The 57,671-nt window shown below is 72.0% G+C and carries 35 protein-coding genes and 3 pseudogenes (1 of these 38 running past the window's edge); 16 read left to right on the forward strand and 22 right to left on the reverse strand.

The window, feature by feature from the left end; all coding sequences use genetic code 11:
- Positions 1–160 precede the first annotated feature (160 nt).
- The 5 genes and pseudogenes from ACIBHY_RS51665 to ACIBHY_RS51685 form a co-directional block, all read left to right on the forward strand.
- On the forward strand, positions 161–6,985 hold the full coding sequence (locus ACIBHY_RS51665; protein ID WP_397310679.1) for an RHS repeat-associated core domain-containing protein: 6,825 nt from the start codon (positions 161–163) through the stop codon (positions 6,983–6,985).
- Positions 6,982–7,401 carry an SMI1/KNR4 family protein gene (locus ACIBHY_RS51670; RefSeq protein ID WP_397310680.1) on the forward strand — a complete coding sequence of 140 codons (420 nt, stop codon included), beginning with the start codon at positions 6,982–6,984 and terminating at the stop codon, positions 7,399–7,401. The genes ACIBHY_RS51665 and ACIBHY_RS51670 overlap by 4 nt, the downstream gene beginning before the upstream one ends.
- A 157-nt stretch (positions 7,402–7,558) precedes the next feature.
- The gene (locus tag ACIBHY_RS51675; protein ID WP_397310681.1) at positions 7,559–9,208 is read left to right on the forward strand and encodes a BTAD domain-containing putative transcriptional regulator; all 1,650 of its coding nucleotides are present in this window, start codon (positions 7,559–7,561) and stop codon (positions 9,206–9,208) included.
- A gap of 80 nt (positions 9,209–9,288) precedes the next feature.
- Complete coding sequence (locus tag ACIBHY_RS51680) at positions 9,289–11,640, forward strand: S8 family peptidase (protein ID WP_397310682.1); 2,352 nt, start codon at positions 9,289–9,291, stop codon at positions 11,638–11,640.
- Positions 11,641–11,645: 5 nt separating this feature from the next.
- Positions 11,646–12,521: pseudogene (locus tag ACIBHY_RS51685) on the forward strand (helix-turn-helix domain-containing protein); the annotation flags it as partial.
- A gap of 192 nt (positions 12,522–12,713) precedes the next feature.
- Here the strand turns inward: ACIBHY_RS51685 and ACIBHY_RS51690 are convergent.
- From ACIBHY_RS51690 to ACIBHY_RS51735, 10 genes and pseudogenes are all read right to left on the reverse strand, one after another.
- Positions 12,714–12,896: pseudogene (locus tag ACIBHY_RS51690) on the reverse strand (VOC family protein); the annotation flags it as partial.
- A gap of 37 nt (positions 12,897–12,933) precedes the next feature.
- Positions 12,934–13,224: pseudogene (locus ACIBHY_RS51695) on the reverse strand (hypothetical protein); the annotation flags it as partial.
- 63 nt (positions 13,225–13,287) lie between these two features.
- Positions 13,288–14,178: an oxidoreductase gene (locus ACIBHY_RS51700; protein WP_397310683.1), complete on the reverse strand. Its 891-nt coding sequence runs from the start codon at positions 14,176–14,178 to the stop codon at positions 13,288–13,290.
- A 453-nt stretch (positions 14,179–14,631) separates the two neighbouring features.
- Positions 14,632–16,434: a hydantoinase B/oxoprolinase family protein gene (locus tag ACIBHY_RS51705; protein ID WP_397310684.1), complete on the reverse strand. Its 1,803-nt coding sequence runs from the start codon at positions 16,432–16,434 to the stop codon at positions 14,632–14,634.
- On the reverse strand, positions 16,431–18,512 hold the full coding sequence (locus ACIBHY_RS51710) for a hydantoinase/oxoprolinase family protein (RefSeq protein ID WP_397257219.1): 2,082 nt from the start codon (positions 18,510–18,512) through the stop codon (positions 16,431–16,433). The genes ACIBHY_RS51705 and ACIBHY_RS51710 overlap by 4 nt, the downstream gene beginning before the upstream one ends.
- Complete coding sequence (locus ACIBHY_RS51715; RefSeq protein ID WP_397310685.1) at positions 18,502–19,755, reverse strand: aminotransferase class V-fold PLP-dependent enzyme; 1,254 nt, start codon at positions 19,753–19,755, stop codon at positions 18,502–18,504. Before ACIBHY_RS51715 ends, ACIBHY_RS51710 begins: the two co-directional genes overlap by 11 nt.
- Before the next feature lie 20 nt (positions 19,756–19,775).
- On the reverse strand, positions 19,776–20,519 hold the full coding sequence (locus tag ACIBHY_RS51720) for an SDR family NAD(P)-dependent oxidoreductase (RefSeq protein WP_397310686.1): 744 nt from the start codon (positions 20,517–20,519) through the stop codon (positions 19,776–19,778).
- A gap of 4 nt (positions 20,520–20,523) precedes the next feature.
- On the reverse strand, positions 20,524–21,891 hold the full coding sequence (locus ACIBHY_RS51725) for an MFS transporter (protein ID WP_397310687.1): 1,368 nt from the start codon (positions 21,889–21,891) through the stop codon (positions 20,524–20,526).
- Positions 21,892–21,918: 27 nt separating this feature from the next.
- On the reverse strand, positions 21,919–23,157 hold the full coding sequence (locus ACIBHY_RS51730; protein ID WP_397310688.1) for an alpha/beta hydrolase family protein: 1,239 nt from the start codon (positions 23,155–23,157) through the stop codon (positions 21,919–21,921).
- On the reverse strand, positions 23,154–24,590 hold the full coding sequence (locus ACIBHY_RS51735; RefSeq protein WP_397310689.1) for an amidase: 1,437 nt from the start codon (positions 24,588–24,590) through the stop codon (positions 23,154–23,156). Before ACIBHY_RS51735 ends, ACIBHY_RS51730 begins: the two co-directional genes overlap by 4 nt.
- A gap of 131 nt (positions 24,591–24,721) precedes the next feature.
- Between ACIBHY_RS51735 and ACIBHY_RS51740 the strand changes: the two genes are divergently transcribed.
- Together ACIBHY_RS51740 and ACIBHY_RS51745 are read left to right on the forward strand one after the other, a co-directional pair.
- The gene (locus tag ACIBHY_RS51740) at positions 24,722–25,165 is read left to right on the forward strand and encodes a MarR family winged helix-turn-helix transcriptional regulator (protein ID WP_397310690.1); all 444 of its coding nucleotides are present in this window, start codon (positions 24,722–24,724) and stop codon (positions 25,163–25,165) included.
- A gap of 24 nt (positions 25,166–25,189) precedes the next feature.
- Positions 25,190–26,617 carry an MFS transporter gene (locus ACIBHY_RS51745; RefSeq protein ID WP_397257231.1) on the forward strand — a complete coding sequence of 476 codons (1,428 nt, stop codon included), beginning with the start codon at positions 25,190–25,192 and terminating at the stop codon, positions 26,615–26,617.
- Here the strand turns inward: ACIBHY_RS51745 and ACIBHY_RS51750 are convergent, their stop codons facing one another.
- Positions 26,618–27,961, reverse strand: a complete 1,344-nt coding sequence (locus ACIBHY_RS51750; protein ID WP_397310691.1) for a transaminase — start codon at positions 27,959–27,961, stop codon at positions 26,618–26,620.
- A gap of 204 nt (positions 27,962–28,165) precedes the next feature.
- Between ACIBHY_RS51750 and ACIBHY_RS51755 the strand changes: the two genes are divergently transcribed.
- The gene (locus tag ACIBHY_RS51755; protein ID WP_397257234.1) at positions 28,166–28,639 is read left to right on the forward strand and encodes an Lrp/AsnC family transcriptional regulator; all 474 of its coding nucleotides are present in this window, start codon (positions 28,166–28,168) and stop codon (positions 28,637–28,639) included.
- A gap of 22 nt (positions 28,640–28,661) precedes the next feature.
- On the opposite strand, the gene ACIBHY_RS51760 is transcribed toward ACIBHY_RS51755, so the two are convergent.
- Positions 28,662–31,721 (reverse strand): amino acid adenylation domain-containing protein, encoded by a 3,060-nt coding sequence (locus ACIBHY_RS51760; RefSeq protein ID WP_397310692.1) that lies wholly within the window; start codon positions 31,719–31,721, stop codon positions 28,662–28,664.
- Positions 31,712–37,999 carry an amino acid adenylation domain-containing protein gene (locus ACIBHY_RS51765; protein ID WP_397310693.1) on the reverse strand — a complete coding sequence of 2,096 codons (6,288 nt, stop codon included), beginning with the start codon at positions 37,997–37,999 and terminating at the stop codon, positions 31,712–31,714. Before ACIBHY_RS51765 ends, ACIBHY_RS51760 begins: the two co-directional genes overlap by 10 nt.
- A 370-nt stretch (positions 38,000–38,369) precedes the next feature.
- Between ACIBHY_RS51765 and ACIBHY_RS51770 the strand changes: the two genes are divergently transcribed.
- Entirely contained in the window at positions 38,370–43,679 is a 5,310-nt protein-coding gene (locus tag ACIBHY_RS51770) for an SDR family NAD(P)-dependent oxidoreductase (protein WP_397310694.1), read from the forward strand.
- Between the two features lie 224 nt (positions 43,680–43,903).
- Here ACIBHY_RS51770 and ACIBHY_RS51775 read toward each other — a convergent pair whose 3' ends face one another.
- The 5 genes from ACIBHY_RS51775 to ACIBHY_RS51795 form a co-directional block, all read right to left on the reverse strand.
- Positions 43,904–44,302 (reverse strand): hypothetical protein, encoded by a 399-nt coding sequence (locus ACIBHY_RS51775; protein WP_397257243.1) that lies wholly within the window; start codon positions 44,300–44,302, stop codon positions 43,904–43,906.
- Between the two features lie 166 nt (positions 44,303–44,468).
- On the reverse strand, positions 44,469–45,059 hold the full coding sequence (locus ACIBHY_RS51780) for a protoglobin domain-containing protein (protein WP_397257245.1): 591 nt from the start codon (positions 45,057–45,059) through the stop codon (positions 44,469–44,471).
- Between the two features lie 8 nt (positions 45,060–45,067).
- Positions 45,068–45,793, reverse strand: a complete 726-nt coding sequence (locus ACIBHY_RS51785; RefSeq protein ID WP_397310695.1) for an MOSC domain-containing protein — start codon at positions 45,791–45,793, stop codon at positions 45,068–45,070.
- Positions 45,794–45,957: 164 nt separating this feature from the next.
- Positions 45,958–46,587 (reverse strand): MarR family winged helix-turn-helix transcriptional regulator, encoded by a 630-nt coding sequence (locus ACIBHY_RS51790; RefSeq protein WP_397310696.1) that lies wholly within the window; start codon positions 46,585–46,587, stop codon positions 45,958–45,960.
- 66 nt (positions 46,588–46,653) lie between these two features.
- A complete protein-coding gene (locus tag ACIBHY_RS51795; protein ID WP_397257251.1) occupies positions 46,654–47,001 on the reverse strand; it encodes a DUF6223 family protein in 348 nt (115 codons plus the stop codon).
- A 198-nt stretch (positions 47,002–47,199) separates the two neighbouring features.
- On the opposite strand from ACIBHY_RS51795, the gene ACIBHY_RS51800 reads away from it, so the two are divergent.
- Positions 47,200–48,402 (forward strand): sensor histidine kinase, encoded by a 1,203-nt coding sequence (locus tag ACIBHY_RS51800; RefSeq protein WP_397310697.1) that lies wholly within the window; start codon positions 47,200–47,202, stop codon positions 48,400–48,402.
- Complete coding sequence (locus tag ACIBHY_RS51805) at positions 48,399–49,076, forward strand: response regulator (RefSeq protein WP_397310698.1); 678 nt, start codon at positions 48,399–48,401, stop codon at positions 49,074–49,076. Before ACIBHY_RS51800 ends, ACIBHY_RS51805 begins: the two co-directional genes overlap by 4 nt.
- Before the next feature lie 24 nt (positions 49,077–49,100).
- Here ACIBHY_RS51805 and ACIBHY_RS51810 read toward each other — a convergent pair whose 3' ends face one another.
- The 4 genes from ACIBHY_RS51810 to ACIBHY_RS51825 all read right to left on the reverse strand — a co-directional run bounded on the left by ACIBHY_RS51810 (position 49,101) and on the right by ACIBHY_RS51825 (position 52,770).
- The gene (locus tag ACIBHY_RS51810) at positions 49,101–50,342 is read right to left on the reverse strand and encodes an RNA polymerase sigma factor (RefSeq protein ID WP_397310699.1); all 1,242 of its coding nucleotides are present in this window, start codon (positions 50,340–50,342) and stop codon (positions 49,101–49,103) included.
- Positions 50,339–50,677 carry a YciI family protein gene (locus ACIBHY_RS51815; protein ID WP_397310700.1) on the reverse strand — a complete coding sequence of 113 codons (339 nt, stop codon included), beginning with the start codon at positions 50,675–50,677 and terminating at the stop codon, positions 50,339–50,341. Before ACIBHY_RS51815 ends, ACIBHY_RS51810 begins: the two co-directional genes overlap by 4 nt.
- Before the next feature lie 41 nt (positions 50,678–50,718).
- On the reverse strand, positions 50,719–51,117 hold the full coding sequence (locus ACIBHY_RS51820) for a VOC family protein (RefSeq protein WP_397310701.1): 399 nt from the start codon (positions 51,115–51,117) through the stop codon (positions 50,719–50,721).
- Between the two features lie 123 nt (positions 51,118–51,240).
- Entirely contained in the window at positions 51,241–52,770 is a 1,530-nt protein-coding gene (locus tag ACIBHY_RS51825) for a phosphodiester glycosidase family protein (RefSeq protein WP_397257261.1), read from the reverse strand.
- 246 nt (positions 52,771–53,016) lie between these two features.
- Here ACIBHY_RS51825 and ACIBHY_RS51830 point away from each other — a divergent pair, with 246 nt between their 5' ends.
- The 5 genes in view from ACIBHY_RS51830 to ACIBHY_RS51850 are tightly spaced (at most 60 nt apart) and all read left to right on the forward strand, a layout consistent with a single transcriptional unit that may run on beyond the window.
- On the forward strand, positions 53,017–54,282 hold the full coding sequence (locus tag ACIBHY_RS51830; RefSeq protein ID WP_397257263.1) for an extracellular solute-binding protein: 1,266 nt from the start codon (positions 53,017–53,019) through the stop codon (positions 54,280–54,282).
- A 35-nt stretch (positions 54,283–54,317) separates the two neighbouring features.
- Positions 54,318–55,133 carry a carbohydrate ABC transporter permease gene (locus tag ACIBHY_RS51835; protein WP_397257264.1) on the forward strand — a complete coding sequence of 272 codons (816 nt, stop codon included), beginning with the start codon at positions 54,318–54,320 and terminating at the stop codon, positions 55,131–55,133.
- Positions 55,130–55,948, forward strand: coding sequence for a carbohydrate ABC transporter permease (locus ACIBHY_RS51840; RefSeq protein WP_397310702.1), 819 nt, complete (start codon positions 55,130–55,132; stop codon positions 55,946–55,948). The genes ACIBHY_RS51835 and ACIBHY_RS51840 overlap by 4 nt, the downstream gene beginning before the upstream one ends.
- A gap of 60 nt (positions 55,949–56,008) precedes the next feature.
- The gene (locus ACIBHY_RS51845) at positions 56,009–57,175 is read left to right on the forward strand and encodes an ROK family protein (protein WP_397257268.1); all 1,167 of its coding nucleotides are present in this window, start codon (positions 56,009–56,011) and stop codon (positions 57,173–57,175) included.
- A 10-nt stretch (positions 57,176–57,185) separates the two neighbouring features.
- On the forward strand, positions 57,186–57,671 hold the beginning of the coding sequence (locus ACIBHY_RS51850; RefSeq protein WP_397310703.1) for a Gfo/Idh/MocA family protein. The gene runs 756 nt beyond the window's last position; 486 of the gene's 1,242 nt are visible here — the first part of the coding sequence; the start codon lies at positions 57,186–57,188; the stop codon falls past the right edge of the window.

Consider the following 57,671-nt stretch of genomic DNA (forward strand, 5'->3'; position numbering starts at 1 on the left):
ATCCGCTGCCTCAAGCGCTACATCGCCCGCGAGCTCTACCAGATCATCACCAAAAACGATCAAGAATCCGCCGCTTGACATCTATAGGAGCATCCTGCCACGGGGTCGCCGCGCCGCCGCGGCGACCCCGTCACCCCCACTCTTCGTTTGGAGGTACGGCATGCGCGTCCATGCCGCACGCCGCCGTCGCGCGTCCTTATCCCGGACGCTCCGGGCGGCGCTCACCCTGGTGCTCACGGCGGGACTGCTCTTCGTCCCGCCCACCTACCGCTCGGCCATCGCCGACTCCGAGCGCGACCGGCCCAAACCCGTGGACAGGGAATGGGTCGTGCCCGGCAGATCCGCCGCGGTCAAGCCCCGGATCAGCGAGCCGAAGGCGCCCGACCCGGTCGTCAACTGGCCCGCGCCGGCCACGGCCGAGGTCGACCTGGCGGCGGCCGCCGTCACGGCCCGCAAGGCCGGCGCGGTGGCGGCCGCACCGGCCGGCCCGTCGTCCACCGGACGGGTGAAGATCCAGACCCACGACCGCGCCGCCTCACAGCGTGCCGGCGTCAGCGGCCCGATCATCACCGCGGCCCGCACCGCCGGGCCATCCGGCAAGGTGACGATGACGGTGGACTACGCGCCCTTCGCCGAAGCCTACGGAGGCGGCTTCGGCTCCCGCATGCGCCTGGCGGCGCTGCCCGCGTGCGCCCTGACCAGCCCGGACCGGGCCGAGTGCCGGCGGGCCGTACCGCTGAAGGGGCGTAACGACAGCGCGGCCAGGACGCTCAGCGTGGACGTGGACCTCGGCGCCGAGCCGATGGTTCTGGCCGTGACGTCCGCGGCGGCGGGCGACAAGGGCGACTTCGGGGTCACCTCGCTCTCGCCGTCGTCCACGTGGCAGGTCAGCGCCCAGTCGGGGGACTTCTCCTGGTCCTACCCGCTCCGGGTGCCGCCGGTGCCGGGTGGGCTGGTGCCGAACCTGGCGGTCAACTACTCCTCGGCGGCCATCGACGGCCGCACGGTGAGCAGCAACAACCAGGCTTCGTGGGCCGGCGACGGCTTCGAGCTGTCGCCCGGGTACATCGAGCGCAAGTACAAGTCCTGCAAGGACGACGGCGTGCCGAAGGACCCGACCTACCAGGTCGAGCCGATGGACCAGTGCTGGGCCTACGACAACGCCACGCTCTCCCTGGGCGGATCGGGCGGCGAGCTCATCCCGACCGGCGCCGACTCCTGGGTGCTGGCCAAGGACAACGGGACGAAGGTCCAGCGGCTCACCGGCACCGACGCCGACACCGGCAACGGCGACGACGACAACGAGCACTGGCGGGTGACCACCCCCGACGGCACCCGGTACTACTTCGGCAAGAACCGCCTGCCGGGCTGGAGTTCCGGCAAGCCGCAGACCAACGCCGCCTGGGACGTGCCGGTCTTCGGCAACGACAGCGGCGAGCCGTGCCACAAGGACGCCTTCAAGGACTCCTGGTGCGCGCAGGGCTGGCGGTGGAACCTCGACTACATCGAGGACACGCGCGGCAACGCCGTCACCTTCTACTACGCCAAGGAGAAGAACCACTACGGCCGCAACCTGCGCGCCGCCGACGACACCCCCTACACCCGCGGCGGCTACCTGACCTCCATCCAGTACGGCCTGCGCGGTGGCGACCTCTTCCCGGCCACGCCTCCGGCCGTGGTCGAGTTCACCAACGCCGAACGCTGCCTGGCCGACGAATGCGGCGACATCGGCGCCCACCCGGCCCGCTGGCCGGACGTGCCCTGGGACATGAACTGCGACCAGGGCACCGAGTGCAAGGACGGCAAGGGTACGGCGACGCCGAGCTTCTGGACCCGCAAGCGGCTGACGAAGGTCACCACCAAGGTCGTCAACCCGGCGGGCACCGGCCACCGCGAGGTGGACTCGTGGCAGTTCAAGCACCTGTGGGGCATCGCCGACGTGGACCGGCAGCTCAAGCTCACCGACATCGCCCACACCGGGCACGCCGGACCCGCGCCGATCACCACGCCGCCGGTCAGCTTCGTCTACCAGCAACTGGCCAACCGGGTGGACGAACTCGGCGACGACGTCGGCCCGTTCATCAAGGAACGCGTGGCCGCCATCCAGAACGAGACCGGCGGCAAGCTCGACATCACCTACTCGGAGACGGACTGCACCCCCTCCGACCTGCCCGAACCGGCGACCAACCGGCGCCGCTGCTTCCCCACGTTCTGGCAGAACGCCAACGGCGGGGCCGACCCGAGCCTGGACTGGTTCCACAAGTACGTGGTGCGCGCGCTGATCCAGACCGACCTGACCGGCGGCGGCTCGGACATGGTCACCCGCTACGACTACAGCATCGGCCGGCCCGCCTGGCACTACGCCGACGACGACGGCATCACCCCGCAGAAGTACAAGACGTGGTCGAACTGGCGCGGCTACGACCGGGTCCGCGTGATCAGCGGCGCGACCAGCCAGGCCAGCGGCGGCACGCCATCCCAGACCGACCACTGGTTCTTCCAGGGCATGCACGGCGACCGCGCCGGCCCCTCCGGCGGCACCAAAAACGTCACCCTCCCGGACGGCGAGGGCGGCAACCCCATCGACCACGAGTCGCTGCACGGCATGACCCTGCGCACCGTCACCTACGACAAGGTGGACGGCGCGGCGGTCAGCAAGTCCGTCACCAGCCCATGGCACCACCAGACCGCCAGCAAGTCCCGGCCGTGGGGCACGATGACGGCCAACCTCACCGGCACCAAGACGACCCGCACCTTCGCCCAGGCCGGCTCCTCCTGGCAGCAGACCCGCTCCACCGTGACCGACTTCGACCTCACCAACGGCGCGGCGCTGGCCATCGACGACGAAGGCGAGGTCGGCGTCCCCGGTGACGAGGAATGCACCAGGACCGAGCTGACCGCCGACGGGTCGCGGGTGCTGAGGCTGGCGGCCCGGGTGATCACGGTGGCCCGGCGCTGCGCCGACACGCCGAACCTGACCACCGACCTGGTCGCCGACGTACGCAGCTACTACGACGACAAGGCGTTCAAGGCGGCGCCCGCGCACGGCGAGGTGACCAAGACCGAGCGGGCCGTCGCGGCCACCGCGACCGCGATCACCTCCTACCAGGTGATGGCCCGGTCGAGCTACGATGTCCTGGGCCGGCCGAAGACCGTGACCGACGCCGCCGGGCTGATCTCCTCCACCGACTACTCAGAACCGCACGGCGTCACCACCGAGGTGACCTCGACCACTCCGCGGGCCAGGGCCGGTGACCCAGAATCGGCCATGAGCACCACAAGGGTGCTGGATCCGGCGTGGGGCCTGGCGATCCGGGAGACCAATCCCAGCGGCAAGACGACCATCGCGGACCGTGACGCGCTGGGGCGCACCTCGAAGGTCTGGGGGCCCGGCCGTACGAAGAGTCAGGTTCCCGACAACGAGTACCAGTACCTGATGAACCCCGGCGCGATCGTGGCCGTGGGCGCCAGGACGCTGACCAACGACGGCGGCCAGCAACTCTCCTTCACGCTGTTCGACGGCTGGCTGCGGCCACGGCAGTCACAGGCTCCCGGCAAGAGCGGCGGCACCAAGGGCCGGATCATCTCCGACACCGTCTACAACGGGGCCGGGCAGGTCCACTACACCTTCGCGCCCTACTACGCCGAAGGCGACCCGCGACCCGCCCGGTTCGGCGCGGCGGTCGTGGGCGCGGTGGAGAGCCAGCTCTGGAACACCTACGACGGCCGCGGCCGGCTGCTCACCGAACGGCTGCTGTCCGGCAACAGCGACGGCGCGGCCAACGAGCTGTGGAGCACCCGCTACGAGTACGGCGACGACTGGACCAAGGTCATCCCGCCGTCCGGCGGTACCCCGGTGACCACCTACACCGACGTGCACGGCCGTACCCGCGAAGTGCACCAGCACCGCGCGGCCGGACCGGTCGTCACGAAGTTCGGCTACAACCACCTCGGCCGGCCGGACTCGGTGACCGGTCCCGGCAACCAGGTCTGGACCTACACCTACGACCTGCTCGGCCGCCGGGTGCGGAGCGACGATCCCGACCGCGGCGTGGAAAAGGTCGCCTACGACGACCTCGACCGGCCGGTGCTCACCACCGACGCCCGCAACCACAAGATCGGCATTCAGTACGACGGCCTGGGCCGCCCGATCGCCAAGTACGACGCCACCACCTCCGCACCCGGCACCAAGATCGCCGAATGGGTGTACGACACCGTGCGCAAGGGCCAGCTGACCAGCTCTTCGCGCATCGTCGGCAACGACAGCTACACCACGCAGGTGGAGGAGTACGACAACCTGGACCGCCCCCAGCGCACCAGGGTGACGCTCCCCGCGGGCGAAGGGGCCCTGGCGCCGGCCGGCGGCTACGTCTTCGACACCGGCTACAACCTCGACGGCAGCGTGGCCGCGAGCAGCAGCCCCGCCGCCGGCGGCCTGCCCGCCGAGAACATCGCCTACACCTACGACGACCTCGGCCGCCTGGTTTCCACCAAGTCCCAGCTGTCCACCTATCTGATCGGCACCGACTACACCAAGACCGGCAGGCTCATCGGCCTGCGCATGCGGTCCGGCGCCGCCGGAAAGCAGATCGACCAGACCTTCGACTACGAGTTCGGCACCGGCCGCCTGGCCAAGGCCACCACCTGGCACTTCGGCATGCCCGGCACCGACCGCAGCACCCAGTACGCCTACCAGCCCGCCGGGAACATCACCCAGGTCAAGGACAGTTCCCGCGACGGCGTCGACAACCAGTGCTTCCGCTACGACGAGCTGTCGCGCCTGTCGGAGGCCTGGACCCAGCCCGACGACACGCCGTGCGCCGAGACCGGCGCGGACACCACCATCGGCGGCCCCGCCCCCTACCGGGCCGCCTACACCTACGACGACACCGGCAACCGCCGCAGCGAGTCCCTCTACGGCACCGGCCCCTCCGGCGGCGCCCGGCAGTCCGACCGCACCTACGCCTACGACCCGGCCAAGGCCCACCGACTCACCACCGTCTCCGGAGCCGCCTCCTACGCCTACGACGCCTCCGGCAACACCACAGAACGCCACACCCAGGGCGGCAACCAGACCCTGACCTGGGACGCCGAAGGCGAACTCACCCAGGTCAACGACGACAAGAAGGGCGAAACCCGCTTCCTTCACACCGCCGACGGCGAGCGCCTCATCCGGCGCGACAAGGACGGCACCACCCTGTACCTGCCCGGCCTGGAAGTCCACCTGGCCAAGGGCGCCACCGCCACCACCGCGCGCCGCTTCGTCGGCAACGCCATGCGGACCACCGCCGGGGTCACCTACCTCATCGGCGACCACCAGGGCAGCTCCGAACTGGCCATCAACGCCGAAACCGGAGCCCTGGGCCAGCGCCGTTACGCCCCCTTCGGCCGCTTACGCGGTGCCCAGGGCGAATGGCCCCAGGAACACCAGCGCGGCTTCGTCGGCGGCATCACCGACGACAGCACCGACCTGACCACCCTCGGCGCCCGCGGCTACGACCCCGTCACCGGCCGCTTCATCTCCGTCGACCCCCTCATCCAGATGGGCGACTCGCAGCAGATGAACGGCTACAACTACGCCAGCAACAACCCCGTCACCCTGTCCGACCCGACCGGCATGGCCCCCTGCTGCAGCGGCATCGCCTGCACGAAGTCCCTCGATCCCCCCTGCAGAGACGACCAGCTGGACGACGACGACTGCGAGGGCCCCTGCGACTTCGACAGGGCCAAGAAGGGCCTGGAATCCGGGCGTGACAACGCGGAGAACGAGCGTCGGCAGCAACAGCAGATCGCCAAGCGGAACGCGGTACTCGAAGCCTTGAAAGCCGCCGGCATCGGCTTCATCAAAGACTTCCTCAAGATCGAAGACATCAAGGGCTGCTTCAGCGGCAGCGTGGGCAAGTGCGTCAGCCTGCTCCTCGAAGTGGTGCCCGCCAAGAAAATCGGCGGCCTGATCTGGAAACTCTCCACCAGGGTCCGGATGGGCATCAAGATCTACAAGAAGGTCCAAGGCGCCGTCAAGGCCGCGCGGCAGGCCATCGAACAGCTCGACGCCAGAATCGAGGAGATCAACAAAAGGATCGCCGCCATCGACGGGCTGATGGCCCGCGCCGCGAAACGCAGCAAGAATCCCCGGGCGGCATCGCGTGGCTCGGGCGGTGGTTCCTGCACGTCCAACAGCTTCGCTCCGTCCACGAAGGTCCTGCTCGCCGACGGCTCCGGTAGACGCATAGACCAGCTCAACCTTGGTGACAAGGTCCTGGCCACCGACCCGGAAACCGGCCGCACCGAAGCCAAGGACGTCACCGCCACCATCGTCGGCGAAGGCGTCAAGAACCTCGTCACCATCACCGTGGTCTCCGGGGACATCATCGCCACAGAAGGTCATCCCTTCTGGGTGGAGAACGAGAAGGCCTGGCGCGACGCCAAGGACCTGCGGCCGGGCCAGCTCCTGCGCACCGCCGCCGGCACCTACGTCCAGATCACCGCGGTCAGGGCCTGGAGCGCCCAGGCCCGAGTGCACAACCTCACCGTCGCCGACCTCCACACCTACTACGTTCTCGCCGGCGCGACGTCCGCACTCGTCCACAACTGTGAAGTCAGCGACCTCAGGGTGATCTCAACGGATCAGTCCCTTCCGCACAACCGGGCCTCCGCGACCATCATGCAAGAGGGCTATGCATTCAGCGGTGTGTTCGATCCCGGCACAGGCCGTTTGGTGGCGCGGCTCAGCAGCGGCCCCCATGCCCTTGTCGCTCGCAACGGCGGGCATAGGCCCACCAACATGGAGTTCTTCGACGGATCCCGCGACACGGTCGCCTTCACGGCGTTCGTGCGAAACGGAGGTCTCGAAGTAGGCTGGAGGTCACTGGGCGTCAACATGCGTCACCATGGAGAACTAGAAGCGCCGATGGAATTCCGGGAGCCGATCCTCGCCGCGCTCCGAAGGGCCACGGGCCTCGAAGCATGGAGCCAACCTCAGTGACGGACCTCCTGATAGGAGGACTTCCACTTCCGCCCGCTCTGATCGCGCTGATCAGGGCGGGCAGGTGGGTGCCGCCACCATGTGAGCGCGTCTATCTGGACGTTTTCGGAGCAGAGCCGGACCACCCCTATTTCTATGACCTGCCCGACATGAAACGACAGAACGAATTCTGGCAGCGCTCTGGCACCGAGGATGTCTACGGGTCACCGGTCGAGGGGCGAAGCGTCGGCATCGAGCCGTCCCTCTCCATTGTGATCGGCGACCTGGGCCCGGACATGCCCATCGCCTTGGACTATCGAGCCACATCCACGGTTCCGAGGGTGCTCCACCTGAGATTCTCCGGATCTCCGGAATGGGTGCACATCGCATCGAGCGTTGAGGAGCTCATCAGTCGCCTCTACGGCGATGATCCATGACGGAAGGTGACGTACCCCATTCCCCGAACATTGATCCGTATCATTCGCATATCGGCCGTGCCTCGGACACGCTAAGGTTTTTTCGGGAAATAGTGGGATTCGTCTCGGTTGAATATCCGTTGACGTCATTACTCGACGCCCGGTCAATCATGGACAGGTGATCAAGTCACCACGTGACGGCGTCCTGTTGCTCGGTCCGGTCGAGTTCCGGCGCGCGGGGGCGCCGGTGGCGCTGCCCAGGCGTCAGCAGCGGCTGCTGCTCGGCGTGCTGGCCCTTTCGGCCAACCGCATGGTTCCGCTGCAGCGGCTGGCCGAGGCGTTCTGGCCGGACGGGGCGCCGCAGGGCGGGCGCAGGCAGGTTCAGGTGCTCGTGTCCCGGCTGCGTGGGCTGCTCGCCGGGAGCGACGTGGAGGTTCTTGCCGCCGGGTCCGGCTACGGGTTGCGGATCGACCCCATGGCGGTGGACACGCATCGCTTCGCCGTACTGCGGGAACAGGCCGCCGCCAGCCTCGACGACGAGGAGAAGGCCGGGCTGCTGCGGCAGGCGCTGGACCTGTGGCGCGGTCCCGCCCTCGACGAGGCGGCGGTCGGCGGGGCGCGCGACCTGCTCTGCGTCAGGCTGGAGGAGGCGCGGCGCGAGGCGCTCGAAGATCTTGCCGAGGCGTCGTTGCGGCTCGGGCGCCACCGGCAGGTTCTCGGCGCGCTGGCCGAGGAGGTGGCGGCCGACCCGGCCCGTGAGCGGCCGGCCGGGCTGCTGATGCTCGCGCTGTATCGTTCCGGGCGCGTCGCCGAGGCGCTCGACGTCTTCGAGCGGGTCCGCGCGCGGCTGTCCGGGGAGCTCGGGCTCGACCCCGGTCCCGCTCTGGTACGGCTGCGCCTGGACATCCTGCGCGGCGACCCCCGCCTCGGCGGGCGCTCCGGCGGCCAGGAGGCCGTCGGGCGGACCGGCGATCTTGAGGGCGAGGGGCTGGTGATGCTGGGGCTGGGCCGGATGCGCTTCGCCCAGGACCGCTTCGCCGAGTCCGTGGCCGCCTACGAGGAGGCCAGGCGCGCCTTCCAGCGGCTCGGCGACCGGCGGCATCTGGCGGCCGCCCTGTCCGGGCTGGGGACCGTACGGGCCGAGGGCGGGTGGTTCGCGGAGGGGGAGTCCGACCTGCTGGAGGCGGCGTCGATCTTCGCCTCGCTCGGCGACCTGGCCGGGCACGCGCACGCCGTCTACATGCTCGGCTTCGTGGAACGCGAGCGGGGCGACGACGAACTGGCCCTGTGGCTGCTCGGGCGGGCGCTGCGGGCGTACCAGAAGATCGGCGACCGGCGCGGCGAGGCGCTGCTGCAGCGCAGCGTCGGTCTCGTGCACCGGGCCAGGGGCGAGTACGCGCCCGCGGCGGCCAGGACGCGGGAGTCGCGCCGACTGTTCACCGCCCTGGCCGACCCGCACGGCGCCGCCTACGCCGACCAGTCGCTGGCCAAGATCCGGATCCGCGTGGGCGACCTCCCGCAGGCCGAGCGGGCACTCCAGGCGAGCCTGCGCGTCTTCGCCGGCCAGGGCGACCGCTTCGGCCGCGCGCTTGGCCTGCGCACGCTCGGCGAACTCCGCCTGGAGCAGGGCGCGACGGCCGAGGCCAGGGTCGCGCTGTCGGCGTCGCTCACCCTCTGGGAGGCGCTGGAGCTCCCGCTGTGGCGTGCCCGCACGCTCACCGTCCTGGCCCACCTGGAGCACCGGTACGGCGAAGCCGCCCGGGCCGGCGCCGCCCGCCGGGAGTCGAGCGCCATCTTCGGCCGGATCGGCAGCCGCGAGGGCCGCTGACGTCGCCGGCAACCGCGTGGCAACAGGGCCCGCCTACAGTGCGCACGAGCAGCGTGCCCTGCGCCGCGAAGGAGAGGCTCATGAGGCGATTAGCCATCGTCGCGGTGGCGTTCCTGCTGTCCTCGATCACCGTGGCGGCCGGCACGTCGAACGCGGCGGAGCGACCGTGGGTGGAGCCGGGACTGGCCGCGCGGCTCGCCGCGGGAGCCGAGCTGCGGGTCAACGTGGTGACGAGGGAACGCGCCGATCTGGCCGCCGCGTCCGGGACCGGGCAGGTGCTCCAGACGCTGGCGCGCCTGCCCGTGGTCACCCTGCGTACCGGCCAGGCGGGGCTCCGGCGGCTGACCGGCCTGCCGGGCGTGGTCAGCGTGTCCGAGGACCGGCCGGCGCCTCCGGTTCTCGGGCGGAGCGTTCCGCTGATCGGCGGCGACCGCACCAGGGCGGCCGGGCTGACCGGCGCGGGCGGCGTCGTGGCCGTGCTGGACACCGGGGTCGCCGCCGGGCATCCGTTCCTGGGCGGCCGGGTCGTGGCGGAGGCGTGCTTCTCGCCCGCCGACTTCGACTACTCCGCCTCCAGCCTGTGCCCGAACGGCGCCGCCCGGCAGGAGGGCGCGGGTTCCGCCGACGCCGAGAGCGGCCAGTGCGCCGACGAACTGCTCGACTGCTCGCACGGTACGCACGTGGCCGGGATCGTCGCCGGTGACGGCGAGGGGCTCGACGGCGACGACGGCAGCGGTGTGGCGCCCGGAGCGGGCATCGTGGCCATCCAGATCTTCAGCAGGTTCGACTCCGACGACTTCTGCGGCTCCGGCCGCGCGCCATGCGTGCTCAGCTTCCCCAGCGCCCAGCTCGCCGGGCTGGAGAAGGTCCAGGCGCTGAAGCAGACGCTGCCCATCGTCGCGGCCAACCTGAGCCTGGGCGCCGGCCGGCACACCGCACCCTGCGACGGCGACCCCCGCAAGGCCGTCATCGACACCCTGCTCGCCGCGGGCGTCGCCACGGTGGTCGCCGCGGGCAACGACGCCTACCCGGACGCGATCACCGCTCCGGCCTGCGTGTCCTCGGCGATCGCCGTGGGCAGCACCACCGACGCCGACACCCTGTCCTCCTTCGGCAACCGCGGCCCGCTCCTGGACCTCCTCGCCCCGGGCAGCGACATCATCTCCTCGGTGCCGGGGAACGGCTGGGCGCCGATGAGCGGCACCTCCATGGCCGCCCCGCACGTCTCCGGCGCGCTCGCCGTCCTGGGCCAGGCCTTCCCCGGGCTCGGCCCCGCCGCTCTGGAGGCCAAGCTGAAGGAGAGCGGGCGGGCCATCAGCTATCCGGGCGCCACCACGCCCCGCCTCCAGCTCGATGACGCCGCCCTGGACGCGACGCCCCGGCCGGGACCCGACCAGTACTTCCACTCCCGCGGCAGGCTCCTGGACAACGTCCAGATCAGCGCGAACTCCGCTATGGCCGTTCAGGTCGCGGGCGTGGCCGGACTGCCTGCCGAAGGTCTGCGGGCCATCTCGCTCAACGTCAGCGCCAAGGGCGAGGGATTCGGGTCGGGGGCGCTGGCCGTACACGCCTCGAACGAGCAGGAACCGGACGGAAAGGTCCTCGCCTACGACCACACCCGCTTCGCGTCCACGATGATCATCACCAGGGTCGGCGCGGACGGGAAGGTCAAGGTCGTCAACCGCGGCGCGGGTGCGGTCAGGGTGACGCTCGACGCGCACGGTCACACCCTCGACCGCGCGGCGGCCTTCGTGGGCGGCACCTACGTCCCGATCACGCCGGCGCGGGTGGCCGACCGCACCGTCGTCCCCGCGTGGGGCAACCACCAGCTGTCCACCGCCGCCATGCCCGGACTGCCCGCGACCGGCGTGGCCCAGGTCGCGCTCACGGTCATCCTGAAGAGCCCCTCGACGGGCACGATGCGCGTCTACGCCGCCGGTGACGCCTTCCCCGCCGAGGCCAACGCCGACTACCCGGCGGGCGTCGCCACGCAGTTCCACACGATCGTCAGGCCCGGCCCCGACGGGAAGATCAACGTGCACAACCTCGGCTTCGACAACGTCGAGATCTCCGTGGACGTCGCCGGCTACTACACCGCCGGGCAACGGGCCTCGGTCGTCAAGGCGATCCGCCCTGCGCCCGCGGCCAGGGCGCTGGAGATTCCGGCGGGCGGCACCAGGACGCTGCGGTTCGCCGGCGTCACGGCGGTCGGGCTGACCGTCGCCGCCAGGGGCGCGGCGGCCGGGGTCGTCTCGGTGGTGCCGCAGAGCGGGCCCGCGACCTCGCGGGTGGTCGCGTATCCGGCGGGCAAGGACGCCGTCGGCTTCACCACCGCCGCCGTGCGCGCCGACGGGTCGGTGGTGCTGAAGAACGAGGGGACCGGACAGGTGAGTGTCGACGTCGATGCCTACGCCCACTTCGCGAGGGGCTAGAAGTGGTGGACGGGTTGCACGGCCGCAGACTCGCGGCGGAACTGCGTGTTCTCAAGGCCGCCTCCGGTCTGGGGCTGGTCCAGATGGCGGCGCGTACGCACTGCAGCAAGTCCTCACTGGAGCGCTACCTCAACGGCAAGCTGCTGCCCTCCCGGCAGGCCGTCGAGGCCATCAGCCAGGCGTGCCGCGGGGACACCGCGCGGCTGGTGGCGCTGTGGGAACTGGCCGTGGCCGATCCGCCCGCGTGGCGGCGCCCGGCCCAGTTGCCGCATGACGTGGCGGGCTTCACCGGCCGTTCCTCCGAGCTCGCCCGCCTGGCGGCCCTCGTGCCGGACGCGGGCGACGCCGTCGCGATCGCGGTGATCGACGGAGTGGCCGGCGTCGGCAAGAGCGCCTTGGCGGTGCACTTCGCGCACCGCGTGGCCGGCCGGTTCCCGGACGGCCAGCTGCACGTCGACCTGCGCGGTTCCGGCGCCGGCCCGATGCCGCCCGCAGAAGCGCAGGCCCGCTTCCTCCGTGCGCTCGCCCCGGACCTGCGGCACCTGCCCGCCGAGGTGGGCGAGCGGGCCGCCCTGCTGCGCAGCCTGATCGGCGAGCGGCGCCTGCTCGTCCTGCTGGACGACGCCGCCACCACCGACCAGGTCCGCGCCCTGCTGCCCGGCAACGCCGGATGCCTCGTCCTGGTCACCAGCCGGCACCGCCTGGGCGGTCTGGTCGCCCGCGACGGTGCCCACCACCTGGCCCTGAGCCCGCTGACCGCCGCCGAATCCGCCGACCTGCTGGCGGCCGCCGCCGGTGCCGGACGCGTCGCCGCGGAACCCGAGGCCGCCGCCCGCCTGACACGGCAGTGCGGATATCTCCCGCTGAACCTGCGTGTGGCGGCCGAACAGCTCATCGTGCGCCCGTCGCTCACGATCGCCGGCCTCCTCGCCGACCGGCGCCGATGGGCCGGCCGGGAGGCGGCACGGGCCCAGGCGGTATGGGCGTTCAACGTGCTGGGCCTGCGCGACGGCCCGGCCGAACTCGTGGAAACGCTGGCCATGGCCTACCTGATCGAGCACCAGGACCTCCCGTCAGGCCTGGTAGAGCCAGATCCAGTTGCCGCTCGGGTCGCGGACGGCCGAGCAGCGGGGCATGCCGTCGGGGTCGTGCGGGGCGACGGCCTCGGTCGCGCCGGCGGTGACGGCGCGGGCGTGGCAGGTGCCGAGGTCGTCGGTCAGCAGACCGAAGGTTGAGGCGCCGGGACGGTCCATGCGGTTCTGGGAGGCGCGGCGGCGGCTCCGGGGCGTCGGCGCCGCCCATGAGGCGGTCGAAGATGAGGCCGTCGACGCGGGCCACGTAGTCGCGGGCGCGCGCCCGCGGGCCGCGGGCGGCCCGTTCCAGGAAGGCGCGCATCTGCTCGCGGGCCGCCTCCTCGTGCGGGGCCAGGATGGCACGCAGCCGCGGGTACTGCACTCCGCGCCCTGCGCGCCTTCGGCCCTGGCCCTGGGTTAGATGGTCAGGCACGCCGGCTGGACCCCGCCGTCCCTGCCCGCCAGGATCGAACGCCGCCAAGCACTCCCGCAACGGCTTCACACCTACCATCACCACCGCGGACACACGGCACTCGGCGGCCGGCCGCGTACCCAACCTCTGAGGACGGAACAACTAGCCGGCCAGTTCGGCGAGGTCCTCGGCTTTCAGCCGCAGATCTGCGGCGGCGATGTTCTCCTCCAGGTGCGCGACCGACCCGGTGCCCGGTATCACCAGGATCGACGGCGACCGGGCCAGGAGCCAGGCCAGCGCGACCTGCGGCACGGTCGCGTCGTGCCGGGCGGCGACCTTGGCCAGGCGCGCGGTCACGGCCTCGTCGAACTCGCTGATGGGGAAGAACGGTACGAACGCGATCCCGGCCCGCGCGCAGGAGTCCACCATGGCCTCGTGCCGGCGGCGGCCGACGTTGTACAGGTTCTGCACGCACACGATCGGCGCGATGGCCTGCGCCTGGGCCAGCTGGGGCGCTGACACGTTGGAGATGCCGAGGTGCCGGATCATTCCCTCGTCCCGCAGGCCGGACAGCGTCTTGAGCGCCGGCTCCATGGAGCCTTCCTCGGGTGTGACGGCGCCGTCCATCCGCAGGTTCACCAGGTCGAGCCGGTCGACTCCCAGCGATGACAGGTTCGCCTCGACGGCGCGGCGCAGCCCGTCGGGGGTGAGCCCGACGCGCGTGCCGGGCGCGCGGTCCTCCTCGCCTTCCATGATCGGCCCGACCTTGGTGGCGATCACCAAGCCGGCCGGGTACGGGTGCAGCGCCTCGCGGATGAGGTCGTTGGCGGCCACACCGTCGCGGCGGTAGTAGTAGCTGGTGTCGAGGTGGCCGACCCCGAGCTCCACCGCACGACGCAGGACGGCGAGCGCGGTGTCGTGATCCGGCCGCCGGGCGCCCTGCGGCCAGCCGGTCAGTTTCATGCAGCCATAGCCGATCCGGGTGAGGTCGAGGTCGCCACCGATCGTGAGGTGTCCGGCAGACCTGGCGTCTGGCGTGCGTGCTGTGGTCATGGCGACAGCAAAGCAGACAGGGATATAGCCCTATAAGCAAGTAGGAAATATTGGACTTAAGGGATCCCGGCCTAGCGTCGCTGGTATGAGCCAGGGTTTCCCGCTGACCAGGCGCTCGCACGTCGACCACGGTCACGTCGCCAGCGCCCGGTGTCGCTGATCACGGACCTGTAGCCACCTCACCGACGACTCCTCCTTCTCCGCGTCCCCCTGCGCGAGCATGCCCACTCTCGTGAGGAATCCCTCGTGATCAAGCCAACGCCCACCTTCGGTCACCCCGACAGAACGAGCTCGCCCGCATGACCGACCCGCTGCCCGGCCGTTCCATCGCCGCCCACCAGTTCAGGCGGGCGCTGGCCGTGCACGCCGGCGGCGTCGTGGTCATCACCGCCCAGAGCGACGGCCTGCCCGTCGGCCTCACCACCACGTCCTTCTCCTCCGTCGAGGAACCCTCTACGCCGTCGAGGACGCCTGACGGGCGCGCAGGCGGGCCGTGCCGTCCGGGTCCGGGTGACCGTCGGCGTCGAGGGCGACCAGGTAGACCTCGCGTGCCCGCGCCGCCGTGATCCAGCCCTCGCGCACGTCGCGGGCGACCGCCCCGGGCGCGCGGGTGTGCGGGGGACCGTACCCGCCGCCTCCGCTCGTGCGGGCGAGCAGCCGCTCGCCGTCCTCGACGTGGACAGGGCCGCAGATGTCCACCGGGCGCAGCGTCCCGTCGCGCTCCCGCTTGAGCTGGGCCGAGGGCGCGCCGGGCAGGCCGCCTCTGGCGCCCATCATCGGGTTGATCGAGCCGTCGTTGGCGTAGATGGCCGCGATCGTGCCGCCGAGCGGGCCGTACTCGACCTCCAGGCCCGGGGCGCCGCGATGCCGGCCCGCTCCTTCGGTGTCGGGCGCCAGCCGCCGCCGGTGGATGACGATCGGCTGTTTGAGCTCGTCGATCTCCACGCTGTCCAGCAGCAGCGTGCCACCGCTGCCCAGGTCGCTCATGGTCAGCCAGCCGTCGGCGGCCGGTCCGCCGGCGCCGCCGTTTGGGCCGATGAAGATCTGGTTGACGAAGGGGGCGCCGGTACGCTCGTCGGTGCCGGACACGACGGCCTCGGACGGCGACATGCCGGAGCCGACCTCCGCCAGCCCCATGTCCGCCCCGATCTCGGCCATCGCGCGCTGGACGATGTTGCCCACCCGGTTGGCCAGGTTCGTGGTGGCCACCGAGCAGCTGAAGGGGTGGCGGGGGATGCCGACGACGCAGTTGTCGCGCAGGCGCACCCGCACGCGGCGGAAGCTGCCCTGGTTGTGCGGGACGGTGTGGTCGATGCTGTTGAACACGCCGATGAGCGCCGCCGTACGCGAGGACGCCTCGCTGAGGTTCAGGCCGGACGGCACGCAGTCGGGGTTGTCGCGCAGATCGACCTCGATGATGCCCGCCTCCGGCCGGACGGCGACCGTGGCCTGGATCGGCACGCCGTCGGGCACGCCGGGGAAGGGATCGTGCCGGGTCGCGGTGGTGGCCACGCCGGCGGGCAGCGCGCGGATCGCCGCCTCCATGCGGGCTTCGCCGTAGTCGAGCCAGTCGCGGGCGAATCCGGTCAGCGTGTCCCAGCCGACCTCGTCGGCGAGCTGGAGCAGCGCGCGTTCACCGATGCGGGCGCTGCCCAGGACCGCGAGGTAGTCGCCGCGCCACTGCTCGGGCACCCGGATGCGCATCTCGCACATGCGCAGGATGTCCGCGCAGTCGGCGTAGGCGTCCTGCACCCGGACGACCGGGAAGATCAGCGCCCCCTCCTCGTACACGTCGCGGGCGCTGGCCATGTAGGTGGTGGGCACCGAGTTGCCGCAGTCCGCCTGGTGGGCCTTGGCCAGCACGGTGAAGCGGTGCACGCCGTCGGCGTCCATGACCGGCACGAGGATGGAGTGGTCGGCCGCGTGCGTGTTGCCGTGGTAGGGCGAGTTGTGCAGGAAGGCGTCACCGGCCCGGGGCCGGGGATAGAACTCCAGCATCGACCGGGCCTGCAGGTCCGGGCCGCCCATCACGTGGATCGGCGGGCTGTCGCCGGTCATCAGCACCTCGCCGGCCGCGGTGAGCACGCAGCAGGAGAAGTCCCTGGCGGTGTTCAGCACGCCGGAGCGTCCCGACCGGGCAAGAGTGTTCGACATCCGGCGCACGATGGCCTCGAAGCGGTGGCTGAGCACCGCGAGCCGGGCTCCGTCCAGCCTCTCCCCGGTACGGCCCGGCGCTGGCGCTTCCACACTGGTCATGCGGCGTCACCTCTGTTGATGATCAGGGAGCCGGAGGGGCCCAGCTCCGCCGTGCTGATGGTGTCGGCGATCACCACCGTGGTGAACGGCGACTCGATGAGCACCGGTCCCGGCACCCGTTCGCCCGGCGCGATCGTGGCCAGGGGCCGTACGGGAACGTCGGCCATGCCGTGACCGGTCACGAAGGCCCGCCGTACCGACGGCCGCCGCGGATCGGTGAGCCGGGTCGTCAGCGTGCCCCCGGAGCCGGGCAGCGCGACGCGTACCCTCGCGTCCCAGCTCACCACCTCCACCGGCGAGGCCTCGTCGCTGATGCCGAGGATCTGCCGGTGCATGGCGTGGAAGTCGGTCTCGAACTCCCCGACGTCGCCGGGCTCGAAGGCGCGCACCCGCAACGGCACCTCCAGCTCCCAGATCTGCTGCGGGTAGCGCGCTTCGGCGTACAGGGTGATGGAGGCGCCGGAGCCCGGCATCCTGGCGACGAACTCCCGGCAGCGGCCGAGCAGGCCGGCGAGCGCGAGGTTGACCTTCCCGGTGTCGAAGGAGCTGGTCACGGCCGGGACCGTGGCGGAGTACACCGCGGTGAGGTCGGACATGAGCGCGCCCGCCGCGGCGAGGGCGGCGCCCACCGCGGGGACGACCAGGCTGCGGCTGCCCAGGCGGCTCGCCACCGCGACCGCGTTGAGCCCGGCGGCGCCGCCCCCGCCGACCAGGACGGCGCGGCCGGGATCGATGCCCTGCTGCAGCGTGATCTCCTCGATGGCGCGGACCATCTGCTCGGTGGTCAGCTCCAGGATCGCCTGGGCGGCGCCGACCGGATCGAGCCCGAGCGGCCCGGCGACGTCCCGGGTGACCGCGGCCACGGCGGCGGCCGGGTCCAGGGTCATCGAGCCGTTGGAGAAGGAGTCCGGGTCCAGGTAGCCCAGCACCAGCGCGGCGTCGGTCACCGTGGCCGCGGTGCCGCCGCGCCCGTAGCAGGCGGGGCCCGGCACCGAGCCCGCGCTGTGCGGACCGACGTGCAGCAGGCCGCCGGAGTCCACCCAGGCGATGCTGCCGCCGCCCGCGCCGACGCTCTTGACGTCGATGGACGCCAGGCCGGTCATGTGCCCGGTGCCCTCGGCGCCCACCCACGCCGAGCGGGTCGAGGGGATCTCGCCCTTGCGCACCAGCGTCACGTCGTAGGTGGTGCCGCCCGCGTCCGCGACGATCACCTCGTCCGCGCCCAGATCGGTGAAGGCGTAGGCGCGCCCGGCCACCGGCGCCATCGACGGGCCCGAGTTGATCGTGAGAATCGGCATGGCGATGGCGTCGTCCACGTCGGCGACGCCGCCGACGGAGGTGACCATCAGAACCCGGCCCGTCAGCCCGGCCGCGCGCAGCCGTGCGGTGAGCCCGTCGAAGTAGGCGCTCATCAACGGCTTGAGCGAGGCGTCGATGGCCGCCGAGGAGGCCCGGCGGTACTCGCGCAGGGACGGGTTGAGCGCGTGGGAGAGCGTGTGCGGCACCCCGGGCAGCCGGCGCCGGAGCACCTCGCCCACGGCCCGTTCATGCTCGGGGTTGACCGTGGCCCACAGCAGGCAGACCGCGACCGCCTCGATCTCCGCCTCGATCAGCCGGTCGCAGGTGCGTTCCAGCTCCGCCACGTCGAGCGGCCGCAGGACCGCGCCGGTGGCCGAGACGCGTTCGTCCACCTCGAAGGTGAGCGAGCGGGGGACGTACGGCTCGGGGAAGGGCGTGGTGAAGTCGAACGGGTCCCGCCTGCCGCCCTCGCGCAGCAGCAGGATGTCCGGATGACCGGCGGTGGTGAGCAGCGCCGTCCGGGCCGTGGTGCCGGTGAGGACGGCGTTCAGGCCGCGGGTGGTGGCGTGCACGAACGTCTCCACCCGGCCGAGGAACGCCTCCAGCGGCAGGCCGTCGGCCGCCGCGGCCATGCCCAGGACGTTCAGGATGCCGAGCACCGGGTCGTCCGGCACCGTCGGCGACTTGAACAGGCGCAGGCAGGCCTCGCGTTCCACCACCAGATCGGTGAAGGTCCCGCCGATGTCCACCGACACCCGCAGGGAGGCTTCAGAAGCCATAGCTGGACACGCTCTCTCGCTCGGCCTCGTCCGCGTCGCCGTTCAGCGGTACGGCCAGCCGTACCGCATCGCGGAGATCGTCGAGGAAGTGGGGGATCTGCCCATGGTTGTGCGGCATGGGCACCACGACGATGCCGACCGGGGCGGGCACCGCGCGGGCGGCGAACATCCACCCGCGCGCCCGCAGCTCGTCGGCCACCGGCCGCAGGTCCAGGGTGCCGGAGTGGATGAGCGACATGTTGATCCGCGACCCGGGATACACGCTCAGGCCGTCGATCTCGCCCACGCCTGCGGCCAGTTCGTCGCGCATGGCCATCGACGCCAGGGAGACGGCGGTGTACCCGGCCTCGCCCAGGAGCTTGACCATGGTCCAGGCGCCCGCGATGGGCCCGGTGCCGCGGGTGCCGGACATCGTGCCGTTGGGCGGGCAGATCTCCTTCGCCGCGGCGAGCAGGGAGGCGTCACGGAAGAACAACGTCCCGGCCGGCGGCGGGGCCATGCCGTTCTTGTGCAGGTCGGCGCTGATCGAGCACACGCCGGGCAGGCGGAAGTCCCAGGGCGGGATGCCGGGGTCGTAGCCGGAACGCTCCAGGAAGGGCAGGATGTAGCCGCCGAACGCGCCGTCGACGTGGAGGTAAAGGCCCCGCCTGCGCGCGATCTCGCTCATCGCCTCGATCGGGTCGACGCTGCCGTACGCCCACGTGCCGGCGGTCGCGATCAGGGCGACGGTGTCCGGGCGGATCGCCGCCTCGATCGCGGCCGGGTCCACCAGGTGCAGCCCCTCGGCGGGAGCGGGGACGGGCACCGGGTCGAGGCCGAACATCGCGCACAGCTTGGGCAGGGAGTAGTGGCCGTTGTCGGGATAGACGACGCTTCCGGTACGGCGCCCGGACAGCTGCCTGGCGGTCAGGATGGCGCACATGTTGGACTCCGAGCCGCCGGACGTCACGAAACCGGCCGGTTCCTCGGCGCCGAGCAGGCGGCCCATCCACCGCACGATCTCGGCTTCCATCTCGCGCGCGCCGCCCCCGGTGATCCAGGTTTCACCGTGAATGAAGCGGCGATACGCCTCCACCGACGCCTCGCGGACCGCATCTCCCCAGGGCAGATCGGGTGTCGAGACCAGGTGCGGGCCTTCGTCGAAGAGGTTGCGCGCGGTCTCGGGGAATCGGGAGACCAGCTCCAGCCGGTCGAGTTCGCGGTGCCAGTCGGCGGATCCGACGCCACTGGGAAAACGGGTCATGCCAAACTCCTAGAAATCAGCTACTGGGCGATGAAGCCGCCGTCGATGGGCAGGCTCGCGCCGACCACGTACGCCGCGGCGTCGGAGGCCAGGAACACGACCGCCGGGCTGATGTCGTGCACCAGCCCGATGCGCCCGGCCGGGGTGGCGGCCACGATCTCCCGCTCCACCTCGGTGGTGATCAGCTCCCGGTTGATCGGGGTGTGCACGTTTCCCGGCGCGACCGCGTTGACCCGGATCCCCGCCGGCGCCAGCTCCGTGGCCAGGGCCTTGACCATGAGCTCCACGGCGCCCTTGGAGGCGCAGTACGCGCTGTCGCCGGGCGAGCCGACATGTCCTGACATGGAGGAGACGAAGATGATCGAGGCGCCGTCGCCGAGGTGGGGCAGGACCGCCCGGGTGAGCCGGAAGGGCGCCCGCACGTTGATCGTCCACTGGTCGTCGAACACCTCGTCGGTGGTCTCCGCCAGGGATGCCTGGGTGTAGATGCCGGCCGAGTGGATCAGGACGTCGATCCGGCCGAACCGGGCCAGCGCCGCCGCGACGATCGCGTCGGGCGCGTCGTCGGCGCGCAGGTCCACGGCCACGGTGGCCGCGTCGGCCCCGGCGGCGGTCACCGCCTTCGCGGCCTCCTCCAGCCGGGACTCGGAGCGGCCGGCCAGGACCACGCGGGCGCCCGCCGCGCCGGCCGCGCGGGCGATCTCCGCCCCGATGCCGGAGCTGGCGCCGGTGACCACGGCGACCTTGCCTGACAGGTCGAACATGCTGTCACGCCTTTCTGGTGAGTTCGGACAGCGCCGCGGCGATGTCCGGCCGCAGGAAGCGGGCACTGTGGAGGAACACGTATCCGGCGGCGAACGCCGAGATCGGCATGACCACCGTCAGCGCCATGCGCGGCCCGAAGGAGTCGGCGACGAATCCGGCGAAGACGGACCCGAGGAAGCCGCCCATGAGGAAGGTGAACACCGGCAGGATCGCGAACGCCTGGGTCCGCACCCGGGGCGGGGTGACCGAGGCGATCAGCGGGTTGACCGCGGTGAGGGCGACGCCGCTGCACATGCAGGCCAGCACGTAGAAGGTGAGCAGGGGCCAGACCGAGGGGAACCAGACGCCGGCCAGGACAAGCACGCCGAAGGCGAGCATGGCGAAGCCGGCCAGGTGCATGATCCGTTCGGGATGGCGCCGGTAGGAACGGTCGAAGTGGTGCCCGGTGATGATCATCGCGGCGATGACCGGGATCTGGGCCAGGGAGAAGACGACGCCGCGGGCGGAGGCGTCGAACCCGTACTCGTCGCCCAGCAGGATCGACATCTGGAGAGGGAGCGTGGCCAGCGCCAGGCCCAGGACGCCGATGCCCACGCACATGTGGACGAAGGTCTTCACCCGCATCATCTGGCGGAACGCCTGCGTGATCCCGACCGGCGGGCCCGCCGTACCGGAGAACAGCTGGTGCTCGGCCCGGCCGCGGCCGGGCTCCCTCAGGAAGACGGCCGCGGCGAGGGCGGCCAGCGCGTACGGCACGGCCAGTGCGAAGTAGGCCCACCGCCACGCCTGCGGTCCGCCCACCAGCCCGGCGACCCCGCCGGCCAGGGCCGGGCCCAGCGCCTGTCCCAGCGGAGTGGCCATGGCGTGCAGCGACAGGATCCGGCCGCGCCCCTGAACCGGGTAGGCGTCGGACAACATCGACAGGAAGACCGGGTTGGAGTACGCGGCGGCGACGCCGGTCAGCAGGTAGGCGACGAGCAGTTGCCAGGTGTCCTGCGCCAGGCCGGCCAGCGTCAGCGCGAACGTGCCCAGCGCGCCGGAGGCGACCACGAGATGCTTGCGGTTGACCCGGTCGGCCAGCCACGCCATGGGGATGCCGCCGACCGTCAGCGCGACGCCCGCCAGCCCGGCCATCGCGGTGAGGAAGGCGGCGGAGATGCCGAAGTAGTCCCTGATGTCCGGCGCGAGCGTGGTGGTCGCCTCGCGGGTGAGTTGTTCGAGGGCCACGAGCGGGATGGCGGTCGCGCAGATCGACCAGCCGCCGTGGCGGAGTGTGTCGAGCAGTCCCGGCTCCGTGGCTTCGGCACCGGGCAGCAGGTCGTCCGGCAGGACGACGGGTTCGGACGAATCCGGCACATCGGCGGCGGTCATGTGTCGCCCTCTTCCTTCAGGGCGCCGTTAGAGGTGCTCGTCCAGCCAGTCGAAGGTGAACTCGGCCGCCGTCGCGGTCCCGCCGGTCTGGCAGTGCAGCTGCGCGGTCGAGGTCGTGTCGAAGAGCAGGAAGTCCTTCGGGCAGGTCAGCGCGTCGTAGAGCTGCTCGGCGTGTCCCGCGGAGAACCGCTCCTCGGCGCCGTCCATGACCAGCGTGCGGCAGGTGATCTGTCCGGCCACGTCGGTCAGGTCGCAGGCGTCGAGCTCCTTGAACAGCTCGTACGGCGTCTGCACGCCGTGCTTCCAGGAGGCGTCGCGGATGAACCACTCGGCCAGCGGGGAGGCCTCGCAGAGGGCGGCCGCGGCGGCGTTGAACGCGCCGGGTCCCTCCTCCAGGGCGTGGCTGAGCGCCTCCGGCAGGTTCTCCTTGATGGAGGCGCCCCACTTCAGCACGCCCGGGTTGGCCACGCACACCTTCAGCCGGGACTCGAACGCCGCCGCCCGGGGCGCGAGGTAGCCGCCGAAGCTCAGTCCCATGAGGCCGATGCGCTCGCGGTCGACGCCGTCGAGCTTCTCGGCCACGTCCACGATGGGGGAGACGACGTTCTCCCAGTCGTGGCGGAAGTGGAGGTTGTTCACCCGCAGCGCCGCGCCCTGCCCCGGTCCCTGTACGGCGAGGCAGTGGTAACCGCGGCGGATCGCGTTGTCGTAGACCCAGCGGGTGTCCTCCGCCCAGGCGTCACGCCCCTGGAAGAAGATCAGCAGGGGCGCCGGCCCCTTGGCCAGCGGGGAACGGTAGAGGTAGGAGGGCAGGAAGCTGTCCTGGTAGGGGATCTTGAGCAGCTGCCCCGGATAGTCCGACAGCTCGAGGTAGCGGTCGTAGCAGGCGTAGGCCGCGACCGCGTTCGCCCTGACCCTGGGGTCGTCGGGGAAGCTGAAGTGCAGCAGCGAGGTGCGCCAGTACGTCGAGGCCCGCAGGTAGGCGCCGGCGGCGCTGACCAGCCGGCCCTTGCGCTCGGCCGCCTCGGCCCGCTGCTGCAGCCGCGAGGCCACGTCGGACCAGGCCGTGACCCAGCTCTCCTCGTCGTCGACCCGGATCTTCCCCGCGGCCTCCAGGCATTCGCCGAGGTCGGACATGCCGAAGAACATCATGCCGAGCGTGTGCTTGAGCTGGTCGTCCATCACCTCGTTGCCGATGAACACGTGGGAGGTCCAGTGGTCGCCGGGGAAGTACGGATTGGGCCGGGTGTCGGTGGACGTCGTCATGAGAACCTCTCTGCTTGGTGGGGAGCCCGCGCGGCCCAGGGGCGTGCGGCCTCGAGCTGGGCGGCGAGACGGAAGAGCATGCCTTCGTCGCCGTAGGGCGCGACGAAGTGGGCGCCGAGAGGGATCCCGGCGGCGTTCCAGTAGAGGGGGATCGACACGGCCGGCTGGCCGGTGATGTTGATGAGCGTGGTGAACTGCAGGAAGGCGCCCATGAGGGCGAGGCCGCCGGTGGCGAACGCGCCGAGCGGCGGGGCCGGGGCGGCGGTGGCGGGCGTGAGCCAGAGGTCGTAGGGCGCCTGGAAGGCGGCCAGGTCGTCGCACAGGGTCTGCAGCTCGGCCAGGGCGTCCATGTAGGCGCTCAGGCTCGTCGAGCCGGACCGGCCCTGTTCGATCATGGCCCAGGTGGCCGCCTCGAAGTCCTCCGGCCGGGCCTTCTTGCCGGTGACGCGTTCGAGGTGGGCGATGTCCCAGGCCAGACCGCCCGCGGAGACGGTCGTGAACGGCCTGGCGAGGTCGGAGTCCAGCCGGGGCGTGCCCTCCTCCACGTGGTGGCCGAGGCTTTCGCACAGGCGGGCCGCGTCCTCCACGGCCGCGACGGCGTCCGGGTGGAGCGGCGCGCCGAGGAGCGGCTCCCTGGTGAAGACGATCCGCAGCCTGCCGGGGTCGGTTCTGGTCTCCTCCAGGTAGGGGCGCGGTGGCGGGGGTGCGACGAACGGGTCGCCGGGCAGCGGTCCGGCGGTGGCGTCGAGCAGGGCCGCGCAGTCGCGGACGCTGAGCGTGATCGCGTGTTCGCTCAGCACCGCGATGCGCATGGAGACCCCGGCCCGCCGGCGTGCGGAGGCGATGCGCAGCCGGGTCGGCTTCATGCCGAACACGCCGCAGCACGAGGCCGGCACCCGGATGGACCCGCCGCTGTCGCTGGCGTTGGCCATCGTGACCATGCGGGCCGCGACCGCCGCGGCGGCGCCGCCGCTGGAGCCGCCGGCCGACAGGTCCGGGTCCCAGGGGTTCCTGGTGGGGCCGAACAGCTCCGGTTCGGTGGTCGGCTGGAGCCCGAACTCGGGCAGGTTGGTCTTGCCGCAGACGACGAGCCCGGCGGCCTTGTACCTGCGGGTGAGCTCGCCGTCCCGGTCGGGGACGTAGCCGGCCAGGAACCTGCTGGCGGAGGTCATCGGAACGCCCGCGTAGGCCACGCCGCCGCCGTCCTTCAGCAGGAACGGCACGCCGGTGAACGGCCCTTCCGGCAGCGGGGCGGCCAGCGTCGCGCGGGCCTCGTCGTACATCGTGGTGACGACCGCGTTGATCGCCGGGTTCGTCTTCCCGACGCGGTCGATCGTGTCGTCCAGGAGCTCGGCCGGGGTGACCTGGCCGGTGCGGACGAGCTCGGCCTGGGCCAGTGCGTCCAGGCCGTCGGGCGCTACTCGGCCGCCCATGGCCAGAAGTAGTTAAGTGCTTTAATCATATGGGGAGTGTAGCCACTTTCTCGTCGTACGCAATGGGGCGGAGCGCCTCAATCCATTCAATTAGGCTGTGGCCGATCAAGGACGCAGTGTGAAGGAGAGACATGGACAAGGGTATGGACGCCGACCTGCTCGCCGCCGTCCGGACGATCGTCCGCCTGGCCCGCATCGCCCAGCAGGCGTGCGAGGAGGGCGGTCTGACCATGCCGCAGTACCGGGCCCTGACCAGCGCGGCGGCCGGCCGGCAGCGGGCCTACGAGCTGGCCAGGTACACGGCCGTCAGCCGGCCGGCCATCTCCGCCCTCACCAACGGCATGGTCAGGAGCGGCCTGATCGAGCGCGGAGGGCTGGCCTCCGACGGGCGCGGCGTGGTCTTCGACGTCACCCGGCATGGGCACGAGGTCCTGGACACCGTGAACCGCCTGCTCGTCGAGCGCTTCCAGGAAGTGCTCGGCGACGCCCGGGAGGTCCTCAAGGTGCTCAACAGTGAGGCGCTCGAGGAGTCGCTCGAACGTCAGGCGGACAAGGACTTCGGTCCTGCCAAGTAGTGCGTATGTCCATATAGTTAAAGCATGGAACTAGATGCTCCCCCCTCCCGGCTGTCCGAGCGCGAGATCCTGAAGGCACTGGCCGGGTTGCTGCTCGCCTTGTTCTCCGCCGTGTCCAGCACGCTGATCGTCACCAACGCGGTGCCGTCGATCGTGGCCGCGCTCGGCGGAAGCCAGGCGCAGTACACCTGGCTCGTGGCGACCTCCCTGCTCACGATGACCGTCAGCATCCCCCTGTGGGGGCGGCTGGCCGACCAGTTCGACAAGCGCAAGGTCGTTCAGGTGGCGCTCACGCTGTTCGCCGCCGGGTCGGTGGCCGCCGGGACGTCCCCCACCATCGAGATGCTCATCGGCATGCGCGCCGTCCAGGGCGTCGCGATGGGCGGGTTGCTGGCGACGGCCCAGGCCATCGTGGCCGGCATCGTCCCGCCGCGGCAGGGCGGGCGCTACGGCGGCTACATCGCCACCGTGATGGCCCTCGGCACCCTGTGCGGACCGCTGATCGGCGGCGCGATCGTCGACACCGCCTGGCTGGGCTGGCGCTGGTGCTTCTTCGTGGTGGTCCCCTTCGCGATCGTGAGCCTGGTCATCCTGAACCGGTACCTGCGCGTGCCCTGGATCCGGCGCGAGGCCCGCGTCGACTACCTCGGCGCGCTGCTGACCACCGTGACCGCCACGACCCCCGCGGTGTGGGTGACCTTCGCCGGCCGCGCCTACCCGTGGTGGTCCTGGCAGAGCGCCGCGTGCCTGGCGGGCACGCTCGTCGCCGGCGTCCTTCTCTGCCTCGCTGAACGGCGGCACCCCGACCCCGTCGTACCGTTGTCCCTGCTGCGCCTGCGCACCACGGCGCTGGCGATCGCCGGGAGCTCGGCGGTGGGGATGGTCATGTTCAGCTCGATCGTCTTCATCAGCCAGTACTTCCAGCTCGCCCGCGGCTACTCGCCGACCGAGGCCGGGCTGCTGTGCATGCCCATGATGGTGAGCACCACGCTCGCCTCGCTCGGCTCCGGTCATCTCATCACCCGGTTCGGACGCTGGAAGGGTTTTCTGGTGGGCGGCTCCGCCGCGCTGGCCACCGGCCTGGCGCTGCTGGCGGTCCTCGGCTCGGGGCCGCCCACCTGGTACGTCGTCGCATCGACCATCCTCGTCGGTCTCGGCATCGGGGTCGTGATGCAGAACTATGTGCTCGCCGTCCAGAACAGCGCGCCCGCCGACCGGGTCGGCGCGGCGAGCGCGTCGGTGTCGTTCTTCCGCTCGCTCGGCGGGGTGATGGGGATGTCCGTGCTGGGCGCGATCGTCACCCACGCCGTGGGCGCCGCCCAGGGGTACGGCCCGGCCGTACGGGACGCCTATGCCGGGGCGACGGGAACCGTCTTCGCCGTCTCGGCCGGGCTGGCGGTGGTCAGCCTGCTGGCCGCGCTGGCGATCAGGGCGGTCCCCCTGCGCACCTGATCAGGCGGTCAGCCCGGCGACCGCGGCGCCGAGGATCTCCAGGTGCAGATCGACGTCGGCCCCGGTGGTGTCCGGGCACATCAGGGCCATGTTGTGGAAGGGCGTCAGCATCACGCCCCGGTTGAGCAGGTACAGGTGGAGGTAGTCCTCAAGCTCGGCGTCGGTCGACAGGTAGGACTCGGTGCCGTTGCGCGGCCCGGGCGTCATGAACCGGTACTCCGAGCGCGCGCCGAGCTGGGTCACCACCCACGGCAGCCCGTGGGTGTCGATGAGCCGCTGGACGCCCTCGGTGTACCGGGCCGACAGGGCGATCATCCGGTCGTAGGCGCCCTCGGTGAGCACCTCGCCGAGGGTCGCCCGCGCCGCCGCCATCGACAGCGCGTTGCCGGCCAGCGTGCCGCCGACGCCGCCGGTGTCGACCAGGTCGAGGTCGCCGCGTCCCAGCAGCCGCTCGGCCAGATCGCCGGTCAGCCCGTAGGCGCCGATGGGCAGTCCGCCGGCGATCGCCTTGCCCACGGTCACGACGTCGGGCCGCAGCCCCCACGCCCTGGTGCAGCCGCCCGGTCCCGCCGAGACGGTGTGCGTCTCGTCGTTGATCAGCAGTGTCCCGGCCCGCCTGGTCAGCTCGCGGACCGCGGCCAGGTAGCCCGGCTCCGGCAGGACGATGCCCATGTTGGTCATGGCCGGCTCCATCAGCACGGCGGCCACGTCGCAGGGAGCCAGCTCCCGCTCCAGCGCCTCCACGTCGTTGAACTCCACCACCCGGCTGGTCCGCGTGACGTCGTAGGGCGCGCCGACGTTGCCCGGCCGCGACACCGGGCCGTCCGGCCCGGTCACGATGAACGACTCGTCGACGCTGCCGTGGTAGCTGAAGCTCATCACCAGCACCCGCGGCCGCTCGGTGACCGCGCGGGCCAGCCGCAACGCCCACCGGTTCGCGTCGGTGGCGGTCAGGGCGAAGCTCCACCGGCTGAGGCCGAACCTCCGGGACAGCTCCTCGGCCACGGCCGCGGCGTCCTCGGTCGGCATCATCGTGGTGGCGCCGCCGAGCTCGGCGTAGCGCCTGCTCACCGCCTCGACCGTGGCCGGGGGCGAGTGCCCGGCCATCGCCCCGGTGTCTCCCAGGCAGAAGTCGGCGAGCTCATGGCCGTCGGCGTCCCACACCCGCGCCCCGGAGGCACGATCCAGGTACAGCGGGAACTCCGCCGCCGACTTGGCCATCCAGGTCATCGGCACCCGGCCCAGCAGATGGTCCGCGCGCTCGTGCGCCGCGCGCGATCGGGGGTTGCGGGCGGCGTAGGCGGCCCGCTCCTTGGCCAGCAGTTCGCTCAACAGGTCGCTCATCGTGACTGCCTCCTATGGATGAGACAGTCATTCTGTACACCGGTTCGCGCTGTTTTCAAGCTTTTCGTTGGCTCTTTAAGTCTGGGCAAGCTAATCGCTCGCCATGTTCGGTATCGGGAAGCGATACGATCGAGGGGCCGACGTGGCGGCCGGGTGCCGTACGGTGGGACCCGCCGCAGTAAAGATCAGCGTGGGAGGCGCCGCGTGGCCGAGGACATCCGGGCACACCAGGTCGAACTCGACGAGATCGACAAGTCGATCATCCGGGTTCTCCAGGTGGACGGCCGCATGCCGTACTCCAAGCTGGGGCCGGAGGTCGGGCTGTCGCGCGCCGCCGTACGCCAGCGGGTGCAACGGCTCCTCGACAGCGGCGTCATCGAGGTGGTCGCCGTCTCCGAGCCGTTCAAGATGGGCTTCAACGTCCAGGCCATGATCGGGATCAACGCGGACGGGGACCTGCGGGCGGTCGCCGCGGCGTTGTCGGACGTCGACCAGATCGTGTACGTGGTGCTGTCCTCCGGGCGCTACGACATCCTCGTCGAGGTCATCGGGCGCGACTCGGGCGAACTGCTGGCCATCCTGAACGACGTCGTCCGGCGCATTCCCGGTGTGCGCAGCACGGAGTTGTTCACCTACATGAAGATCGAGAAGGTCACGTACTCCTGGGGCGCGCTGTGACGGAGACGCCCGCCACCTGACCTCACCCCTCCATCAGCGCCGCCGCCTCCTCCTCCGAGAGCTGGTCGATCTCCGCCGCCAGGTGCGCCTCCACCGCCGCCGCCAGCCGGCGGACCGTCCGGGTCAGGAAGAGCGTGTTGAGCGGCAGCTCGATCTCCAGCTCCGAGCAGATCCTGGCCACGACCCGGGTGCCGAGCATCGAGTGGCCGCCGAGGTCGAAGAAGTCGTCGTCGACGCCGAACGCGTCCCTGCCCAGGACGTCGGTCCAGACGTCGTGGACCAGTTCCTCCGCGGCCGTCTCCGGGGTGGCGGGTGCGGCGGTGGCGGGAGTGGCCTGGGGGGAGGGGAGGGCGGCGCGGTCGAGTTTGCCGTTGGGGAGCCTCGGGAACCGGTCCACCGGCACGTAGAGGCTGGGGACCATGGTGGGCGGCAGCCGGTCCTGGAGGTAGGCGCGCAGCTCGGCCAGCGGGGCCCGGTCGTCCACGTAGGCGACGAGGGCGCGACCGCCGGGGGCGTCGTCGCGGACGGCGGCCACGGCGCGGGTGACGCCGGGATGGGTGGCGAGGGCGGTTTCGACCTCGCCCAGTTCGATGCGGACGCCGCGGACCTTCACCTGGTCGTCCGCCCGGCCGACGAATTCGAGGGTGCCGTCGGGCCGGCGGCGGACCAGGTCGCCGGTGCGGTAGAGGCGGCCGCCGGCCGTACCGAAGGGGTCGGGGACGAAGCGGGCGGCGGTCAGGGACGGGCGGCGGTGGTAGCCGCGGGCCAGGGCGTCGCCGCCCAGGTAGAGCTCGCCGACCACGCCGGGCGGGAGCGGGTCCAGGCCGGGGCCCAGGACGTAGGACGTGGTGTTGGCCACGGGTCGGCCGATCGAGATGGAGGTGTCCTCCGGACGAACCCGGTGGGTGAGGGACCAGATGGTGGTCTCGGTGGGGCCGTACATGTTGTGGAGCTCTTTGGTCTTGCCCAGCAGGCGGCGGGCCAGGGGCAGGCCGAGGGGTTCGCCGCCGCTCAGGATCTTCGGCAGGCCGTCCGGGAGGTCGGCGATGATCTCCTCCAGGACGGACGGGGGCGCCTGGACGGTCGTCACCTCCGCCAGGGCCGGGGTGAGCTTGCCGTCCGGTGGGGCGACCACGACGGCCCCTCCCCGCAGCAGCGGCCCGAAGAGTTCGAGCGCGGCGATGTCGAAGGAGAGCGGCGTCAGCAGCAGCACGCGCTCGGCCGCCGGGAACGCCAGGCTTTCGGCGAGGTTGACCACGCCCCGGTGCGGGACCATGACGCCCTTGGGCACGCCGGTGGAGCCGGAGGTGTAGATCACGTAGGCGAGGTGGTCGAGCGTAACGGCCGGCAGCGGGCGGTGATCCAGGACCTCCGCGGCCAGGTCGGTCAGCAGGGCGACGCCGGGCAGGCGGCTCGCCAGTCCCGGAGTGGTGATCGCGAGTTCGGTCCCGGAGTCCTCGAGCATGAAGCGCAGCCGGTCGGCCGGGTAGCGGGGGTCGAGGGGGACGTAACAGGCACCGGACTTCAGGACGGCCAGCAGGGCGATCACGAGGTCGGCGCCGGGCGGGAGGCAGACCGCGACCGGGGACTCGACTCCCACGCCGCGGGAGACGAGCGTCCTCGCCAAGGCCTCGGCGCGGGCGTCCAGCTCGGCGTAGGTCAGGGTGCGGTCCTCGTGCGGGACGATCACCGCGGGGGCGTCCGGGCTTTCGGCGGCGCGCGCCGCCACGAGGTCGTGAAGAGGCAGCGAGGGGTACGGCAGGCGCGGCCCGTGCCAGGCGCCGGCCACCTCGCAACGGCGGGAGGCGGGCATGAGCGGCAGGCGCGACAGCGGCAGCGACGGATCGGCGGTGGCCGCGTCGAGCAGGGCGAGATATCCCTCCGCGAGCCCGGCGATCGTGGCCGGGTCGTAGAGGCCGGTGCTGTACTCCAGCCACCCGCTCATGTCGCCCCGCGCGTTCTGCAGCTCCAGCGTGAGGTCGGTCTTGGTGGTCCCGGTGCCGATCTGGCCGCGGACGTCGAAGGGGAGCTGGTTGAAGGCGACCTGGTAGAGCGGGGTGCGGGCGGGGTCGCGGGGCGGGTTGAGCGCGCCGACGATGCGGGCGAAGGGCACGTCCTGGTGTTCGAGCGCCTCCAGGACGGTGGTGCGCACGCGGTCCAGTGCCTCGCCGAAGCCGGGGTCGCCGCCCAGGTCGGCGCGGAGGGGCAGGGTGTTGACGAACATGCCGATGAGCGGGTTGAGCTCGTCCTGCTCGCGGCCGGCCACGGGTGAGCCGATCACGACGTCGTTCCGGCCGCTCCAGCGGGCGAGCAGGGCGGCGAAGGCCGTGAACAGCACCATGAAGGGGGTGGCGCCGCGATGCCTGGCCAGCGCCGCCACCCGGGCCGTCAGTTCGGCCGGCACGGTGAACGGGTGGTTGGCTCCGGCGTAGCCGAGTTCGGCGGGGCGGGGGTGGTCGGCGGGCAGTTCGAGGGGGCTGGATCCGGCCAGGCGCCGCTTCCAGTACGCCAGGTCGTCCTCGAAGGGCTGCTCGCGCTGCCAGACGGCGTAGTCGGCGTACTGGACGGTCAGCTTGGCGAAGCGGGGGGCGCGTCGCTCGCGCAGCGACAGGTACGCCTCGGTCAGGTCGGCGCCGAAGATCTCCGCGGACCACGCGTCGTAAACGGCGTGGTGGAAGACCTGGACGAGCCGCCACCGGCCGCCGCCGAGCCTGACCAGCCTGGCCCGCCACAGCGGCGCCCGGTCGAGGGCGAACGGCTCCGCGGCGTCCCGCGCGGCCAGCGCTTCCAAAGCCCCCTCGTCGGCGGTCAGGTCCGTGTAGGCCAGCCGTACCGGGATCTCGGGTGCGATGAGCTGCATGACCTTCTCCTCGCGCAGCTCGAAGCGGGTGCGCATCGGCTCGTGCCGCTCGGCCACCATCCCGAGCGCCCGCTCCATGAGCGCGGGGTCGACCTCGCCGAGCCGTTCCAGCCGGGAGATGCCCGCGATGTTGTAGAGGGGCAGGCCGGGCAGAAGCGTGCTGAGAAACCAGACCCGTTCCTGCGCGGAGGAGGCGGGGAAGGCGTCTTCGGTCACAGGCATGCGCGAATCTCCCGGGTGATCGGCTCCAGCGCGCTGACCTCGCCGAGGGTGGCCAGCCAGTGCCATTGGTCCAGCGCGTGGTAGAGCCGGTAGAAGGCCAGCCGCTCGGCCCAGTCGCCGGGCAGCGTGCCGTACCCGTCCAGGAGGGCGCGGCGGCGGGCGGGGTCGTCCTGGACCGCGAAGTACTCGGTGCGGGCCAGGTCCATGAGGGGGTCGCCGGCGAGCGCGTTCTCGACGTCGATGACGCCGGTCAGCTCCCATCGGCCGTCGAGCTCGTCGACCATGACGTTGCGCTCGTGGAAGTCGTGGTGGAGCAGGACGGGGGAGGCGCAGCGCCCCAGCAGGTGGCGGTCGGCCCGCACTCGGGCGACGAGCGCCGCGTGCACGTCGGGGTCGCCGCCGAACTCGGCGAACTGGGCGACCTTGAGGTCGAACTGGCCGCCGAGGTAGGCGTCGTTCGTGGGCTCCTGAACGCCGTCCAGCGGGCCGTACGCGCTGAGTTCCACGCTGTGCACGGCCCGCAGCACGCGGCCCATCTCGTGGTAGAGCCGTTCGACGGTCTCGCCGTCGAGGGAGGCGGAGACCTGCGAGAGCGGCCGGCCGGGGATCTTCGTCATCACCAGGTACGCCTGGGGCAGGTCACGCTTGGAGTCGTCGGCCAGGACCACACCGGGCGCCGCCGCGCCGGTACGGCCGAGCAGCTCGTACACCCGCTGTTCCTTGCGCATGCGGTCGGTGAACAGGCCGGGGTACAGCTTGAAGATCAGCTCGCGGCTCGGCGTCCTGACCTCGTAGACCGCGCTGATCTCGCCGCCGGTGCGCAGCAGGACCCGCTCGACCGGCTCCCCGAGCAGGGCGGCCGCCGTGTCCGCGCTCAGCGGCATGGTCAGCGCCTTGGCGAAGGCGGGCGCGCTCCAGGCGAGGCTGACGGTGTTGCCCGCGCCGGCCTGCAGCGCCTGCGCGCCGACGAGGTCGTCGGGATCGGCCTCCGGCACCTCCCGGTCGAACCTGGCCAGGACCGGGATCCGCATCGACACCAGCGCGTGCACGGCGATGCCCAGGCCGAGCAGGACGTACATGAACCCGATCCCGCGCCCCGGCCCCACCCCGATCACCGCGCCGACGGTCGTGGCCAGCGCGCCGTCCGGCATGAGCAGCGGTTCCAGCACCCGCTCGCCCAGTGGCGCGACCACGGCCATGCCGACCGGCAGCGTGGACCAGGAGATCATCTGGTTGAACGCCATGACCCGGCCGTGGAAGCGCTGCGGCACCTTCACATGGATGATCGTCATGAAGACGCCGTTGACCACGGACAGGCTGCACCACAGCCCGAACGCGCCGAGACCGACGGTCAGCGGCGAGGCGTACGCCCCGGTGACGACGGCGAACAGGCTGAGCCCCAGGGTGCCCAGCAGCACGGCGCGCATGCGGCGCCGGCGCGGCCCGCCCCACAGCGCGACGATCATGCCGCCGAGCGTGGCGCCGAGGCCGCCGGCGAACGCGATGCGCCCGGCGGTGCCGAGGTCGGAGAACGACAGCACCAGCGGCGAGATCGACATCAGCACGGCGGCCAGCATGACGTTGAGCACGGCGAAGTAGAGCAGCGCGGCCCGCAGGTGCCGGTTGCCCAGCGACATGCGGAACCCGCCGGCGATCTCGGCGGCCAGCGTCTCGCGCCGCTCCAGCCCGAGGGTGGCGGGGAAGCGGATGACGGCCAGCGCGCCCAGCATCACGCAGAAGCCGGCGACGTTGATCGCCAGGATGCCGCTGAGGCCGACACCGGCCAGGAGCGCGACGGCCAGGAGCGGGGCGACGAACTGGGAGGTGCCGAGGAGCATCTGGACCACGCCCGCCGCGTGTCCGAGATAGCGCTTGGGCACGAGTTGCGGCAGCGCCGCGGAGTAGGCGAGCCGCTGGAAGACCATCATGACCGAGAGCGTCGCCACGAGCGGATAGATGTGCCAGGTGGCCAGGGCGCCGGTCCACAACAGCGCGCCGAAGATCAGCTGCACGCCGCCGGCGAGGCTGTTGCCCAGCGCCATCATCGCGCGTTTGCCCGACCGGTCGACGATCGCGCCGAGGAGCGGGGCGGCCAGGACGCCCGGCATGATCGCCAGGGCGACCAGGAGGGCGAAGTTCAGCAGGGATCCTGTCGTGGTGTACACCCAGATCGGGATCGCGAAGTCGGTGATCGCGGTGCCGACCAGGGCGACGAGCTGGGCGGCCGACACGCTCAGGAAGCGCCGCATGCTCGGGGGCGGCGCCTGCCTCGCCGGCCGCTCCTGTTCCGTCTCCTCGACCCACCACCGGGCGGCCGGTCCTCTCGCGGAGCGGTTCAGCGCGGCGGACGAGCCGTACTCCATCGCGATGTGCGTGTTGGTGAGGATCTGGGCGAGGTCGTCGGCGCGGTACTTCAGGTAGTAGTGGCCGGCCTCGCTGAGCACGACGAGCGCGGTGGTGGGCGACAGGAACCGCCACTCCCGGTAACGCTCGCGGTAGTAGTCGGTCGCCGGGTCCTGCTCGCCGACGACCGCGATGACCGGGGCGCGCAGCGGCTCGGCGGGCTCGCCGAGCATGCGGGTGAACGACTCCTCCGCGATCAGCGTGTCCCGGCGCTGGTTGCGGACCATGAACCTGACCTGCTCCTCGTCCAGGCCGGAGATGTCGTTGCCCATGGCCTTCATGCGGTTCTCGTAGGTACGGTCGCCGCGCAGCCGGTCGGAGCGCAGCAGCCTGCCCAGGGGCCCGGCGACGCGGCCCTGCGGCCGGGCGAAGGGGAAGATGGCGCCGATGTAGACGGCCCGCAGCTCGCGGCCGGCGGCCTCCAGGCGCCGGGCGACCTCGGCCGTGACGGCGCCGCCGATGCCGCAGTGGCCGTACAGGGCGATCGGTCCCTCGATGCCGTCGAGGATCTCGCGCACGCACTGGCCGATGACCTCGTCCAGGGGCATCACCGGCTCGTCCGGGCGCCCGGGGTCGTGGCCGGGGAAGGCCATGGAGTACAGCGCGCACTCCTCCGGCAGGGCGTCGGCGAGCGGCTGGTAGACCAGGGCGCTGCCGCCGCCGTAGGGGAAGCAGACGAGGGTGAGCGCGGGCGTGGTGCGCGAGCGCGTGAGGCGGTGCAGGAGCTCGCGCGGCGTGTCCTCGGCCGGGGCGGGGCCCTCGATGAGCTCGGCCAGCGCCCGCACGGTGGAGTTCCGGAACAGGTCCATGACGCCGATCGAGCGGCCTTCGACCGGCGCGAGCAGCTTGCGCAGCCGGGCCACCACCTGGATGGCGACCAGGGAGTGCCCGCCGATCTCGAAGAAGTCGTCGTCGGCCCGGATGCCGGTCAGGCCGAGCAGTTCGCCCCAGATCCCGGCGACGGCGATCTCGGCCGGGGTGGTGGGCGGGGCGCCGTCCCCGGCGGTCCGGGTGGGGGCGGGCAGCGCGGCCCGGTCCACCTTGCCGTTGGGACCGAGGGGCAGCGCGTCCATGGTCACGTAGGCGCCGGGCACCATGTGGTCGGGCAGGATCTCCTTCAGCGCCGCCCGGAGGCCGGTGTCCGGGGCGTCGGTGACGACGTAGGCCACCAGGCCGTCCGCGCCGGCGACGACGAGCGCCTCGCGCACGCCCGCCTGCTCGCGCAGCACGGCCTCGATCTCCCCCAGCTCCACCCGCTGGCCGCGGATCTTGATCTGGTCGTCCAGCCGGCCGAGGAACTCCACGGCGCCGTCGCGCCGTACCCGGGCCAGGTCGCCGGTGCGGTACAGGCGTGAGCCGGGCGGGCCGTAAGGGTCGGGCACGAAGCGGTCGGCGGTCAGCGCGGGGCGGTCGTGGTAGCCGAGGGCGACCTGGACGCCACCGATGTGCAGCTCACCGGGCACACCGGACGGCACCGGCCGCAGCCGCGCGTCGAGGACGTGGATGCGGGTGTTCTGCACCGGATGGCCGATCGGGATCCGGCTCTCGCCGGGCGCGCACCGCCAGGCGGTGACGTCGACGGCGGCCTCGGTGGGGCCGTAGAGGTTGTGCAGTTCGGTGTCCGGCAGACGCTCGAAGAACCGGGCGGCGACCGCCGGCGGCAGTTCCTCGCCACTGCAGATGACCCTCTTGAGCGAGGTACAGCCCTCGACGCCCTCCTCCTCCAGGAAGGCGGCGAGCATCGACGGCACGAAGTGCACGGTCGTCACACCGCTGCCGATGATCAGGTCACGCAGGTAGGCGGTGTCCCGGTGCCCGCCCGGCTCGGCCACCACGAGACGGGCCCCGGTGACGATCGGCCAGAAGAACTCCCAGACGGAGACGTCGAAGCCCGCGGGTGTCTTCTGCACGACCGCGTCCGCGCCGGTCAGGCCGAAGCGGCGCTGCATCCAGTCCAGGCGGTTGACGATGGCTGCGTGCGTGTTGGGCACGCCCTTGGGGCGGCCGGTCGAGCCGGAGGTGTAGATCATGTAGGCCGGGTGGGCCGAGGCCGGCGGCGTGTCCGCCGCCGGGCTCGGCGCTCGGACCGTCTCCTGCGGCAGCAGGATCGCGGCCCGCGCGTCCTCCAGCATGAAGTCCAGGCGCTCCCGCGGGTAGTCGGGGTCCAGCGGCACGTACGCGGCGCCCGACCTGACCACGGCCAGCAGGCTCACGACCAGCTCCAGCGAACGTTCCATGCCCACCGCGACCCGGACTCCCGGTCCGGCGCCCCGTTCGCGTAATCGCCCGGCCAGCAGGCCCGAGCGCCGCTCCAGCTCGGCGTAGGTGAGGCGCTGCCGGCCGTACTCCAGGGCGACGGCGCCGGGCGTGCGGGCGGCCTGCTCCTCGAACAGCCCGCCCAGCGTCTTCTCTCCGGGGTACGGCTCGCGCGGCCCCTCGGCCAGCGCCAGGAGGTGTTCGTGTTCCGGCGGGGTCAGCATCTCCAGGTCCGACACCCGTACGTCCGGCCCGGCGACGGCGGCGCGCAGGAGCGCGGCGAACCGGGTGCCGAGTTCCTCGACCGTGACCGGGTCCAGCAGGTTCCGGTTGTAGACGAACAGCGCGTCGAGCCCGTCCTCGCGTTCGGTGAGGAACAACTCCAGCTCGTACGGCGCGGCCCTCGCGGTCAGCGGGTACGGCTCGGCCGCCAGCCCCGGCCAGGCGAAGCTGTCCTCGTCGTAGCTCTGCAGGGCGAGCGCGGCCTGGAAGACGGCGGTGCGCGAGACGTCCCGGGCGTGCCCGAGCTCCCCGACGAACTGCTCGAACGGCAGCCGCTGGTGGGTGAAGGCGTCCAGCGTGTTCTGCCTGACCCGGGTGAGCAGTTCGGTGAAGGTGGGGTCGCCTTCGAGGTCGGCGCGCATGGCCAGCATGTTGACGAACATGCCGATGAGGGGTTCGAGCTCGCTGCGCGGGCGCCCGCCGACCGGCGTGCCGACGGCGAAGTCGGTCTGCCCGCTGTGGCGGCCGAGCAGCACCTGGTAGGCGGCCAGCACGACCATGTAGAGCGTCGCGTCGTGCTTCCTGGCCAGGCGGTTGGCGGCGGCCAGCAGGCCGGGGCCGAGCCGGAAGGAGTGGGAGGCGCCGTCGAAGGTGGCCACGGCGCCGCGCCGGCCGTCGAGGGGCAGGTCGATGGGTGGCACGCCGGCCAGCCGTTCGCGCCAGTAGGCCAGGTCGGCCTGGTCGGCCGGGCGGGTGCGCTGCCAGAGGGCGAAGTCGGCGTACTGCAGGGCCAGTTCGGGCGGGGTCTCGCCGGCGTAGAGCGTGCGCAGTTCCCCGGCCAGGATCTCCAGTGACCATCCGTCACCGGCGATGTGGTGGAGCGTCACCAGCAGGATGTGGTCGTCGTCGGCCAGGCGGACGAGCGCGGCGCGTACGGGCAGCTCGGTGGCGATCACGAAGGGGCGGGCGAGTTCGGCGCCCAGGAGGTCGCGGGCGTGCGCCTCGTCGGTGGCGGTCAGCCGCCGCAACTCGACGTGTCCGGTATCGGACACCTCCACGCGGGGCCTGCCGTCCGCGTCGGCCGGAAATCGGGTGCGCAAAATCTCGTGCCTGGACACGACCGTTTCAAGCGCTTGGTGAAGTCGTTCACCATCGAGGCCTCCGCGCAGCCGGAGGACGAAAGGGATGGTGTAGGCGGCTGTGCCCGGAGCGAATTGCTCCATGAACCACAGGCCCTCCTGGGCATAGGACAAGGGGATCTCGGCATCCGGCTCGCGCCGCGGGATGCCCGCTGACTTGCCGGTGGACCGGCGGCGGAGGCGTTGCTCCAGCAGAGCTCGCTTGGTGTCGGAAAGCTGGATTTCGTCTGAGGACAGCCCCGCCGAGGATGTCACCACTGCCTCACTTTCTCGGTGAACGCCACATTAAACGAGATTCATACACATTCACCACAGGGCTGACAATCACTACTTTCTGTCACGCTCTTTATCGGTTTTGTATACGCCCGAAATCGGCGTTGACTCGGAATTATGTCCTTGGCTATAAGGATTTATCCGGACTCTAGTGAATGCCTGGTGAACCATTGAGTATGGCGTTCCCGTCGCCAGCCGACGTCCAGCTCTTCCGCCTCCCCCACGCGGGCGGCGCCGCGAACGCCCACCGGCCGCCCACCCCGACGGCCGCAGCACCACCCCCGGTTCCGGCCGCGCCGCTCGGCGGATCGCCGCAAGCCGCGCCCGGACCAGGCCCACAAGGAAAGAGTGAGACATGACCGAACCGACGGTCGAGCCCATCGCAGTCGTCGGGCTGGCCTGCCGGCTGCCCGGCGCGGGGGATGTGCCGCAGTTCTGGCGCAACCTCGTGGACGGCGTGGAGTCTGTGCGTTTCTACAGCCGGGAGGAGCAGGCCGAACTCGGCGTGCCCGGCTACCTGCTGGACGACCCGAACTTCGTCCGGGCCTCGTCCATCGCCGCCGAGTACGGCGCCCTCGACGCCGCCTTCTTCGGCATGTCCCCACGGGAGGCCGAGCTGCGCGACCCGCAGCAGCGCCTCTTCCTGGAACTGGCGCACACCGCACTGGAGGACGCGGGCTACGACCCGGCCCGCTACGACGGCGAGATCGGCGTGTACGGGGCCATCGGCTCCGACGAGTACCAGTGGGTCTACATCCGGCGCGACCGCAAGACCCACGCCTCGGCCGGCAACCTCGCCGTCTACGTGGGCAACCACCCCGACTACCTGGCCACGTTCGTCTCCTACAAGCTCGACCTGCGCGGCCCCAGCCTCACCCTGCACACCGCCTGCTCCTCCTCGCTGGTGGCCGTGCACGTGGCGTGCGAGGCGCTACGGGGCGGGGAGTGCGACATGGCGCTGACCGGCGGCGCCTCCTTCGAGCTGCCGCCGGAGTGGGGGTATCTGTACCACCAGGACGGCATCTACTCGCCCGACGGCCACTGCCGCGCCTTCGACGCCTCGGCCCAGGGCACCATCTGGGGCGGCGGGGGCGGCGTCGCCGTACTCAAGAGACTGTCCGACGCGGTCGCCGACGGCGACCACATCCGCGCGGTCATCCGCGGCAACGCCATCAACAACGACGGCTCCTCGAAGGCCGGCTTCTCCGCGCCCAGCTCCGAGGGACAGGCCGGGGCGGTCGCGGGCGCGCTCGCGGTCGCCGGCATCGACCCGCGCACGATCACCTACGTGGAGGCGCACGGCACCGGCACCTCCGTCGGCGACCCGATCGAGGTGAGCGGGCTGAGCTCGGTGTTCGGCCGGGACACCGACGACGCGGGCTGGTGCGCGATCGGGTCGGTCAAGACCAACATCGGCCACCTGGGCCCGGCCGCCGGCATCGCCGGGCTGACCAAGACCGTTCTGGCGATCGAGCACGGCCAGATCCCGCCCACGCTCAACTACGAGCGGCCCAACCCGCGCATCCCCTTCGGCGCCAACCCGTTCCACGTGGCGGCCGAGCTGACCGAGTGGAAGTCGAACGGCGTGCCCCGCCGGGCGGGCGTCAGCTCCTTCGGCATCGGCGGCACCAACGCCCACATCGTGGTCGAGGAGGCGCCGCCGCTCCCTCCGGCCGTGCGTGAGCACCGCGGTCAGCACCTGCTGCGGCTGTCGGCCCGCACGCCGTCCGCGCTGGCCGCCATGACGGAACGGCTGGCCGCCCGGCTCGCCACCGAGGACCTCGACCTGGCCGACGTCGCGCAGACCCTGCGAACCGGCCGCCGCCGGTTCAAGCACCGCGCGGTCGTGGTGGCGGGCAGCCACGAGGAGGCCGTACGGGCGCTCGCCGACCAGCGGCGCCTGGTCAAGGGCGTGGCCGGCAATCCGCGCGTGGCCTGGCTGTTCCCCGGCCAGGGCGCCCAGTACGAGGGCATGGGCCGGGAGCTTTACCAGACGGAAGCGGTCTTCCGCGACGCCGTCGACGAGTGCGCCCGGCTGCTCGGCTTCGACCCGCTCACCCACGACGCCGAAGCACTGCGGCGCACCGAGCTCACCCAGCCCGCGCTGTTCACCATCGAGTACGCGCTGGCCCGGCTCTGGCGCTCGTGGGGCATCGAGCCGGCCGCGATGATCGGCCACAGCATCGGCGAGTACGTCGCCGCCACCGTCGCGGGCGTCTTCGACCTGCCCGGCGCGATCCGCCTGGTCGCCGCCCGCGGGCGGCTGATGCAGACCATGCCGGCCGGCTCGATGCTGGCCGTCCGCCTCGACGAGCACGACGTACGGCCCGGCCTGCCCGACGGCCTGGTGATCGCCACCGTCAACGGCCCCGGCACCTGCGTGGTCGCGGGGCCGGAGAGCCTGGTCGCCGAGTACCACGACCGGCTCACCGGGCAGGGCGTCACCTCGACCGCGTTACGCACCTCACACGCCTTCCACTCGCCGATGATGGACCCGATCGTGGGTGAGTTCCACGAGCTCGTCGCCGCCACCGAGCGGCGTGTGCCGGCGCTGCCGTTCCTGTCCAACGTGAGCGGCACCTGGATCACCCCCGGGGAGGCGGTCGATCCGGCCTACTGGGCCCGCCACCTGCGCGAACCGGTCAGGTTCGGCGACTGCGTGGCCGCGCTGGCGGCCGAGGGCGAGTGGCAGCTCGTCGAGTGCGGCCCCGGCCGGCAGCTCTCCGGCCTGGTCAGGAGCCAGCTCCCGAAGAGCGCGCCGAAGCCGCTGCCCAGCCTGCCCGGTCCCGCCGACTCCGGCTCCGACCTGCGGGTGCTGTACGCGGCGGCGGGCGCGCTCTGGGTCGCCGGGGCGCCGCTGGAGGCCCCCGGCGAGCCCGGCCGCCGCGTCCCGCTGCCCACCTACCCCTTCGAGCGCACCCGCCACTGGGTGCCGATCACGGCCGACCCCGAGCTGATCTACCCCAGGTCGCCCCGGACCGGCGCGCTGCCGATCGAGCAGTGGTTCAACCTGCCCGCCTGGCGGCAGACCCCGAGGCCCGTCGCCGGCGCACCGCTGACGGAGCGCGTGCTCGTGTTCGCCGGACCGGCGAGCGAGCCGCTGACGGCCGCGCTGCGCTCGGCCGGCGCCGACGTGGTGACCGTCCGCAAGGGCGAGGCGTACGGCGCCGCCGACGGCTCGTTCACCCTGCGCCCGGGATCGCGGCAGGACTGCGAGCGCCTGCTGGCGGAGATCGGGACACCCGGGCACGTCGTCCACACCTGGGCCCTGGACCCGGGCACCGCGGAGGAGGACGGCTTCTACACCCTGCTGGCGTTGTTCCAGGCGCTGGCCCAGTCCGAACGGGAGAACGAGGTCCGGCTCGACGTCCTCACCGAAGGCGTACAGAACGTGCTCGGCCACGACGTTCGCCGTCCGGAGCACGCCACCGTGACCGGCATCGCGAACGTGCTGCCGCTGGAGGCGCCGTGGTTGTCGGTGCGCCACATCGACGTGGAGTCGGCCGCCGGCGACCTGGACGCGCTGGTGGCCGAGCTGACCGGCGCCACGACCACACCGGTCGTCCTGCGTTCGGGGCGCCGGTGGACGCTGCACCACGAGGCCGTCGAACTGCCGCCGTCCCCCGACCCGATGACCGGGCTGCGCGAAGGCGGCGTCTACGTCATCACCGGCGGCCTGGGCGGCATCGGCCTCACCCTGGCCGAGGACCTGGCCACGCGCACGCGCGGCGCGGTGGTCCTGCTCAGCCGCACCGGCACGCCCGGACCGCGGGCGCGGGCGGCCGTCGCGCGCATGGAGGCGGCCGGAGCCGGGGTACTCGTGCTGGCGGCCGACGTCACCGACCCGGAGGCGCTGCGCCGGGTGCGCGCGAGCGCGCTGGAGCGCTTCGGCCGCGTGGACGGCCTGGTCCACGCCGCCGGACTGCCCGGTGGCGGCATGGCCGAGGTCAAGGATCGCGCCGACGCCGAGCGCGTCATGGCCCCGAAGATCGCCGGGACGCGGGCGCTGCGCGACGTCTTCGGCGACCTGGACCTCGACTTCGTCATGCTCTGCTCGTCCGTCACCGCCGTGGCGGGCGGCTTCGGCCAGGTCGACTACTGCGCGGCCAACGCCTTCCTCGACGCCTACGCCGCCACCTGGCCCGGCCGGGTGCTGTCGGTCAACTGGGGCGCCTGGCTGGAAGTGGGCATGGCCGCCGAGGTCGAGGCGCCCAAGGTCTTCCGCGCGCTCCAGCGCGGCGACCGGACTAGCCCCCTGGCGCATCCGCTGCTCACCGAGCTGCACGAGCCGGGCGACGGCCGCCCGGCCTGGTGCGGCGGCAGGCTCGCACCCGCCACCCACTGGGTGCTGGACGAGCACCGCCTGGCCGGCGTCCCCGTCATGCCCGGCACCGGCTACCTCGAATGCGCCCGCTTCGCCTTCACCTCCGTGGTGCCCGCCCCCGGCCCGGAGCACGTGGTCGAACTGCGCGACGTGGCCTTCACCGCGCCGCTGCCGGTGACCACCTCCGCCGAGCTGCGGGTGCTGTTCACCGCGACCGGCGAGGGCGCCGACTTCGAGGTGGTCAGCGTCGCCGGCGGCGCCCCGCGCACCCACGCGAGAGGCAGCGCCGCCTGGGTGGCCGGCGCCGCCGCGAGCCCGGCCGACCTCGCCGGGATCCGTGCCCGCTGCTCGTACGGCACGCGCACGGAGAACATGTTCGCCTCCGCCTCCGGCCTGGTCACCTTCGGCCCGCGCTGGCGCAGCCTGCGCTCGGTCGATCAGGGCGCGGGGGAGGAGATCGCCCTGCTGGAGGCGGCGCCCGAGACCGCCGCCGAGCTCGACCGCTACGGCCTGCATCCGGCACTGCTCGACGAGGCCACCGCGTTCGTCAGCGCCGCCGGCGAGCACAGCCATCTCCCGCTCGGGTACGGCCGGCTGACCGTGCGCGCGCCGCTGCCGGCCAAGGTGTGGAGCCACGCCGTACACCGGGAGGGCGGCGGCGAGATCATCGCCGTGGACCTCACGATGTACGACGACACCGGGCGGCCGGTCGTGGAGATCTCGGAGTTCGTGTTGCGGCGGGTCGACGTCGAGTCGGTCACCCAGAGCGTGGGGGAGGACGACGGGCAGCCGGAGGTGCCGGAGAAGTCGGCGGCGGCCGGTGTCGCGCTCGACCGCGAGGGCGCCCAGGCCGGCATCCTGCCCGCGCTGGGCGCCGACGCCTTCCGCCGCCTGCTCGCGCACGCGGTCGGCACCCAGGTGGTGGTCAACGCCACGCCGCTGGCCGAGTTCGTGACCGGCGTGCGTACGCTGACCAAGGAGACCCTGGAGTCCGCGCTTCCCGCGGGCGCCGCCGCCGAGGGCGGCGAGCAGGACGACACCGGCTACGTCGCGCCGCGGGACGGGGTGGAGGCCGCCATGGCCGCGCTGTGGTCGGAGGTGCTGGGCACGCCGCGGGTCGGCGTCGAGGACGACTTCTTCGAGCTGGGCGGCAACTCGCTGGTCGCGGTCCAGCTCATCTCGCTCATCCGCAAGAAGCTGGGTGTCCGGCTGCCGATGCGCAGCCTGTTCAGGGAGGCGACGGTCACCGGGATGGCCGCCCTGGTGGCACAGGCGAGAGCGGAGGGCACGGCGCCGCCGTCCACCGGCATCACACCCCAGCCCAGGAACGCCCGCGCCTGAGCACCGGTCTCCGCAAGACATTCGCCGGGCGATGCAACATCTTCGTCCCTTCGGTCGACGCCGACACCGGCAGATCCGCCGATCTCGGCGTCCGCCCGGACGCGCGGGGCAGCATGGCGATCCCCGACGGCGGCCTGGACCGTCTGATGACCTATCCGATCAAGAACGAGATGTACGTCCTGGGCCTGGCCGCGATCAAGTAGGCCGGCCGGGTCTGCGGCCCGCTACAGGGTGCTTGACGCCGGCGGCGGCGGGTCGGCGTCGCCGGTGCGGGAGCCGAGAAACGCGGCGATCGCACGATGAAGGCCCGCCGCCCCGCTGCCGGGATCGGTGCCGGCGGCGATGGCGTCGGCTTCCCTACGCAGCACGGAGGCGATCGCGCTCCACTGGCCGCGAGCCAGCGTGAGCGTCACGGTCTGGCCGAGGCGCGGCCGGCACCGTACGCCTTCGGCGTCGACGGGCCGCTCAGGCAGCGCGGCCCAGCCGAGAGCGCGCAGCTCACGCAGGCTCCGGCCGTGGTCGTCGGCGAGGACGGCGCTCTCGTTGTCCAGCGCGGTGTCGATAACCAGCCAGTGATCGACCGACATCGTGATCGCGATCAGGTCGCCCCCGCTGGTCGTCATGGCGGCGATACTGCCCCATTCCGGCTGGGAACGCCATGACCTCAGGAGCCCGCACAAGGTGGGCTCCTGAGCTCGTTTCACGATGGCGTCGGTATCGGACGGACGTCGCCGTGGTCGAGGACAACGCCGAGGAGGTGCCGGCGCTCCTCCCGTGACGTCACGGTGACTACCAGGCGGGGCCGGCGTAGGGCTGCGACCACAGGGCGATCTGCAGGGTGACGGCCTTGAACCAGGCCTGGAACATGGCCTCGACCTGGTCCTCGTCGTGCCCGTCCGCGGCCAGGAAGGGCCGGATCGTCGCGGTGATCGGGTAGATGAACGCGATGAGGTAGCGCAGCGGGATGTCGGGCACCGAGCCGGCCCGATCGGTGTGGTTCTTCTTCTCCCGGGTGTGGCGCAGGGCGATCTCGTGCTGGTAGGCCAGCCAGCGCTGGTCATAGGGCCGGGTGCAGGTGTCGACGATCCAGCGGCCGAAGCGCGCCCGCACGCGCGTCAGGTAGTCGCCGATCGGCTCGCCGCCGGGCGTGGAGAAGTAGGCGAGCAGATGCGGGTGCGAGCCGACGAAGCCGTACCAGACGTCGAGGATTTGCTCGATCTGCCCGCCGAGGACGTCTCCGGCGGTCTTCAGCGCGGCCTGGTCGTCGGGGCCGAACAGCACACTGGCCTGCAGCTTGGCGAGGTCGTCCAGGGTGACCGGTGACGCGGCGAGCGTCGGGTCGTCGTGGGCGTATCCGGGGATCGGGCTTGTGGTGCTCATGTCGCTCCTTAGTCGTGTCGTGGATTGGGCGTGGATGAGGTTTCGGCCGCGTGGAGCGAGCCGTGCAGGCGTTCCGCCTGGTCGTCGAGATGCCCGTCGAGGCGGTCGCGGAGCACGCCCGCCCAGGAGGTGGGCAGCACCTGCGGGTGGTCGAGCAGCCGCCGGGCGGCCGCCCGGTCGGCGCGGTCGACGTTGAGTACGCGGTGCGCCTCGGCCGCGGTGACGCCGTGTCCGGGACGGGAGAGCAGACGGATGTGGTCGCCGGCGGCCAGGTGGCCGGGGCGCAGGACGCGGCAGTAGAACCCGGTCCTGCCGCTGCGCTGGGTCAGGACGGCCAGGTCGCGGACGCCGTGGTGGGCGGCCAGCTTGTAGCAGGGCCGGCGCGGCTGGGTCACCTGCAGGACGACGGTTCCGACGGCGTAAACCGATCCCAGCACCGCGTCGCTCTCGACGATGCCGGAGATGGTGAGGTTCTCGCCGAACGCCGGCGGCGTGATCGGGCCGAGCCGCGGTGCCCAGGCCCGGTAGTGCTCGCCGGGGTAGAGGAGGACCGCCTTGTCCGGTCCGCCGTGATGTTTGCGGTCGGCCTGCTCGTCGCCGGTCAAGCCCAGCCTGGTGACCTCGACCGGGCCGTGGACGGGAGTCTTCTCGATGCCCGACGGCACGGTACGGCCGCGCCAGGACAGCGGCCGCACGGCGCCGGTGGACACGACCAGTACGCGTCCGCCGGTCATGACCAGGACTTCCGCGACTCGAACGAGACGTGCTGAACCACCATAAGCCTCCTGTCGGTTGTGGCGCCTTCAGGAAGCATGCCACAATCTTGTTAGGAGTCCTACCTACTTACGGGCAAGCAGCGGCGGGCGTTGTTCGGCGACACCGCGCGCGGACCGGCGGGCTACGCCGTGGCCGGCTCGTGTTCGGGGCAGTCGATACGCAGGTCGGCCAGGGGCAGCGGCGCCCGAAGCAGGTGGCAGTGGTGTGGCGCGGCGGGGTCGGCGTGGGCGTCGGACTCGAAGAAGCGGCAGGTCGTACACGTGCGCACGACGCTCACCACGCCCCGGCGCTGCAGGTCCGCGATCACCCGCAGCAGGCTGTGCAGCGTCGTGGCCCGGTCGGCGGCCGGCAGCCTCGCGAACGCCTCCAGCAGCGGCCCGTCCCATGGCGCGAGCCGCCGCGCGACCTCCTGGCCGTCGTCGGTCAGGCTGAGCAGCCGCCGGCGCCCGTCGGGGCCGGGCGAGCGCGTCACGAGCCCCTTGCGCTCCAGCGCGGCGACGGCGTCGGACAAGGTCGGCGAGGTGACGTCGAACTCCGCCGCCAGCGCGCTCACCTCCCGGCGGGCCGCCGGCATGCGGACGAGGGCGAGCACCGCCTGCTGCTGCAGCGGAGACAACCCGTGCTCGCGGGCGCTGCTCTGGGCGAGCGAGCGCAAACCGTGCCCGAGGCGCTCGACGGCGTCGGCCAGCCGCCGTTCCAGGTCGTCTCCCGCGCCATGCTCCAGGCTGCCCACGCCGTCCGTCTCCGTCATGTACCCGCCCGTAAAGATAGGACTCCTAACCCAACCAGACTACAGTCCCGGCGCTCCGGGCCGGGGTCAGGTGGTGCGGCGGGTCCGGGCCGCGGCCACGCCGCCGAGAACCAGGGCGACCAGCCCGACCGCCAGGTCCACGAAGCCTCCGACGATGCCGTAGCCGGTGCCGGGCCCACCCTTGGCGGCGGCCACCACCAGAGCGCCGATGACCATGCAGGCCGCCCCCGCCACCAGCGCCACCACAGCCCCTCTCCTCCGAGGAGCGGTGGATCGGGCCAGAGCCAGCCCGCCGACGACCACGCCGGCCAGCCCTATCACTGCGGCGATCACCGACCAGAGCCGGCCGGAGGTCAGGTCGTACGCGCCCACGGGCTGCGCGAGAACGGTTGCGGTCAAGGGGTGGACGGACATGGGGATCCTTTCGGGGGCGTGGTGCGCTACTCGCGACGATTCGATCGTCTCCGCGTCGAAGCGGCGGCGCCTGCGGCAGGGGATGGCGGCCTCTACGCCCTCCGGCGCGGCCGGCGGTGACCCGTCTACGCTCGTTGTCGTAGGCGCTCGCGCTCTGGGGCGGAGTGTTCCGGCGGGCGGCGACCATAGGATCGCGGCATGGAACACCGCGGCGTGCCGTTGCGCCCGCCCGCATGGGCGCAGGAGGCGCTGCTCGCGCTGTTCGTCACCGTGATGCAGGTTCAGGGCACGGTCGTCCGCAATGCCGGCGAGGTGGTGCAGCGGCCGCTCACCGACCTGGGATACGCGGGGTACGGCCTGCTGATCGCCGGCGGCCTGGCCCTCGTGGTGCGCCGCCGGTGGCCGGTGCCGGTGTTCCTCACCACGGCGCTGGCCAGCCTGGTGTACTACGGCCTGGACTTCCCCGACGGACCCGGCTGGCTCGCCCTTTTCGTCGCCCTGTACACCCTCACGGCCTACGGTGACGGGCGGCGGTCGCTGGTGATCGCCGGTGCGGGCATCACGGTGCTCACCGTCGTCTGGCTGGCCGCCGCGGCCGACATCGAGCCGCGCGCCGCCATCGGCTGGGTGTTCTTCCGCATCGGCGCCTCGGTGATGAGCGCGGCCCTGGGCGAGTCCGTCCGTTCCCGGCGGGTGATCGCGGCCGAGGCTCAGCAGCGCGCCGAGCGTGCCGAACGGACCCGTGAGGAGGAGGCGCGGGCGCGCGTCGACGCCGAGCGGCTGCGGATCGCCCGCGAGGTGCACGACACGGTCGCGCACGCCATAGCGATCATCAACGTGCAGTCCGGTGTCAGCGCGCACGTGCTCGACAGGCGGCCGGAGGTGGCGCGCGAGGCGCTGCGGGTCATCGAGCAGACGAGTTCGCGGGCGCTGGGGGAGATGCGGGCCATTCTCGGGGTCCTGCGCGGCGACGACGGGGACCACGACGGGCGCGCGCCGTACGCCGGACTGGGACAGATCGGCGAACTGGCCGCCAAGGCGCGCGCGGCCGGACTCGACCTCGAGCTTGAGGAGATCTCACCCGCGATGCCGGTGCCGAGCGCGGTGAGCGGCGCCGCCTACCGCATCCTGCAGGAATCGATCACCAATGTGATCCGGCACGCCGGCCCGACCCGGGTGACGGTGGCGCTGACCGCCGGCGCGGAGGCCCTGGAGGTGCGCGTGCGCGACGAAGGGCGCCGGACCGTCGCGGGCCCGGACGGCGGGCCCGGACGGGGCATCCTCGGCATGCGCGAGCGCTGCCTGCTGCTGGGCGGGGAGCTCGAGGCCGGTCCGCTTCCCGGAGGCGGGTTCGAGGTCCATGCCCGGCTGCCTCTCCTCCCGAGCGGTTCACGCGCGTGAGCGCGGCGGACCACGCTCCGATCAGGGTGCTGCTCGCCGACGACGAAGGTCTGGTGCGGTCGGGCTTCAAGGTGCTGCTCGACCTTGAAGACGACATCACGGTCGTGGGCGAGGCCACCACCGGCGCCGAAGCGGTCGAGCGGGCCCGCGCCCTGCGTCCCGACATCGTCCTGATGGACATCCGCATGCCGAGGCTGGACGGCATCCAAGCCACCGCCCAGATCGCCCGGACGCGCGGCCTGGAAGAGGTTCGTGTCCTCATCCTCACCACCTACGACACCGACGAGCACGTCTTCGACGCTTTGCAGGCCGGGGCCAGCGGCTTCCTGCTCAAGGACGCGGGACCGGCCGAACTCCTGCACGCCATCCGGGTGATCGTCGCCGGGCAGGCGCTGCTCGCGCCACGGATCACCCGGCGCCTCATCGGCCAGTTCACCGCGCGGCGCCGAGCCGCCCAGGCCGCCGAGGAACGGCTCGCCGTGCTGACCGACCGCGAACGCGAGGTGCTGGCCCTGGTGGGCCGGGGCCTGAACAACGACGAGATCGGCAGGGAACTGTTTCTCAGCCCGGCCACCGCGCGCACCCACGTCAGCCACGCGATGACCAAACTCGGCGCCCGCGACCGCGCGCAACTGGTCGTCATCGCCTACCAGACGGGCCTGGCCGACCGCTGACGCCCGAACCGCCGGCGGCCTCGCTCAGGTCCAGGTGAGCCGCTCGGTCAGCAGCGCCTGCTGGGCGGGGTTGGTGGTCAGCTCCAGTGCCCGCTCGTCGCAGGCCCGCGCCTGCCCGGCCCGGCCCAGCTCGCGTAGCAGCTCGGCGCGGGTGGCGTGCCAGAGCGCGTAGGTGGCCAGGTCGTGCTCCAGCGCGTCGACCTCGGTCAGCGCCACCGCCGCGCCGTGCACCTGGCGTACCGCGATCGCCCGGTGCAACCGGGTGATGGGCGAGGGAGCGAAGTGCGCGAGCATGTCGTAGAGCACCAGGATCTGCGCCCAGTCGGTGTCGGCGAACGACGGCGCCTCGGCGTGGCAGGCCGCGATCGCCGCCTGCAGCTGGTACGGCCCCGGCCGCCGGTGCGCCCGCGCCGCCCGTGTCAGCAGCGTGGCCGCCTGCTCGATCGCCTGGTGGTCCCAGCGGGAGCGGTCCTGGTCGCCCAGCAGCACCAGCCGGCCGCGGTCGTCGAACCGGGCCGGGCCGCGGGCCCTGTGCAGCCGGATCAGCGCCAGCAGCCCGGCCACCTCCGGCTCGCCGGGCACCAGGTTGGCCAGCAGCGCGGCCAGCCATTCGGCGTCGTCGACCAGGTCACGCGCCTGGGCCCGCTCGGGAGTGCTGGACAGGTAGCCCTCGTTGAACAACAGATAGACGACCGACAGCACCGAGGCCAGCCGCTCCGGCAGTTCCTCGGCCTCGGGGACACGGTAGGGGATGCCGGCCTCGCCGATCTTCTTCTTCGCCCGGGTGATCCGCTGGGCGACCGTCGTCTCCGGCACGACGAACGCCGCGGCGATCTGGGGCACCGACAGCCCGCACACCACCCGCAGGGTGAGGGCGATCCTGGCCTCCGGGGCCAGCGCCGGATGACAGCAGGTGAAGATCAGCCGCAGCCGGTCATCGGCCTCCTGCGGCTCCGGCCAGCGCAGCTGAGCCAGCTTGGCCCGGTAGTTCGACTCGCGCCGCAGCACGTCCAGGCCCCGCCGCCGGGCGACCGTGTACAGCCACGCCTGCGGCCGGTCGGGAACCCCCTCCACCGGCCAGCGGCGCAGCGCCGTCTCCACCGCGTCCTGCACCAGATCCTCGGCGGCCGAGAAGTCGCCCAGCAGCGAGATCAGGCTCGCCGCCAGCCGGCCCGCGTGCTCACGCAGCACCTGCGCGAGCACGCGCCCGCTGTCGCCGTCCGGGTACTCCCCGGTACGTGCGGGCGGGTCGTCGGGGCCGGTCATGAGACGGGGCGGATCTCCACGATCGGGCACGCCGGCCACGAGCGGGCCAGCTTCAGCACCTCGTCCAGGTCGGCCACCTCGACCTCGGCGAACCCGCTCACCACCTCCTTGCCCTCGATGTACGGCCCGTCGGTGACGACCGGCTCGGCACCGTCCAGGCGCATGGTGGTGGCGGTGTGCACCGGCGCCAGATGCACATGGTGGGTGATCACGGCGGCGTTGTCGGCGAACCACCGGCCCACCGCCTCATACGCCTCGCGCTGCTCCAGCTCGCCCATCTCCTCCAGCTGCCGGGCGAACCGCTCGGTCTCGATGAACATCAGCACATACTTCATCTCTGTTTCCTCCCGCTTGTCGATGATGTACCCGTGAGCGCTCAGCCGGTCGGCAACGTGGCGTACAGGTCGACGCCGCACCCGTCCGGGTCGGCCACCGTGGCATAGCGCATGCCCCAGAAGGCGTCGAACGGCTCGGCGATCACCCGGTACCCGGCCTCGGCGAGCTCGCGGTACTTGGCGTCCACCCCGGCCGGGGTCTCGAACTCGAAGCACAGCAGCGTGCGCGGCCCGCCGGACGGCTTGCTCCAGCCGGGCAGGAACGGGGTGCGAAATCCCTCGGTGTCGAGCATCACGTGCAACCCGCTGGGCAGGTCACAGCCGGCGTGCTCCGGCGAGTACTCGTCGATCTTGAACTCCAGCCCGAGCCGGCCGTAGAAGGCGATCGAGGCCCGCAGATCGGACACCACGATGCCGATGATGTTGAGCGTCGGATTCATGACGCGCGCTCCCTGTGTGCTCCCGGGGGGCCTGTGGACCGGCCCCTTCACCAGGACGACGATCGGCGGGATCCTCGATACGACACCTGCGCACGTGTTCCGGGCGGCCGGGATCTCCGCTCGCTACGGCCGGACCAGGATGACGTTGCCGAGCGAGCGCTGGCCCGCCGCGTCCGAGGGACGGTTGACGATGCCGGTTCCGGCGGTGGCCATGACGCTGGAGCCGCCGCCGTCGAGGTTCATGGCCTCCACCGCGCCGAGCCGTTTCATCAGCTCGGCGGTCTGCGCGATGCCGAGCCCTTCGCTGTAGCCGGCCTGGCGGCCGTCGACCACCACGAGCATCAACCGGCCGCGCGCGTCGACGCCGATCATGGAGCGCGGGTTGGCGCGCACGGTCCAGTTGTAGGTGAACGTCTGGTCCGCGCCCTCACGGATCAGGCCGTCGGCCCCGGCGTTGACCGACGTCCGCCCGTCGCGGACCAGAGTGGGCCCGACCTGCAGGATCGTGGTGCCGGGGGTGAGGGGGACGCGGTGTCCCCGGCTGTCCTCGACGCGTTCCGAGACGGTCAGCCGCCGTCCCGGCCTGGCGTGTTCGAGCAGCCAGGCCGTGCTGTCGCCGATGGCCTGGATGACCGACCCGCCGGGCGGGACGCTCGCACCGCGCGTGGTGTTGACCGCGAGGACCCTGCCACGCGCGTCGAGCAGGGCTTCGGCGCCGTCACCCTGCGGGGGAACTCCCCACTCGGGGGTGAAGCGCACCAGCTCGCTGGCGTCGGTGCACTTCAGGTCGTGCTGCGGCTTCTGCGTGGGCTGGTCGCCGCCGACGCCGCCGCAGTTCCAGATCTCGCCCGGCACCCGGTTGACCCCGTCGAGCTCGATCGACTCCCTGCCCGCGCGCAGGGTCACGCGTGCGGTGTACGCGTCGACGTCGACCCTCCGGCCGCCATGGGTGATCTTGATGCCGCCGCGGCCCTGGGTGGCGGAGCCGAGAAGCCTGCCGTCCTTGACGTACAGCCCGCCCGGGGCGCTGTTGTAGAACCACTGGGCGTTGATCCCGGCCGCGGCGCCGCTCGCCGCCATCAGGTCCGTCAACGTCTCCGCGCCCTTCAGCGCCGGACCGAAGTCGGTGTCCACGGTGCCGCGGAACCGGCGGAAGTCGACGCGCAGCACATGGACCTTCTGCGGCGCGCCCGGGTCGGCGCCGTCCTGCGCGGTGTAGCGGGTGCCGCCGGCGAAGCCCGCCGCCTTGACCTGGGCCAGCGCCGTCGCCGCCGCGCCGCTGGTGGGGTAGCGGCCCAGCCGTACGATCCAGCCGAGCACGCCCGCCGGACGGTCGGCGAACTCGGGCAGGTCAACCTGCTCCAGGCGGGGTTCGAAGCCCTTGTCCCGCAGCGCGGCGGCGACCCGGTCGGCGATCTCCTTCGAGCCGAGCGCGGTCGCGGCCGTGCCGAGCGGGCCGTCGATGGTGGCGGGGAGGTAGACGTGCACCGTCCAGACGTCGTCGGTGTCCTGCGCGCCCAGCGAGAGCGTGCTCAGCGTCACGCCCGGAGGGAGCGGCGCGGGGGCCGCCGCCGCGGGTGCCGCCGCGGCGGCGGGCAGCAGGACGGCGAGCGCCGCCAGGCACGTCAAGGCGGGTCCAACTCTGTGCTGCATGGGCGTCCTTCTGGTCTCTGGCCGTCGTGAGGCCTCATTGACTACCGGTCTCTCGGAGCTGCCGTCAAGACGATGTACGGGGGCTGCGCCGTACCGCCGCCGCCGAGACTGACCGCGTACACGCGCCGTTCACCCCATCTGACCTGCGCGGTCGCTGACGCTTGACGACGGCGCCACACGACCCTATTCTTCCGGGTCAATTAATAAATGTCATTAAAAAAAGCCTCTCGCCCCCGGAGGACCCCCATGAAGAACCCGCTTCGCCTGGCCGCCGCGGCGCTCACGGCGCTGCCGCTGGCCGCGTGCTCCGCCGGGAGCGAGGGCCCCGTCACGCTCACCTGGTGGCAGGGCCCCAACGCCGAAACCCCCACCCAGGCAGCCGTGGCCGCCTGCACCCGCGACGGCAAGTACGCGATCAAGGTCGAGACCCTGCCCGAAGGGTCGGACAAGCAGCGCGAGCAGCTCGTCCGGCGGCTGTCGGCGAAGGACAGGGCGGTGAACCTGGTCACCATGGACGTCGTCTGGACGGCCGAGTTCGCCGAGGCCGGCTGGATTCTGCCGCTCCCCGCCGCCACCGCCGACACCGTCACGCGGGGCACGCTAGAGGGCGCGCTCAAGTCCGCGACGTGGAAGGACAAGCTGTACGCCGCGCCGCTGCTGTCCGGTTCGCAACTGCTCTGGTACCGCAAGTCGCGCGCCCAGCGGGCGGGCATCGACCTGGCCAAGGGCGAGCCGACCTGGGAACAGCTGCTCGCGGCCGCCGCCCGGTTGCCCGAGGGCGAGCGCGGCGTGGCCACGCCCGGCAACCGCTACGAGGGCTACACCGTCTTCGTCAACGCGCTCGTCGCCTCGGCGGGCGGTCAGATCGTCGACGCCGGCGGCAGGCCCGCTCTCGACAGCGACGCCGGACGGGCGGCGGCGGCCGTCATCGGATCCCTGGCCACCGGCCCGTCCGCGCTCAAGGGCATGAGCACCCTGGACGAGGAGACCATGCGCGCCGCCTTCGAGAAGGGCGAGGCCTCGTTCATGACGAACTGGGGCTACGTCTACGCCGCCGCCGCCGAACGCGCCCGGAAGGAGCCGGCGTTCAAGAAGGTCTTCGACGACTACGGCTGGGCCCGCTACCCGAGGGTCACGGCCGGGCAGGCCAGCGCACCCCCTCTCGGCGGTTCCAACATCGCCGTCGGGGCCGGCACCCCCGAGGACCAGCGCGGCAACGCCTTCGCCGCCCTGACCTGCCTGACCTCCGAGCAGGCGCAGAAGGGCTTCATGACGCGGGCGGGCATCCCCGCCGCGCGCGCGGCGGTCTACGACGACGCGGAGATCCGCGCCGCGTTCCCGTTCGCCGACGTGATGCGCGACTCGATCGCCGAGGCCGCGCCCCGTCCGATGGTCCGCAAGTACAACGCCCTGTCCACCGCCGTCCAGACGGCCTTCCACCCGCCCGCGTCGGTGTCCGCGGAGACCGCGGCCAAGGCGAACGCGGCCGTCACCGAGGCGGTGGGGAGCTGAACGGGGCGCGCGCCGAGCGGCGGCTGGGCCGGCTCATGGCCGGGCCCGCGCTGCTGCTCATGACGGCGGTGACGGTCGTGCCGATCCTGCGCACCGCCGGGCTGTCGCTGGAGCGCTACTCGCTGAGCGCCCCGGACGAGCGCGCGTTCGCCGGGCTGGACAACTTCCGCGAGATCCTCACCGCACGGGACTGGTGGCAGGACCTCGCCGCCACGATCGTGCTGACCGTGACCAGCGTGGGCGTCGAGTTCGTGCTGGGCTTCGCCCTCGCGATGGCCATGCACAAGGTCCTGTGGGGCAGGCGGCTGCTGCGCACGGTCGTGCTCGTGCCGTACGCGGTGCTCACGGTGGTGTCCGCCTTCGCCTTCCGCTTCGCCTTCCAGCCGTCGGTGGGGTTCGTCGGCGGCGACTTCAACTGGTTCGGCGAGACCTGGTCGGCCTACACCGTGATCGTGCTCACCGAAGTCTGGAAGACCACGCCGTTCATGGCGCTGATGCTGCTGGCCGGGCTGGTCACCGTGCCCGGCGAGGTGTACGAGGCCGCGAAGGTGGACGGGGCGGGCGCCTGGCAGCGGTTCTGGCGTGTGACGGTCCCGTGCGTACGGCCGGCGATCATGGTCGCCCTGTTGTTCCGCACCATGGACGCCTTCCGGATCTTCGACACCGTCTACATCCAGACCCAGGGCGCGGTCGGCACCGAGACGTTGTCGTTCCTGAGCTACCGCTTCCTGATCAGGGACCTGGAGGTCGGGCTGGGCTCGGCCGTGTCGGTGCTGCTGTTCGTGTGCGTCGCGCTGATCGCGAGCGGCTTCGTCAGGGCGTTCCGATCCGAGCTGGGAGGCGGGCGATGAGCCGTCGCGTCGGCGACCCGCTGGTCACCATCGTCGTCGCGGTCTGGACGCTGGCCCCGCTGGCCTGGGTGGTCAGCCTGTCGCTGAAGCCGCCCGCGCTGCAGAACGACGGCCGCTTCCTGCCCGCCTCGCCCACGCTGGACAACTACACCGGGCTGTTCACCAAGCCGGTGTTCACCAGCGCGCTGGGCAACTCCGTGGGCATCTCGCTGGTGGCCACGGGCGTGTCGGTGCTCGTCGCGGTGCTGGCCGCGTACGCGATCGCCCGCCTGCGCTTCCGGGGCGGACGCCTGGTGCTCGGCGTCGCGCTGAGCCTGACGATGTTCCCGGCGATCGCGCTGGTGGGCCCGCTGTTCACGCTGTGGACGGACATCGGCCTGTTCGACACGTGGCTCGGGCTGATCATCCCCTACGTGTCGTTCTCCCTGCCGCTGGCGATCTGGCTGATGACCGCCTTCTTCCGTACCATCCCGTGGGATCTGGAGGAATCCGCGCAGATGGACGGCGCCACCCGCCTCCAGGCGCTGGTCAGGGTGATCCTTCCGGTCGCCGCGCCGGGGGTGGTCACCACGTTCCTGCTCACTTTCCTGGCCTGCTGGGGCGAGTTCCTGTTCGCGATCTCGCTCACCTCGACGGAGTCCTCCCGTACGGTGCCCGCCGCCCTGGCCTTCTTCACCGGCGACTCGGAGTTCCAGCAGCCGTACGGCGCCATCGCCGCGGCCGCCCTGCTGGTGACCGTGCCCGTCGTGATTCTCGTGCTGCTCAGCCAGCGCCGCATCGTCGCCGGGCTCACCTCCGGCGCGGTCAAGGGGTGATCTCATGCGGGAACTCGCCGATCTTGCCAGAATCACCGGTGTCTACCCGAAGGTGTATCCATGACCGCTTCCGCGACCGCCCCCCTGCTTCGCCGGCTCAACGCCGAACGAGTCCTCGACGTGCTCAGGGAGGTCGAGGCGATCCGGCACACCGAACTCGCCGACGCCGCGGGACTGTCCCGGCCGACGGTCGACGCGGTGATCGAGGACCTGCGGCGGATCGGGCTGATCGCCGAGGTGGAGGACGACACTCCCGGACGGCGCGGCCGTCCCGCCCGGCTCGTCCGGCTGAAGGCGGAGAACGGGCATGTCGTCGGCATCGACATCGGGGTCCACAAGTGCATGGTCTCGGTGGCGGACCTGCGCGGGACCGTCCTGGCCACCGAGGTGCGGGCACTCGGTCAGGAACTGGGCCGCAAGGCGCGGCTGGACGGGGTCCGCCGTGCCGTACGTGACACCCTGAAGCGGGCCGGCGTCGAGCGCTCGGCCGTACTGGCCGCCTGCACGGCGACGCCCGGCATCGTCGACCCCCGCACCGGGGTGGTGCTGACCTGCGACGTCCTGCCCGAATGGACGGGCATGAACCTGCGGGCCGAACTGGGACGCTCCTTCGCCGCGCCCGTGCTGGCCGACAACGACGCCAACCTCGCCGTGGTCGGCGAGCGCTGGCGCGGCGTCGCGGCCGAGAGCCAGGACGTCATCTACGTGCTGGCCGGTGAACGGCTGGGCGCGGGCATCGTCTCGGGCGGCCAGGTCTTCCGCGGCCATGACGGGGGAGCGGGGGAAATGGCCTTCCTCAGCCTGCTGGAGCACACACCCGGAGCCGAGGGCATCGGCGCGCTGGCCACCAACATCGGCAAGGAGGTCGTGGCCCGGCTGCGCGAGCACACCCACGAGCTGACCGGTGACGCCGCGCTCCTGCTGGCCGCCGCCCGTGACGGCGACGCCGAGGCCCAGCAGGTGCTCGAACAGATCCTCGCCCGCATGGCCAGGGCGGTCGGCACCCTGGCACTGCTCCTGAACCCCGAGCTGATCGTCATCGGAGGCGGTGTGGCGGCGGCCGGTGAGCAGATCGCCGAGCCGATCCGGCGCAGGCTGCCGCAGATGACCTCCCTGCCACCCCAGTTGAGGGTCTCGCTGCTGGGCGACCGGGCGGTCACCGCCGGCGCTCTGCGCACCGCGCTGGACGCGGTCGAGAGTTCCCTGCTGGACGACCTGAACACCTGAGTGGAGAAGCATGTCACCCGTGTCCTTGGCCATCGCCGGAGCCGGAGACCGCGGCACCGGATACGCCCGGTGGGCGCTGGCGCGGCCCGAGCAGGCGCGGATCGTGGCCGTCGCCGACCCGGCGGCGGAGCGGGGCCCGGCCCTGGCCGCCGAGAGCGGCGCCGAGCACTTCACCGACTGGCGGCACCTGGCCGGGCGGGGCAGGATCGCCGACGCCGTGGTGATCGCCACCCAGGACGGTGAGCATGCCGAGCCCGCCAAGGCCTTCGCCGAGCTCGGCTACCACATCCTGGTGGAGAAGCCGCTGGCGCCGACCGAGGCCGAGTGCCGTGACATCGTCGCGGCCGTCGAGAAGGCCGGCGTGATCTTCGCCGTCTGTCACGTCCTGCGGTACGCGCCCTACACCGACACCGTCAAGGCGGTGCTGGACTCCGGGCGCATCGGGGAGATCGTGTCGGTCCAGCACCTCGAGCCCGTGGGCTTCTGGCACCAGGCG

It is taken from the genome of Nonomuraea sp. NPDC050547, assembly GCF_044457345.1.
Taxonomy (GTDB): domain Bacteria; phylum Actinomycetota; class Actinomycetes; order Streptosporangiales; family Streptosporangiaceae; genus Nonomuraea.

Bases quoted from the DNA above. Each gene is read 5' to 3' on its own strand.
- ACIBHY_RS51665 (WP_397310679.1), top strand. From the start codon at position 161: ATGCGCGTCCATGCCGCACGCCGCCGTCGCGCGTCCTTATCCCGGACG.
- ACIBHY_RS51680 (WP_397310682.1), top strand. From the start codon at position 9,289: ATGAGGCGATTAGCCATCGTCGCGGTGGCGTTCCTGCTGTCCTCGATC.
- ACIBHY_RS51700 (WP_397310683.1), bottom strand. From the start codon at position 14,178: ATGACCACAGCACGCACGCCAGACGCCAGGTCTGCCGGACACCTCACG.
- ACIBHY_RS51705 (WP_397310684.1), bottom strand. From the start codon at position 16,434: ATGACCAGTGTGGAAGCGCCAGCGCCGGGCCGTACCGGGGAGAGGCTG.
- ACIBHY_RS51710 (WP_397257219.1), bottom strand. From the start codon at position 18,512: ATGGCTTCTGAAGCCTCCCTGCGGGTGTCGGTGGACATCGGCGGGACC.
- ACIBHY_RS51715 (WP_397310685.1), bottom strand. From the start codon at position 19,755: ATGACCCGTTTTCCCAGTGGCGTCGGATCCGCCGACTGGCACCGCGAA.
- ACIBHY_RS51720 (WP_397310686.1), bottom strand. From the start codon at position 20,519: ATGTTCGACCTGTCAGGCAAGGTCGCCGTGGTCACCGGCGCCAGCTCC.
- ACIBHY_RS51725 (WP_397310687.1), bottom strand. From the start codon at position 21,891: ATGACCGCCGCCGATGTGCCGGATTCGTCCGAACCCGTCGTCCTGCCG.
- ACIBHY_RS51730 (WP_397310688.1), bottom strand. From the start codon at position 23,157: ATGACGACGTCCACCGACACCCGGCCCAATCCGTACTTCCCCGGCGAC.
- ACIBHY_RS51735 (WP_397310689.1), bottom strand. From the start codon at position 24,590: ATGGGCGGCCGAGTAGCGCCCGACGGCCTGGACGCACTGGCCCAGGCC.
- ACIBHY_RS51740 (WP_397310690.1), top strand. From the start codon at position 24,722: ATGGACAAGGGTATGGACGCCGACCTGCTCGCCGCCGTCCGGACGATC.
- ACIBHY_RS51745 (WP_397257231.1), top strand. From the start codon at position 25,190: ATGGAACTAGATGCTCCCCCCTCCCGGCTGTCCGAGCGCGAGATCCTG.
- ACIBHY_RS51750 (WP_397310691.1), bottom strand. From the start codon at position 27,961: ATGAGCGACCTGTTGAGCGAACTGCTGGCCAAGGAGCGGGCCGCCTAC.
- ACIBHY_RS51760 (WP_397310692.1), bottom strand. From the start codon at position 31,721: ATGCCTGTGACCGAAGACGCCTTCCCCGCCTCCTCCGCGCAGGAACGG.
- ACIBHY_RS51770 (WP_397310694.1), top strand. From the start codon at position 38,370: ATGACCGAACCGACGGTCGAGCCCATCGCAGTCGTCGGGCTGGCCTGC.
- ACIBHY_RS51775 (WP_397257243.1), bottom strand. From the start codon at position 44,302: ATGACGACCAGCGGGGGCGACCTGATCGCGATCACGATGTCGGTCGAT.
- ACIBHY_RS51780 (WP_397257245.1), bottom strand. From the start codon at position 45,059: ATGAGCACCACAAGCCCGATCCCCGGATACGCCCACGACGACCCGACG.
- ACIBHY_RS51785 (WP_397310695.1), bottom strand. From the start codon at position 45,793: ATGACCGGCGGACGCGTACTGGTCGTGTCCACCGGCGCCGTGCGGCCG.
- ACIBHY_RS51790 (WP_397310696.1), bottom strand. From the start codon at position 46,587: ATGACGGAGACGGACGGCGTGGGCAGCCTGGAGCATGGCGCGGGAGAC.
- ACIBHY_RS51795 (WP_397257251.1), bottom strand. From the start codon at position 47,001: ATGTCCGTCCACCCCTTGACCGCAACCGTTCTCGCGCAGCCCGTGGGC.
- ACIBHY_RS51800 (WP_397310697.1), top strand. From the start codon at position 47,200: ATGGAACACCGCGGCGTGCCGTTGCGCCCGCCCGCATGGGCGCAGGAG.
- ACIBHY_RS51810 (WP_397310699.1), bottom strand. From the start codon at position 50,342: ATGACCGGCCCCGACGACCCGCCCGCACGTACCGGGGAGTACCCGGAC.
- ACIBHY_RS51815 (WP_397310700.1), bottom strand. From the start codon at position 50,677: ATGAAGTATGTGCTGATGTTCATCGAGACCGAGCGGTTCGCCCGGCAG.
- ACIBHY_RS51820 (WP_397310701.1), bottom strand. From the start codon at position 51,117: ATGAATCCGACGCTCAACATCATCGGCATCGTGGTGTCCGATCTGCGG.
- ACIBHY_RS51825 (WP_397257261.1), bottom strand. From the start codon at position 52,770: ATGCAGCACAGAGTTGGACCCGCCTTGACGTGCCTGGCGGCGCTCGCC.
- ACIBHY_RS51830 (WP_397257263.1), top strand. From the start codon at position 53,017: ATGAAGAACCCGCTTCGCCTGGCCGCCGCGGCGCTCACGGCGCTGCCG.
- ACIBHY_RS51835 (WP_397257264.1), top strand. From the start codon at position 54,318: ATGGCCGGGCCCGCGCTGCTGCTCATGACGGCGGTGACGGTCGTGCCG.
- ACIBHY_RS51840 (WP_397310702.1), top strand. From the start codon at position 55,130: ATGAGCCGTCGCGTCGGCGACCCGCTGGTCACCATCGTCGTCGCGGTC.
- ACIBHY_RS51845 (WP_397257268.1), top strand. From the start codon at position 56,009: ATGACCGCTTCCGCGACCGCCCCCCTGCTTCGCCGGCTCAACGCCGAA.